Source organism: Arthrobacter sp. 01T428 (genome assembly GCF_056398685.1).
Genome location: NZ_JBFTPW010000030.1, coordinates 1 through 54,098 on the forward strand (window position 1 = coordinate 1; position 54,098 = coordinate 54,098).

Below are 54,098 nucleotides of genomic sequence, written 5' to 3' on the forward strand. Positions count from 1 at the left end.
TGGAGTAGCGATGACCTCGCAGCGATCGCGCACACCCTCAACACCAGGCCACGTAAAGCACTCGGCTGGAAGACGCCCGCCGAAGCGCTCGAGGAACAGCTACGATCAGTTCAACAACCCGGTGTTGCGACGACCGGTTGAATCCGTCCTGGGTGCCCCGGTCGGAGTGGAAGACGACCGGGCCGCCGATGAGGTGGCCGTGGTTCCGGGCCATCCGCAGGGCCGCGGTGCACAGGCTGGCGCGCATGTGTTCGGCCATGGCCCAGCCGATGACCATCCCGGAGAACAGGTCGATGACCGTGGCCAGGTAGAGCCAGCCCTCGCCGGTGCGCAGGTAGGTGATGTCCCCGACCAGCCGGGTCCCGGGCACCGCGGAGGTGAAGTCGCGCCTGCCCTGGTCATCGAGCATGTGGTTCTCGATATGAGCGGTCTTGGCCTGCGGGTCCTGGAGCGTGGTCTTTTTCCAGGCCTGGGTGCGGATGGCCCGCAGGCCGTGCTCGCGCATGATGGCCCCCACGGTCGGGGCGGAGACCTTGGTCCCGGCCGCGTTCAGGAGCCGGGTCAGCTGGTCCCGCCCGGCACGCCCGGACTCCTTCGTGTAGAGCTTGGTGACCGCGGTGACCAGCTCCCCGTGCCGCACGGTGCGCGGTGAAGGGCCGGCAGGTTTGCGCCACCGGTAATAGGAGGCCCGGGAGACGTTCAATTTCCGGCAGAACCACACCACGGGATGGTTGGCCTTCTCCGCTTCGATGAATTCGTAGAAATCCTCTACTTTTGCTTCGCGGCAAAGAAGGCGCTGACTTTTCCCAGGAACTCGACCTCGGCCTTCAACCTGGCGTTTTCGGCCAGCGCTTTCTGGTGTTCATCCCACGCCACCGGGCCCCGGTCCTCGGCCTGGGCAGGGGCGTCTGGTTGCTTGTCCCGGGACTTGTGTACCCAGTTTCCCAGCGTGCTTTCCTTCACCCCGATCTCCTGCGCGATCTGCTTCACCGGCCGGTCCGAAGACAAAACCAGTCGAACCGATTCCTCCCGGAACGCGGCGTCGTATGTCTTTCTGCGGGTCGTCATCTGAAACTGAGGCTCCCATCAAGCTGTCTCACAAAACCATACGGCCGCAGAAACGCTCGCTCAGATCATCTGAGCGAGAGATCCCGAGTTTGGCCACATACGTGAGCGAGCGTCGCCCGATTCGACGACATAAGTGAGCGAGCGTGCAGGAGTTTGGCTCGACGCAATCCTAGCTGTCTGATTCGTACGGCATGGAACAGCACGGGATGGGGTAGAACTTAACCATGAGTGTTCGTACCCCTGACCCGTACTCCGGCTGGCTTTCCGATGAAGACCTCTTCGAAGCCCGCGGCCGCCTCCCCATGGTTTACGTGGAGGCGGTTCCCGTACGTCTGGATCCGCTCGGATTCGTCAACGAGGTAGGTACCCTTCTGCAAGGCGACGCTGACGGCACCATGGTCCGTTCCTTCGTGTCCGGCCGCGTGCTGTATCGCGAAACTATCCGGGCCGCGCTGTTGCGCCACATGGAAAAGGACCTCGGCCCGCTGGCCTTCCCGCAATTGCCCGTCAGTCCCGTGCCGTTCACGGTGGCCGAGTACTTCCCGGCACCGTCGCAGACCGGCTTCACGGACGACCGCCAACACGCCGTGTCCCTTGTTTACGTCATCCCCGTGACGGGCGAGTGCGAACCTCGCCAGGACGCCCTCGAGCTGACGTGGATGACTCCGCAGGAAATCCTCAGCGACGACGTCCAGCAGGAATTCAGCGGCGGCCGCGGCAATCTGGTGCGCCAGGCTCTGGCCTTCGCCGGCGTCGGACAGTAGCCCGCGCAGTTAGTAGCGGCAGCGCGGGTAATAGCCGCCTCCCCGATTTGCTCGGTGGGGTTTTATAGACTGTTGGGCGGACCCCAAGAGAACCAAAGGACTTCCGATGACTCACAGCCCAGCCGACCAGCAGTACCGTGAAAAGCAGGCTGGGGCCCTGCAAATCGGGGACTACCTGTTCCTCCCTGGTGATGGTCCCGCGGAGCAAATCACCCAGATTGAGCTCGAACACGACGATTTTGGCGTGCCCGCGCTCATCCTGGTGACCACGCTCGACGGCGGGAACGTGCGGATCGCGATCGGGTCCAGCGTTCCGGTGGGCGAAGCGACCGCCATCCCGGACGTCGCCGACACGCCGCTCGCCGAAGTTCCGGCCCCGCTCGGCGAAGAGCCGGCCCTGGAGCCGGATACTAGCGACGCGCCCGACGGCGGTACCTCCGACGGCGGCGACGCGCCCGCGGAAGCCGTTCCCGCCGTCGTCGTGCCTCCTTTGCCTGCGGTGGCACCGACTGTCAGCCGGCCGGCGGGGCCGGATCCCGCGCAGCTCGCCCTGATCCCCGAACCGACAGACTCTCCCGAGAACATCGTGGGCGCCGCTGGCGAAGCGCACCCCGGCCGGAATGGGGTCGCGGTGCTGAGCGAGCGCCTCGTGAAGGGCATCAATACGAAGTCGGGAAGCTGCCTGCGGGACCTGAGCGACCTGGCCCACGACCTTTTCATCGAGCTGCGGGATCCGGACCGCGCCCTCGCGGTGGCCGATATTCTCAATGTGCTCCCCTACGACGGAAACCGCGACCGGTGGATGTCCGTTGAACGTTCCCTCGCACTTTCCAGCTTCATTTGCCGTGAGCTCGGCCAAACGGAACGCGCGGCAGTCTACGATCAACTCCTGCAAGCCCCGGACACCGTGGAGACAGACCCGTTCAAGGCCCGGATCGCCGCCAAAGTCCGGCAGCGCGGGCTCAACGAACCGAACCTGTACGACAAGGAAATCTTCCGCTCCATCGACAACGGCAACCGCGATGCCGAGCGCGAATGGCGGCTGCTCCGGCTCGAAACCCTGCTGTTCCTCCGCTCGCACGGCGGCTCGAACACCCTGGGCGTGGGGGAACTCGATCACCGGATCGCGAACGAACTCGAGGCCGTGCGGGCGTAGGCGCTATCGGAGGATTTCGCAAGACCTGTCGCGTTCGCGCCAACGGCGGTAGATTCGGGCCATGACGAACAATCTGAGCGTTGTTGTTAATGCCGACGCGCAGCAAGTTTGGACTTCGCTGCGCGAACCGTCGCTCGTAGCTCAATGGCACGGCTGGGAGGCCGACGAACTCGGCGACGAAATCAACCAGATCTACTTCAGCACCGACGTGGTCGAGGGTCCCGACCACACAAGCCTCACTGTGAACGGCGGCGACGTCTTCGAGCTCACCCCGGTCAGCGGAGGCACCGAGGTCCGCGTGACGCGGGCGGCCCTGGACCATGATTCCGAATGGGCCGCGTGGGACGAAGACATCACCCAGGGCTGGCTGACGTTCCTGCACCAGCTCCGATTCGCCCTGGAACGCCATCCGCACGGGCACCGGCGCACGCATTTTGTCTCCCTGCCTGGCGGCAGCGGATCCGGGATCCAGAAACTTGGACTGGCCGACGTCCCGGCACCTGGCGAGGAATACTCGCTCACGCTTCCCACGGGCGAGGCCCTCTCCGGCAAGGTCTGGTTCCGGAGCAACCACCAGGTGGGCCTCACCGTCCACAGTTACGCGGAACATGGCGACGGGCTGCTGATTGTGGCTGACCAGCCGGTGATTCCGGAGAAGAGGCCCGACGGCGGCACGATCGTGATCGCTTCGACCTACGACCTGGGCGCGGCCAGCCTGGACTCGATCCGCTCCCACTGGGACAGCTGGAAGGCTGAGAACTACCCCACAGAGGTGCATTCGCACTGACGATTCACGCTCCGGGGCTGGCAGACTGTAACGGTGCCAGCCGATTCTTCCGTGCCCCATTCCGGGTCTAACTCCGAGTCCGATCCGTCCACGCTCGCAGCTGCCCAGCAGTCCGCGTTTTCCTTCGAGGTGGGTGCGCGGCTCAGCGAAACGCGCCCGCCGTCGTCGGGCTTCTTGAACGCCGACGGCGGCAGCCGTCACGACGGCGGCCAGCGCGGAGAGTTCCTGGGCCGCACCGGCACCATCACCACCCCGCACGGCCAGATCCAGACGCCCGCGTTCATCGCCGTCGGGACGAAAGCCACTGTCAAAGCCGTTCTGCCCGAATCCATGAAGGAGCTCGGCGCGCAGGCTTTGCTGGCCAACGCCTACCACCTGTATCTGCAGCCAGGGCCGGAGATCCTCGACGCGGCGGGCGGTCTTGGCGCCTTCATGAACTGGGACGGACCCACATTCACGGACTCGGGCGGATTCCAGGTGATGAGCCTCGGCTCGGGGTTCAAGAAGGTCATCGACATGACCTCCGTGGATGCGTCGGGCCCAGACGATGCCGTGGCCCCTGGCAAGGAGCGGCTGGCGCACGTGGATGAGGACGGCGTCTGGTTCAAGTCGCACTTGAACGGGGACAGGCACCGTTTCTCGCCGGAGATCTCCATGCGGGTGCAGCACCAGATCGGCGCAGACATTATGTTCGCCTTCGACGAGCTGACCACCCTGCAGAATTCCCGCGGCTACCAGGAGGAATCCCTGGAGCGCACACGTCGTTGGGCCGAGCGCTGCGTGGTGGAGCATGAGAGGCTGACGGCGGAGCGCGTGGGCAAGCCCTACCAAGCCCTGTTCGGCGTCATCCAGGGGGCGCAATACGAGGACCTCCGCCGCAGGGCCTGCCGGGATCTTGGTGGGATGCCCTTTGACGGTTTCGGCATCGGCGGTGCACTGGAGAAGGAGAACCTCGGCACCATTGTGCGTTGGTGCAACGAGGAACTTCCCGAGAACAAGCCCCGCCACCTCCTGGGCATCTCCGAGCCGGACGATATCTTCACGTCCATCGAAAACGGTGCCGACACCTTCGATTGCGTCTCCCCTACCCGCGTGGCCCGCAACTCGGCGTTTTATACTCCGTCCGGTCGGTTCAACCTTTCCGGAGCCCGCTACAAATCGGATTTCGGACCCTTGCAGGACGGTTGCGATTGCTACACCTGCGCCAACTATTCGCGCGCGTATATCCACCACCTGTACAAGGCCCATGAACTGCTCTCGCACACGCTCATCTCCATCCACAACGAGCGCTTCGTGGTGAAGATGGTGGACGACGCCCGCTTGGCCATCGAATCCGGGGACTTCTTCGAGTTCAAGGCCGAGACGTTGGGGCGGTACTACTCCTAGGGTCTCGGTCGCTTCCCGGGCAGGCGACCCGCCGTCGTCGTCGAGATCGCGCCAAGGGGCGCCTCAGGGGCGGTCGGCCGTCACCACGCCGATCACCAGCAGCACCACATTGAGCACGACGGCGGGCGTCACCAAAACCTCCGGCGCGTTGAACAGCATGCCCAAGGCCAAAGGCGCCAGGGCGAAGAGGCACAGCACGTAGCCCCGGATCCTGGTTCCAAGCATGGCGGGTCCGCTCCGCCCAAGCTGCATCAGGTACACGAGCTTGGTCAGGTCTTCCTGCTGGCGGAAGGCTCGTCGCAGCATCCCCGCGCCCAAACCGCCTCCCGCCGCCGCACCCAGGACGAGGAGCTCCACCCGGAAGCCGCCCGCCAGCACGAAAAATCCGGCAGCCGCCGTCGTCCACAAACCCATCAGCATGACCGGCAGCGCGACGTGGACCCAGCGCGAAGCTGTCCTCGAAATCGGGAGGAGGGCGTCGAGGCTGGGGGCCATGCGCAATTGCCAAAGGGGCCCTGCCGCCGCTGTGGACGAGAAGATCGCCGCGGCAAGCAGCACCGGAAGCAGGATGACGGGTGAATCGAACGTCCGGACCAGCCCGGTCAAGGGAACGACGGCGAGACCCAGGCCCCAGCGCCACAGCCGCCCGGGTTGCCGGGCGAGCACAGTTGCCTCCGCGTGGAAGAGCGCGCCTGCTGCGGTGCTGGGCGTGCCGGGGAGCTTGACCCGGCTCCGTTTGCCGCCGCTGGAAAGCGAGGCACTGAGTTCCCCGGTGTCCATGAGCGTCAGTGCAGCCTGAACATGTCCCCTCGCGGACCCGGCTTTGAGCAGCGATGTCGTGCGGACGCTGGAAAGCTTGTTCCGCATCCCGAGCGCCGCCGCAACCAAAGCGACAGCAGGGGCAACGGCGAAGATCCAGTTCCCCTGCAGCGTCCCGAACAGCATCGCGCCGAGTGCGGCCGAAGCAGCCGCCAACAGCCAGTTCATCGGCCTACCTTGCCCGGCCGCCGCCCGTGAACGCGTCTGGGCGAACGCGGCCAGCGCGAGAATAGCGGCACCTGTCAGTGCCCCTGCCAGGACCCGTCCGGCAAACACCATCGCGTTCGAACCGCTGATGACTGCTACCGGGATGGTGGCGAGGGCTCCGACGACGGCGGCAGCCGAGACTGCGCGACGCAATCCTCGGGCTAGAAGCGGCTCGCGGTCGATAGCCAGCGAGTACCACCAGTGCCGCTGATTCGCCGTGATGGCCAGTGGCCCGAGCCTGCCCGCCACCCAATAGGCCGCGAGGCCCAAGAGCCCGAACCCAACCACCAGGCCGTATTCAACGGGGACCACGCCGTAGCCGACCGAAATCAGGTGGCCGCCGAAGCCATGCTCCGCTGCGGCAGTGAGCCCGTTGAGGAGGCCAATCGCGTAAATCAGGCCGACGCCGAACGTCAGGAATTGGATGTACAGTTCGTTGAGCCTGGAGAGCAAGGACTGGCCCCGCGGGCGAATCACCTTTCGAGTGGCACGCTCGGGGTCGAAATCCACGAACTCCGGCTGCGCTACGGCAGCAGTGGACATGCTCACCGGCGAATCCTTGCCACAGCCTCGTCCGTACTGACCACGCGCGCACCGCCGTCGTCGACTATTACCGCCCGGGTGCACGCCGCTTGGGCGACGTCCGCATCGTGGGTGACCATGACGACGGCGGCACTCTTCTTGGCAGTCCGGGCGATCCGCTGCGCAAGCAGGCCGCGCATGCGGGTATCGAGCCGCTGTTCCGGTTCGTCCAGGACAAGCAGTTCGAAGGGCCGGATGAATGCCGAGGCGAGGAGGAGTTTGCGGCGCTGTCCGGAGGAAAGCTGATCGGGAAAGGCATCGGCGGCGGTTTGAAGCTCGAAGAAGCCGATCTCTTCCTCCACAGCCCCGTCGGGGTTGGCGAGGCCATGCCCACGGGCCACCAAGGAAAGGTGCTCACGGACCGTGAGTGAATCGAAGTAGGCATCCTCATCCAGCAGCACCGAGACCTTGCTGCGGAAGAGGGCCGAGCGGTCGTCCGGCATCAAGCCAAGAACGTGGGCATCGCCCTCAATGGCGGCCTGGGCGCCAATCATCGTGCGCAGCAGGGTGGACTTGCCGGCACCGTTTTCGCCCACCATCCCGAGCACTTGCCCGGAGAAAACCTCGACGTCGAGCGGCCCGCACACAGCATGCTCGCCATAGCCTGCAACAAGATTCTCGGCCGTCAGAACGGCGCTTCCCAGCTTCATCCTCTGAAACTACCGGACTTCCCTGCGGTTCCCCTGAGCCGACGGCCGGACGCCCGCTCACATAAATGCCGTCCCGGCCCGACGCCCGCTCACATAAATGCCGTCCCGGCCCGACGCCCGCTCACATAAATGCCATCCCGGCCCGACGCGCGCTCACATAAATGCCATCCTGGATTTCCTGCTCAGGCCCAGTAGCTGGGCTCGCGCTTCTTGATCCAGCCAATGACCAAGGACGTCACCGGCACGAGGATGTACTGGACGCCGACCTTGTACACGAAGCCAACCAGCACGTAGTTGACGAAGCTTCCGAAGTCCGTAATGCCAATGACCGACGCCGCGATGCTGCAGAAGATAAGCGTGTCCACGAATTCGCCGACCCCGGACGAGCCCATGAGCCGGGCCCAGAGAGTTCTCTCACCCGAACGGGCTTTCATCTTCACCAGGATCAGGGAGTTGATTGTCTGGCCGGCCAGGAATGCGAGAAGGGAAGCAAGGACGATCTGGGGAACCGGCCCCAGTGCGCCTTCGATGGCGGCCTGCTTGGCGTTGCCATAGTCGTCATTGAAACCCGGCAGCGCGATGATGATCCAGTAGCAGAGCGATGCGAACGCTGACAGCGCGAACGAGGTGATGATCGCTTTGCGGGCAACCTTGAATCCATAGATCTCGCTCATGACATCGCCAAGAATGTAGGCAAGCGGGAAGAGGAAGAATCCGCCATCGGTGATGATCGGACCGAAGACGACGCCTTTGGCAGCGCCAATATTGGACAGGATCAGCACGACGGCCATGCATGCCAGCATGATGCCAAAGTACGGGGAGCCTATCGACGCGAAGCGCGGCGCGGGTTTACTGAGGGTCTGGGATTCTGGTGCTGACGTCATAGCTTGTCCGTTCATAGTGGTTCGCGCAGGCGGCTGGAGTAAGCACGGCGCCCCGCTTTATTAGCACTGGTGGTGGACCCGCCTGCAAAACCGCGGAGCCTCCCCCATTCTCGCATCGGGGAATCGAGAATTGTCAGGCAAACTCGCCACCGCCGACGACGCGTGTCACCCCAGGTGAGCGAGCGTCCGGCCAAAACCCGACATAGGTGAGCGAGCGTCCGGCCCAAACCCGACATAGGTGAGCGAGCGTCCGGCCAAAACCCAACATAAGCGAGCGAGCGTCGGGGTCGCCCCGGACCCGTTCGACCCCCTCTGGCGGGGCGGCGCGGGGTACGGCAAGCTTGGTCGAAGACCAGCAGAGCGGCGGGATACGGAACGGAGCGAGGGACGCACATGGCAGCGAACTTTGACACGGTGGACGACTACATCGCGGCGCAACCCGGCGAGGTGCAACCCATCCTTCACGAGGTCCGACGGCGGGCCCTGGCAGCAGTGCCCGGAGCCGCGGACAGGATCAGTTACGGGATCCCCACCATCACGCTCGACGGCCACTATGTCGTGTATTTCGCGGCGTGGAAGCACCACATTTCCGTCTATCCAGTGCCCGACGGCGGCGAGGACTTCGAGCGCGAAATCGCCCCGTTCCGGGCGGCCAAGGGGACGTTGAAATTCCCCCTCGGGAAGCCTATGCCGTACGAGATCATCGAAGAGGTGGCGACGCTGCTGTCTGAGCGCGAGAGGCGACGGGGCGGGTACTGACAATCGGCCTGGGCAGGGGTACGGTACAGCCATGCGCCGCGATGAGCTCGAGCACGCCATCCGGGCCGCCACGGATGTCATCCACGGCGACCGGGTGATCGTGATCGGCAGCCAGTCAATTCTGGGATCGTTCACGGAGGACCAATTACCTGCCACGATCACCATGTCGGATGCCGTCGACATCGCGCCATTTTCCGACGACGACGCCGGCACGCTCGCGGACAGCATCGATTCTGCCCTTGGCGAGTGGTCGCCTTTCCACAAGGAGTTCGGGTTCTATGTCCAGGCGGCCGAAAGGGAGACCGCGGTGCTCCCCGACGACTGGGAGTACCGCCTGGTCGGCGTGCGCAATGAGCGGACCCGAAACAGCACCGGGCTTTGCCTGGACCCTTACGATCTCTGCGCGGCGAAGCTCATTGCTGCACGCCCCAAAGACCACGCGTTCGTTCTTGCACTCATCGAGTCATCCCTCATCGAGCGCGTCCGGCTCGTGGACAGAATCAGGCTGATAGACCCATCCGAGCCTCGACGGGATGCGGCTTTGTCTTGGGCCATGTCCGTTTGACCCGGCCCCGGCCGGCCCGAACCCGTCCGAAACCGAAGGAGCTAGGTAATGACCAAGGTAGTGGCGTTCATGTCGATGTCCCTCGACGGCTACGTGGCCGATCTCGAGGACGGCGTTGACGAGGTCTTCGACTGGTACTTCGCCGGCGACGTCGACGTCCCTACCTTCAATCCGGGCTTCACGTTCCATGTTTCCGAAGCGAGCGCTGAACACCTACGGGCTTTGATGGGCGAGGTAGGCGCGATGCTCACCGGGAGACGCACCTCCGACCGCGCCGACGCTTGGGGCGGCCAGCACCCGTTCGGCGTGCCCGCGTATGTGGTGACGCATCAGATGCCGGAGGGGTGGCCCCGCCCCGACACGGCGGTGCATTTCGTCACCGACGGACTGGAAAGCGCCGTCGCGCAGGCAAAGGCCGCTGCCGGCGACAAGATCGTCGGCATGCACGGGCCGGACACCATTCGGCAGTGCCTCGATGCCGGCCTGCTGGACGAAATCCGCGTCGATCTGGTTCCGCTGCTGCTCGGATCCGGTATCCGGATGTTCGACCGCGTTGGGAACGCGCCGCTCACTTTGGGCAACCCGACCGTCGTCGAGGGTGTGGGTGTCACGCACTTGAGCTACCCGGCCCTCAAGGAGTAGACCCCAAACGTGCCGCACGAAACTACCCCGAGTGCGCCTCCAGGAACGCGTACACCTCAGTCTCGTCGACGCCGGGGAACGCGCCCGGCGGCATGGCGGCCAGCAGGTGCGAGTGGGCGCGGGCGGACGGCCAGGCGTTGCCTGCCCAGGATGAAGCCAACGACGCCGGCGGGCGCTTGCAGCAGTTCGGGTCCGGGCACGTCGAGGTAGCCCGCGCCGTCGTCTCCCTCCCGCGGAACCACTTCACGTGCTGGTACGGAACACCGATGCTGAGCGAGAACTCTCCCGCCGCCGATCGCTCCGTGCGCGCCGTGCACCAGTAGGTGCCGGAGACGGTGTCGGTGTATTGGCTGTAGGCGCTGAACTTGTCCGGAACGTCGAACACGGCACGCGAAGTCCAGGCTTTGCACGCCGGTTGGCCCTCAATGGCGCCGGTATGGTCCTGGGGGAAGGCCACGCCGTCGTTCTCGTAGGCCTTGTAGATGATGCCGCTCTGGTGTGTCTTCTGGAAGTGGGTGGTGATGCCCAGGTGTTTCGTCGCGAGGTTGGTGAAGCGGTGTGCAGCGGTTTCGTAGGAGACGGCGAAGGCGTCGCGGATGTCCTCCACCGCGATCTCCTTGGCGGCCTTCGCCTTCTGCAGGAACTCCAGGGTGGCGTTCTCGGGCAGGAGGAGAGCCGCGGCGAAGTAGTTCGTCGCGACCCGCTGGGCCAGGAAGTCGCCGTAGTTCTTGGGTGTCTCGTGGCCCAGGACGTAGTGTCCCAGGGCCTGCAGGAGGACCGAGCGGGGATCGTGGTCCTGCCGTTGGCTCTGCGTGAGATAAATTCGGTGATTCTTTAGATCGGTCACTGAACGGGTGGAATGGGGCAGGTCACCCACGTGGTGGAGCGTGAATCCGAGGTGGTCCGCGATGTCCGCAATGACGTGCTGGCTCAAGGGCCCGGTCGTGTATCCAACGCCTTTGAGGACCTTCTGCGCCTCGGCCTCGTACTCCGGAAAATAGTTGCCGCGCTCGCGCATCATGGCACGCAGTTCGCCGTTCGCGCGGCGAGCCTCTTCCGGCGTCGCGACCTGCTCGTTGAGCTTGCGTTCAAGCTCCTGCAGGAGGCCCACTTGCGACTCGAGAACATCGAGTGGAAGCCGCGAGCTGACACGGATTTTCGGCAGGTTCAACGACTCGTACAGGGGCCCGCGCTGGTACCGTTCGAGCTCGATTTCCAAGGCCGCCCGGCGGCTGGGCGGTTCCGCTCCGAGCAGCTGTTCGATGCCGACATTCAGGGCCGCCGCGAGCTGCTTCAGCAGGCCAAGTTTGGGCTCGCGCTTGCCGTTCTCAATGAGGCTCAGCTGGCTCGGGGCGGTCCCGACGGCGGCACTCACGTCGTCGAGGGTCAGTCCGGCCTGCTTGCGCAGATACCGCACGCGGCGGCCCAGGCTGATGACGTCCAGTTCGGCGGTGGAAGCGGACGACGACGGCGGCGGTACTTCGCGGTTCCAGCTCACAGGTGACATTTCTTGAGGATACGCGAAGAAGTGCATTTCTTTCCATGGTTTTTATCTAGAAAGCCCCTTGAAAGTGCTGAAAAGTAATAACCACGAAGTCCCGGTCGATGTGAACTGCAATGGCGCAGCGAAGGTCGGCCGGGGCGACATGCACAGCAACACGCCACAGTAGCGTCAAAGGAGACAGAACAATGACCGCAGCATTTGAACCAGGGCAGCCCACCTCCGCTCAGCAGCAGGCCGCCGCACTGGAGCTCGAATGGGCTGCCGACCCGCGTTGGGAAGGCGTCACCCGCGATTACTCGGCCACCGACGTCGTCCGCCTCCGCGGCCGCGTCTCCGAAGAACACACCCTGGCCAGGCGCGGCTCCGAGAAGCTGTGGAAGCAGCTCACGGAAGAGGCTAAGACCGGCGGTTACACCAACGCCCTCGGTGCGCTGACCGGCAACCAGGCCGTGCAGCAGGTCAAGGCCGGGCTGCGGGCCATCTACCTTTCCGGATGGCAGGTCGCGGCCGACGCCAACAACTCCGGCCACACCTACCCGGACCAGTCGCTGTACCCGGCGAACTCGGTCCCCACGGTGGTCCGCCGCATCAACAACGCCCTGCTCCGCGCCGACCAGATCGAATTCTCCGAAGGCATCCAGACCGTCGAGGACTGGCTGGTCCCGATCGTCGCCGACGCCGAAGCCGGTTTCGGCGGCCCGCTGAACGCCTACGAACTCATGAAATCCATGATCCAGGCCGGCGCCGCAGGCGTGCACTGGGAAGACCAGCTCGCGTCCGAGAAGAAGTGCGGCCACCTCGGCGGCAAGGTGCTCATCCCCACCCAGCAGCACGTCCGGACCCTGAACGCCGCCCGCCTCGCGGCCGACGTCGCGGGCACCCCGTCGGTGATCATCGCCCGCACCGACGCCGAGGCAGCCACCCTGATCACCTCCGACGTCGACGAGCGCGACCAGGAATTCATCCTCCGCGAAGGGGGACAGCCGGTCCGTACCGCTGAGGGCTTCTACAAGGTCCGCAACGGCATCGAACCCTGCATCGCCCGCGCCAAGGCCTACGCCCCCTATTCGGACCTCATCTGGATGGAAACGGGCACCCCGGACCTCGAACTCGCCCGCAAGTTCGCCGAGTCCGTCAAGGCCGACTTCCCGGACCAGATGCTCTCCTACAACTGCTCCCCGTCGTTCAACTGGCGCAAGCACCTGGACGACGCAACCATCGCGAAGTTCCAGCGCGAACTCGGCGCCATGGGCTTCACCTTCCAGTTCATCACCCTGGCCGGCTTCCACGCCCTGAACTACTCGATGTTCGACCTCGCCCACGGCTACGCCCGCGAAGGCATGAGCGCCTACGTCGAACTCCAGGAAAAGGAATTCGCCTCCGAGTCCCGCGGCTACACCGCAACCAAGCACCAGCGCGAAGTCGGCACCGGCTACTTCGACGACATCGCAACTGCGCTCAACCCGAACGCATCCACCCTGGCCCTGGTGGGATCCACCGAAGAAGGCCAGTTCCACTAACCTCCCGACGGCGGGCCGCTGCCCCAGCGGTGCGGCCGACAAAGGCAATCCTCCGCGTGCTATTCCCCATCCCCGTCCTGTGGCCTCGCAAAGCTCGGCCGAGGACGGGGACAGGGCCCCTTTTACGCACGCTTCCGGATCACCTTCGCCGACCTTGCGGCGCTTGGCGACTGGCGCACGAGGCCGAAGAGTCCGGTATTGCGGCAGCCTGCGTAAAAGGGGCCCCGTTTCCGGGTCCGTCCTCGCTCAGCGAGGTCGGACCCGGAAACGGGGAATAGCAGGCAGAGCAATCCCGGTCCGAAGGCCGGAGCCAGCCACGCACCGTATCGAACCCAGCTAGGCCCGCCGTCGAACATTGCTTCTCTGAGGAGAGATTGAAATGAACAGCTTCACCGACAATTACACGATCAACGGCATCACGCTGACCGCCCAGCCCATTCACCGGCAGAACGAGGTTCTTACGCCGGACGCCCTGGAATTCGTGGCAGCCCTGCACCGCGCGACGGCGGAGCGCCGCCAGGAGCTGATGCAGGCAAGGCACGCCCGCCGCGGCCAGATCGCGAGCGGACAGGATCCCCGGTTCCTCCCGGAGACGGCGGAAATCCGGAATGATCCGACCTGGCGGGTCGCTCCTCCGGCACCCGGCCTCGAAGACCGCCGCGTGGAAATCACCGGGCCCGTGGACCGGAAGATGACCATCAACGCGCTCAACTCCGGCGCCAAGGTGTGGCTGGCCGACATGGAAGACTCCTCCACCCCCACGTGGCGCAACGTCATCCAGGGCCAGCTGAACCTCACCGATGCCCTGGAACGGCGCATCGACTTCACCTCACCGGAGGGCAAGGAATACAAGCTCCGTGCCGCCGAAGAACTGCCCACCATCGTGGTGCGGCCGCGCGGCTGGCACCTGCCGGAGAAGCACATGCTCATCGACGGGAAGCCCGTTGCCGGTGGCGTGGTCGACTTCGGCCTGTTCTTCTTCCACAACGCCCGCCGCCTGCTGGCACAGGGCAAGGGCCCGTACTTCTACCTGCCCAAGATCGAGAACCGCCTCGAGGCCCGGCTCTGGAACGACATCTTCATCCAGGCCCAGGACCTCCTCGGCATCCCGCAGGGCACCATCCGCGCCACCGTGCTGATCGAAACCATCACCGCGGCCTTCGAAATGGAGGAGATCCTGTACGAGCTGCGCGATCACGCCTCGGGCCTGAACGCCGGCCGCTGGGACTACATCTTCTCCGTGATCAAGAACTTCCGCACCCGCGGGCCCCGCTTCGTGCTCCCGGACCGCGCCCAGGTCTCCATGACCCAGCCCTTCATGCGCTCCTACACCGAGCAACTGGTCCGGGCGTGCCACCGGCGCGGCGCCATGGCGATCGGCGGCATGGCCGCAGCCGTTCCCAACCGCAAGGACGAAGCCGCCAACACGGCAGCGTTCGAAAAGGTCCGCGCGGACAAGACCCGCGAAGCCGGCGACGGCTTCGACGGCTCCTGGGTAGCCCACCCGGACCTGGTCCCGGTGTGCCGCGAAGTGTTCGACGCCGTACTCGGCGAGCGTCCGAACCAACTGGACCGCTCACGCGAGGACGTCACCCCCGACGACCGCGCCCTGATCGATGTCGCCTCCACCACGGGCACCATCACCGAGACCGGCATCCGGAACAACATCGAGGTGGGCATCCGCTACATCGAGTCCTGGCTGCGCGGCAACGGCGCCGTGGCCATCCACAACCTCATGGAGGACGCAGCCACGGCGGAGATCTCCCGTTCACAGCTCTGGCAGTGGATCTACTCGCACGCCATCACCGACACCGGCGAAGTCATCACCCGCGAATGGATCAACGACCTCCTGGACGAAGAGTTCGCCCGCCTGGAACGCTTCGACGACGACCGCTTCAACGATGCCCGCAGCATCTTCGAGGAAGTCACCCTGGCCGAGGAGTTCCCCACCTTCCTGACCATCCCGGCCTACGCCCGCTACCTCACGGAAGCCCGCGAGGAAGCCACCAAGGAAGAACTCGTCGCCGCTTGAACCCGTAGATAAAGCCCCCGCCGCTGGGCTGCCTGCACTCTTCGCAACAAGTGACCCCGATGGTCGGGGCGGCAGCCCAGCGACGGAACCCCTTCATCAACACGTGCGAACTGGCAGCAGATGACTTTGCCGCTTGGGAACGGTCATCTGCTGCCAGTTCGCGCGGGGTTAAGGGACGACGGCGGCGCGCACTTAGCGCTGCCGGGCCACCCAGCGCACCGAGAGGGTGGTGCAGATGCAGAATGCGGTGACCGATCCGAGGATCACCAGGAGCGGCACGGTCCAGCTGCCGGAGATGCCGTGCACGTAGCCGATGACGGTCGGAGCCAAGGCCGCGAAGCAGTAGCCGATCCCCTGCACGACGGCGGACATCTTGCCTGCCGAAGCTTGGTCGCGCGCGAACTTGATGATGGCGATGAAGATGACCGTGATGCCGCCGCCCTGCGCTACTCCACCGAGGGACGACCATAGCCACCACCAGCCCGGGGCCAGCAACAAGCCCAAGGGCACCGTGAGCCACAAGGCACCCAAGGTGGCCGCCACCGCCGTCGTACTGGCGAAACGGGCGAGCAGCGGCACGCCGAGGCCACCGACTATCGCGAAAATCTGGAAGAGCGATGATCCCGCGCCGGCTTGCGCGGTGCCCATGCCCAGCTCGTCGGCCAGGAAGCTCGGGAGCCACGCGGTCACGCCGTAGTACGAGAATGCCTGGCCAGCGAAGCCGAGCGTCAGGCCAACGGTCAGCCAGCCAACCCCGGAAGCCTTGCCGCCCGCTCGTGAGCCGCCGGCGGCGGGCACAGCAGCGGGAACGAAAGCTTGCCGGGCGCCGACTGTGGGAATCCAGAACAGGATGGCCGCGAGGGCCAGCAGGGCACTCGCGGCGAGGGCAAGACGCCATCCCACGAGTTCCGCGAGCGGGGCCGTGGCCACCGAAGTCAGGAAGGACCCGATGTTCAGCGCTGCTGTGTAGACACCCATGGCGGTTGCCTGGCGTCGCGGTGCGAAGTCCCGGCGGATGATGAGCGGCACGGCGATGTTGCCGATCGTGATGGCGAGGCCGATAAGGACCGTACCCACCATGACCGGAACACCGCCGCCGCTGGAGCGGATCACGACGCCGGCCAGCACACCCACAAGAGTGAGCATCACAGCGAATTCGGCGCCGAGCCTGCGTCCGGCCATAGAGGCCAGCGGGGCGGCGAGCGAGAAGCAAAGCACGGGAATGCCCGTCAGCAACCCGAGTTCCACGGGGGAAAATCCAAGATCCCGTTTGAGGGAATCCACCACCGGCGCCACCGCGACGAAGGGTCCCCGCATGTTGAGGGCGATGAGGCCTATGCACGCAAGGATCAGCCAACCTCGGGGGACCTTGGCGAGGAATGGACCGGTCATGGGGCGCACTGCAAGGCGGGGAAAGTAGGCATCACCTTCATTGCTATCACGCCTCCACGGCGCGAACTGGCAGGCGATGACCCCAAAATCCGGGCAAAGTCAATTGGTCGTAGCAACGCGGGGGTTTATGCCGCGTGTAGCAGCTGGTTCAGCCGGTTGCTTGGAGCGTGGCTTCAATCACTGCCGGAGACAAAACGTGCTGGGTAACCATCTGGCTCGCACCGAGGATCGCGGCCTGGTCGCCCGCCATCGAGATGCCGATGCGCAGGTGCGAGGTGGCCAAGGGAAGGGAACGCCGGTAGACAACTTCGCGGATCCCGGCCACGAGGTGCTCACCGGCCTCTCCCATGCTGCCGCCAATCACGATCATGGAGGGGTTGAGCAGATTGACCACTGTTGCCAGGACATCGCCAACGTCGCGTCCGGCCTGCCGGAGTGCCTGGATGGCCTGGAGGTTTCCCTCGGCCACGAGCCGCAGCACGTCCCCGCCGTTGCTGGCCGGGAGTCCTTGGGCGTGCAGCTGGCGGGCGACGGCGGGTCCCGAGGCGAGTGCCTCGAGGCAGCCGTAGTTCCCGCAGCGGCAGAGCACGTCGTCGCCGCGGGGAACCCGGACGTGGCCGAGGTCCCCGGCCGTGCCGTTGGCGCCGCGCTGCAGCTCGCCGCTGCTGATAATGCCCGCGCCGATGCCCGTGGCGATCTTGATGAAGAGCAAATTGTCGTGGTCCGGCCAATACGCTGTGCGTTCGCCCAGTGCCATGATGTTGACGTCGTTGTCCACGAGGACTGGAACCGGCAGCGAGCGCTGCATGTAACGGACCACGTCGAATCCGTCCCAGCCGGGCATGATCGGCGGTTTGATCGGCCTGCCGGTGTCGTGTTCCACCGGACCGGGCAACCCGATGCCGATCCCGGCGAGGTCGTCAAGGCTGCGGCCGGCTTCGGTGAGAAGCTCCCGTCCTTCCGCCACCACCCTGCCAAGCACCACCTCGGGACCGTCTGCGACTTCCTGCGCGAGGCGGCGCTCGGCCAGGACTGTTCCACCGAGATCGGTGACCGCAACGATTACGTGCGTCGCTCCGACGTCGACCGCCAAGACAACGCGGGCCGCAGGGTTGAAGGCAAAGCGCGACGGCGGCCTGCCGCCACTGGAGCTTGCCTCGCCGGCGGGACCCACGAGTCCGGAGTTCATGAGGGCGTCGATGCGCGAGGCGACGGTGGAACGGGCCAGCCCGGTGGTGATGGCGAGTTCGGCGCGGGTCCGTGCCTGGCCGTCGCGAAGAAGCTGAAACAGGTCTCCTGCACGCGAAAGGCTCCCGGCGTCCTGTACGGAGCCGTCCTTGCCCGGGGCTTTTTCGGGTGCTGAAGTCATGCATCAGTGATAGCACGATTGCTTATGGCTGTCACGCAGCAAAAAGATTGTCGAATGATCTTCAACTTTTGCTTGCTCATCGACAAAAGTCGTCGTAGGTTGTTTGTGAGAAGGGTCACGTAGCCCACAAAGCCACGCTGAAACTCAGAGACTCCGTTTACGAAGAGGTAACTGATCTTGTCCAGCCACTCACAGGCAACACCGTTGGGATCACCAGGCCCCCTCGGCGTCGGCATCCTTGGCGCCGGCCCGGTCACCCAAGCAATCCACCTTCCTTCCCTGGCCCGGCTCCGGAACATCCTGGAAGTCCGCCACATCATGGACGTCGACTCCGCGGTTGCCGAATCGGTCGCAGCACGCGTCGGCGCCAAACACAGCACCAGCATTGACGCACTCCTGGGCGATCCCGACGTCGACATCGTCGCCATCTGCAGCCCCCACCAGTTCCACGCGGACCAAGTGATCGCCGCGTGCCGCGCGGGAAAGAAGGCCGTCCTCTGCGAAAAGCCCTTCGCCATGAGCGGCGAGGAGGCTGCCCGGATTTCGGCGGTCAGCGCGGAAACCGGCGTGCCGATCATCGTGGGCGCCATGCACACCTTCGATCCGGGCTGGCTCGCAGCCGAAGCCAACTGGGGCGATCTCCCCGAGAACGTCCACACCATCCGTTCTTCCATCGTTCTCCCGCCCAATGCCCGGTTCGAAGATTTCGCCACCGAAATCATTACCCGGCCAGCCAGCGGCAACCCTGACTACAGCGATATCGAGGTCATCAAGAACTTCCTGCGGGGCGGCATCATGGGCCTCGCCATCCACGACCTTCCGCTCGTCCGCCGCTTCACGCCGGATTTCGAAGACCTCGAGGTGCTGCAGGCACGCCACGTGCGGCCCTTCGGCTACGTGATTTCGCTGCGTTCTGGAAGACCGGGCGCAGGTGACCGGATCATCGAACTCAGGGCAGCCATGAACAAGACATGGAAGCCGGAATGGGTCTTCGAAGCGATCTCGGACGACGCAGCCCTTCGCGTGGACTTCACTCCTTCCTATGTACAGGCGGGTTCCGCGGTCGCAACCATCACCCGCGGAACCACAAGTACCACCTACGGACCGTTCGAGCACAACGGCTACGAGGGCGAATGGCGCGAACTCGCCCAACTGGCCCTCGGAACCAAGCAACCGCCGTCGGCCGAAAGCCTCATCAATGACCTCACCTTCGCGATAGCCATTGCCGACGCCACGGTGGACCTCGCGGCGGCGGAGCACGCAAACAGCCATGCAGGAGCCCGCTCATGAGCACCCAGTACACGGTCACTGCTACCCCGCAGGCGGAAGAGAGCGGCTCCGTAGCACTCGCGGTGGCTTCTCTTCCAGCGAGCTTCGGCCCGGTAGCAGCCGGGGAGGCCGCACGGATTTCCGCCATCGACGGCGCCGCGGGCTGGACCACCGAGGCCATCAAGGCGATCGACGGCGGAGCGTCGGGCATCGTCGTCGTCAACCCGGTCCCGGAAAACACCGCCGCCCTGCTCGACGCCGCTGAAGCGTCCGGCGTCGCGGTGGTCCTGGACCAGCGCTGGGCATCCAGCCCGGGTCTCGCCGGAGCCGAAGACGCCGTCCGCACGGTAGCCGGCCGCGCCGCCATGCTGGACACCGTCGCGACGGCCGCGGCAGGAACGGATCCGGAACGGCTGCTCACCGAGCACCTCGCCGCCGTCGTACGCGTCACAGGGCAACTGGACGCGCTTCGCCTCTTGCGCCGCGGCGCGCACGGCTACGCGGTTTCCGGGCGGCTCGCCAACGGAGCTCCGGTTTCGCTCCAAGGCGTGCTGAGCAACTCCCGGGCCGCCGGCGTCGACTTCCGCCTGTATACCGACGACGGCGGTGTCAGCATTGCTGTCCCGGAACCGCTTGCCGCCTGGCCGGCAGAAGTCCGCGCTACCGGGCAACAGGGGGAAATCCTCCTGCCAACGCTTTACGAATCCGCCCACCGCACCACCTGGCGCCGGCTCAAGGAACACCTCGACGCCGGTACTCTCCCCTCCGATCTGGCTGGCTTTGCGCGGCTGACGGAATCCATCGCGCACCTCTCCTGAACCTGCACCTCTCCTTAAACACGCAACCAGCACCATCGAGCGCAACAGAGCACCAAGCAATCATTAGCCTTCTCGACGACGAGCCGGACCGCACCAAACGCGAAGACCACGCAGCGGTCCCGAAAGGAATCATCATGAATGTTCAGTCCAAAGCCAGCCGCAATTTCTCCCGCAGGGGTTTCCTCGGCCTCACGGCGGCAGCAGCGGCTGTCCCCCTGCTCGCAGCCTGCGGAGGCGGCTCCAGCTCAAGCTCCAGCGCCGGTGGCGCGATCAAGTTCTGGGACATGCCATGGGGCACCCCGGCCTACAATGACGCCGCCAAGAAGATTGCAGAGAGCTACGTACCCACAGGCAGCAACGGCAAGGCCAGCTACCAGATCATCCAGTGGAACAACTTCTATCAGACCTTCTCCTCGGCCATCGCGTCCAAGACCGGGCCTGCGGTATCCACCGGTGGCGGTTTCCAGGCCTTCCAGTTCGAGCAGCAGGGCCAGATCGCCTACGCTGACAAGGTCATCGAGGCGCTCAAGAAGAACGGTCAGTTCGACGACTTCCTGCCGGGCGTGCTGGAGCCCTTCAAGACGGACAAGGGCTACGTCGCCGTTCCGTGGCAGCTGGACATGCGCCCGCTGTGGTACCGCAAGTCCCTCTTCGACCAGGCCGGCGTGGCGGTTCCGACCGACTGGCCCAGCCTGCTCGAGGCAGGCAAGAAGCTCAAGTCCATCGGTGCGGTCGGCTTCGCTACGGGTTCCGGCGCGGGCAACAACATCGGCAACCACTTGATGATCATGATGATGATCAACAACGGCGGTGGCGTCTTCACCAAGGACGGCCAGCTGGACGTCATGAACGACCGCAACGTCGAAGCCATTGAATTCCTGCTCGAGCTGGTCTCCAACGGCGTCGTCGACCCCGCGGCGGTCAGCTACACCACGGACAACCTCGATGCGCAGTGGAAGAGCAAGAAGGCTGCCTTCGGCATGTATGTGCTGGGCCTGCCGCAGCGCGTGGGCGACACCTCCGGAGACCTCCTGGTGGCAAGCCCGATGGCCGGTCCGCACGGCGACAAAGCAGCGTTGGTGTTCCCGAACAACATCATGATGTACAAGAACACCCCCTCCCAGGAGTCTTCCGAGGCCTTCCTGACCTACTACCTGGGCCAGGTCAAGGAGCTGTGGCGCCAGAAGCTGATGAACGGACTGCCGGTCTTCAAGTCCATCACTGAACTTCCCGAGTTTGCCGGCGATCCCAACAACGTCAAGATCGTCAAGGAATACCAGCCCATCGCGAAGACCTTCGCCGCGCAAGGCACCTCTCTCAACGCCAACCTCGCTGTCCTGGACGGCGGCCAGGCACTCAACCAGTTCACCCAGACCATCCTGACCGGAAAGACCGACGCCAAGACTGCACTCACGGCCTTCAAGACCGGCCTCGAATCCGTCATCAAGAAGTAAAGCCGTCGCCATGTCAACCACCACAACACAGTCCGGCCTCGCCCGGGCCCGTCGGGGACTCGCTCCCGGCGGGTCCGGCGGCGGGTCCGTAAACCGCAAGAGCAAACTGTCGGGGCAGACCAAGCGGACGTTCTTCTGGCTCCTGTTGCCCTCGATCGTCCTGCTCATCCTGATCAACGGCTACCCGCTGATCTACGCCGGCGTGCAGGCAACCCACGACGGCTCCCTCATCGACACCGGCAACTTCGTCGGCGTCGACAACTTCGCCACCGTCCTGTCTTCGCCCGCCTTCTGGAAGGCCGCACAGTTCACGCTGTGGTTCACGATCGTGGGCGTCTTCGGCTCCTGGCTGGTGGGCCTGGGCCTGGCACTGCTCCTGCGCACCAAGATCCCGGCGGGCGGCACCTTCAAGGTCCTGCTCCTCCTGCCCTGGGTGGTGCCGATCGTCGTGTCCTCCACCGCTTGGAACTGGCTCGTCGCCACCCCGGACAGCCTCATCCCCTCCATCTTCCGCAACCTCGGACTCGGCACACCGCTGTTCCTGGCCGACCCGCACCTCGCCGCCGTCATGGTCATGGTCTTCAAGGTCTGGGTCAGCTTCCCCTTCATGATGATGATGATCTCCGCCGCCCTGGCCTCCGTGGACACCACCGTCTACGAGGCAGCCAGCATGGACGGCGCCAGCAAGTGGCAGCAGTTCACCCAGATCACCCTGCCGATGATCGCCCGCTCCACGTACATCAGCTGGATCCTGATGACGATCTTCTGCGTCAACGACTTCCCCACCATCTACCTGCTCACCGGCGGCGGCCCCGTCGACGCCACGACCTCCCTCGTGGTCCTGGCCTACCGCAGCGTCTTCCAGGACTTCCAGACCGGTCCCGGCGTCGCGATCGCCTTCCTTATGACCCTCACCCTCGTCGTCGTGTCGGTCTTCCTGTACCGCCAGATCCGAAAGTCGAGCGTCGAATAATGAGCGCAGTACTCCACGCCCACCCCGAATCCGGACCCGCACTCGGTGTCGCGGGACCCGAGAAATCGCGCCGCGTCCTCTCCGAAGCAGGCATGCGCGGACGCTGGTGGCGGTTCGTCCTGATCCTTGCCATTACTGCGATCGTCCTCGTCCCGATCATGGTCACCGTCATCCTGGCCCTCACCCCGGGTCCGAACAGCACCGCTACCGGCCTGACGCTGGAAAACATCACCGGTGTCTTCTCCAAGACCCTCGCCAGCACCTGGTTGACCAACAGCCTCGTCACCACGCTTTCCACGGTGATCGTCGCCGTCGCCGTGGCCGCACCCGCCGGGTACGTCCTCTCCCGCGGCCGCTCGAAAGCCGTCTCCGGCTACTCCCTGCTGCTGTTCGTTATGCAGTCGCTGCCGATCATCACCTCGGTGGTGCCGCTGTTCATCCTCTTCGCAGGCATGGGACTCGTGGACAACCTGCTCGGCCTGATCATCATCTACGTCGGCTCGACAATGACCGTGGCCACGTGGATGATGGCGGCATACTTCGATTCCATCCCGGTCAGCCTCGAGGAGGCCTCGTGGATCGACGGCTGCTCCGTGTTCGGATCGTTCACGAAGGTGGTGCTGCGCAATTCCCTGCCCGGCATCCTGTCCACCGCGATCTTCGCCTTCCTCCTGGCCTGGAACGACTATCTCGTCGCGATCGTGTTCCTGCGCTCCAACGAGATCTTTACCCTGCCGGTGGGCGTGCAATCCTTCTTCCAGCAGAACATGACCGACTGGTCCGGCGTCATGGCCCTCGCCGTCGTCATGATGCTCCCGCCCATCATCGTTTTCGCCACGCTGAACAAGTACTTCAGCGTCGGCGGCATCGGCGGATCCCTCGCCGGCCGATAACCGAACCCTTTTCACGCAACTGACAACGCAAAGGAAAACCATGTCTTACTCCATCCAGCTGTACACCCTGCGCAATGCCATCCAGGAAGACCTGCCGGGCACCATCAAGAAGGTTGCCGAGATCGGTTACACGCAGGTTGAACCTTACAATTTCGTGGCCACGGCGAAGGAGCTCGGCGCCGCGTTGAAGGAGAACGGCCTCACGGCCCCGTCCGGCCACGCGCCGCTGCTGAGCCAGGACCAGGACGAGATCTTCGCCGCCGCCAAGGAACTGGGCATCTCCACGGTCATCGACCCGTACCTGCCTGCCGAACACTGGCAGAACGCCGAAGACATCCAGGCCACCGCTGCCAAGCTCAACGCCGCAGCCAAGAAGGGCGCCGAATACGGCATCCGCGTCGGCTACCACAACCACGCCTGGGAACTGGAGTCCATCATCGAGGGCCAGACAGCCCTGGAGTACTTCGAAGGCCTCCTCGACCCGGAACTGGTCCTGGAAGTGGACACCTACTGGGCATCCGTCGGTGGCCAGAACCCGGTGGAACTGCTCGCCCGCCTCGGTGACCGCGTGAAATTCATCCACATCAAGGACGGCCCCGGCACCACCGACACCAAGGCCCAGCAGCCTGCCGGCCAGGGCACCATCCCGGTGCTCGACGTCGTTGCTGCCGCCACCTCCCTCGAAGTGGGCGTCGTCGAGTTCGACGACTACGCCGGCGACATCTTCGAAGGCATCGCGCAGAGCCTCGCCTTCCTCCAGAACAACGCAGCACAGGACGTGAACGCATGAGCGCCGCAACGCACCAGTCCACCCCGTCCGCCCGCCGGGGACCCGTTGGCGTCGCCGTCATCGGCGCGGGCAACATCAGCAAGGCCTACCTGGACAACCTGACGGTCTTCCCGGACCTGAAGGTCCACGTCATCGCGGACCTGTTCGAGGAAGCCGCGGAGGCACGGGCCAAGGAATACGGCATCCCCGAGTTCGGTTCGCCGGAGCTGGCGCTCAACCATCCCGACGTCGAGATCATCGTCAACCTAACCATCCCGGCCGCGCACGTCGAGGTGGCCACGGCCGCCGTGAACGCCGGCAAGCACGTCTGGACCGAGAAGCCGTTCTCCCTGGACCGCGAATCCGGGCTGGCCCTGTTGAAGACGGCCGACGCCGCGGGGATCCGCCTGGGCTGCGCACCGGACACCTTCCTGGGCGCCGGACTGCAGACCGCCCGAAGGATCATCGAACGCGGCGACATCGGCACCCCGCTGACCGCCCTGACCATGTTCCAGACCCCCGGCCCCGAATCCTGGCACCCGAACCCGTCCTTCCTCTTCGCCCACGGCGCAGGCCCGCTCTTCGACATGGGCCCGTACTATGTCACCGCCCTGGTCCAAGCGTTCGGCTCGGTCCGCAAGGTCGCCGCCGTCGGATCCAAAGCCAAGGACGTCCGCGTGGTCGGTTCCGGACCCAAGGCCGGCGAGGAATTCCCCGTCGAGGTCCCCACCCACGTCTCGGCCATGCTGCAGTTCGAAGGGGGCGCGTCCTCGCACAGTGTCTTCAGCTTCGAATCCCCCCGCCTGCGGATGGGCTTCGTGGAGATCACCGGCACCGAGGGCACCCTCGAGCTGCCGGATCCGAACTACTTCGACGGCGACCTCAAGCTCTGGCGCGCCGGGGCCGAGGAAGCGGAAATCATTCCCGCGACGGGACCGGCCAACGGCCGCGGGATGGGCGTGCTGGACATGGCCCGGTCCCTGCGCGCCGGTGTCCCGCACCGCGCCCAGGGAGCCCTGGCCTACCACGTGGTAGATACCCTGGTCTCCATTTCCGAGTCCGCCGAAACCGGCACCTTTGTAGGCGTCGACAGCTCCGCCGTGACCTCCCAGGCCCTCCCCGAGGACTGGGACCCGATGGCCGCCACCCTCTAGGAATCCCTCATGACCAGCTCCGCCCCTACCCCCACCACCCCCCAGAACGGCGAACCGGGCAAGACAACCCTGGGTGTTGCCGCGATCGGCTACGCGTTCATGGGCAAGGCCCATTCCAATGCGTGGCGGAACGTGGCCAGCTACTTCGACGTCCCGGCCTTCGAGCAGAAAGTGCTCGTGGGCCGGGACGCGGAACAGGTCGCCGAGGCCGCGGCCAGGTACGGGTGGAGCGAGTCCGCCACGGACTGGCGCCAGGTGATCGAACGCGATGACATCCATATCGTGGATATCTGCGCCCCGGGCTGGATGCACGCCGAAATCGCCATCGCGGCACTGGAAGCGGGCAAGCACGTGCTCGTGGAAAAACCCCTCGCGAACACCCTGGCCGAGGCCGAAGCGATGACCGACGCCGCGCGCGCCGCCCGCGCGCGCGGCATCCAGTCCATGATCGGCTTCAACTACCGCCGCGTCCCGGCCCTGGCCCTCGCGAAGGAGCTCATCGCGGAAGGCCGGCTCGGCACCGTCCGGCACGTCCGCGCCGCCTACCTGCAGGACTGGCTCGTGGACGCCGAATCCCCGATGACCTGGCGGCTGAACAAGGAAACCGCCGGATCCGGGGCACTGGGTGACATCGCCTCCCACGCCATCGACCAGGTCCTCTTCCTCCTCGGGGACACCGTCACCGAGGTCTCCGGCCGGCTGCACACTTTCGTGGACAGCCGCCCGGGCGCGGACGGACTGGAACACGTCACGGTCGACGACGCCGCCTGGGCCACGCTGACCCTCGCCTCCGGGGCGGTCGCCTCGGTGGAAGTCTCCCGCATGGCCACGGGCAAGAAGAACTCCCTCACGATGGAAATCTACGGCGACAAGGGCTCGCTCCTGTTCGACCTGGAATCCATCAACGAGCTCGGTTTCATGGACGCCACCGTGCCCGTCCGGGAGCAGGGCTTCCGCCGGATCCTGGTCAACGAACCCGACCACCCCTACATGGACGCCTGGTGGCCGCAAGGCCACGTGATCGGCTGGGAGCACACCTTCACCCACGAAATCCGTGACTTCCTTGTGGCCATCGACGCCGGGACGCCGCCCTCGCCGTCGTTCGAGGAAGGCCTCGCCGTCCAGCAGGTCCTGGCCGCCATCGAGGAATCCGCCGACGCCAAGTCCGCCATCATCCAGGTCGCCGGCCACTAATAGCCCTGGCCTGAAGCACGCCCCGAAACTTTTCCCAAGGAGAACCCATGCCCCGCCCGTACACCCTGTTCACCGGCCAGTGGGCCGACCTGCCCTTCGAGGATGTCGCCAAGCTCGCCTCCGGCTGGGGCTATGACGGCCTGGAAATCGCCGTGTCCGGGGACCACCTGGACGCCTGGCGCTGGGACGAACCCGGCTACGTCGAGTCCAAACTCGCCATCCTGGACAAATACAACCTCAAGGTCTGGGCCATCTCCAACCACCTCAAGGGCCAGGCCGTGTGCGATGACCCCATCGACTTCCGCCACCAGGCGATCGTCGGGGCCAAGGTCTGGGGCGACGGGGACCCCGAAGGCGTCCGCCAACGCGCCGCCGAGGAAATGAAACACACCGCCCGCCTCGCCAAAGCACTCGGGGTGGACACCGTCGTCGGGTTCACCGGCTCCTCCATCTGGCAGTACGTCGCGATGTTCCCGCCCGTCCCCGAGAAAGTCATCGAGGCCGGCTACCAAGACTTCGCCGACCGCTGGAACCCCATCCTGGACGTCTTCGACGAATGCGGCGTCCGCTTCGCCCACGAAGTCCACCCCTCCGAGATCGCCTACGACTACTGGACCACCGTCCGGACCCTGGAAGCGATCGGGCACCGGGAAGCGTTCGGCCTGAACTGGGACCCCTCGCACTTCATGTGGCAAGGCATCGATCCGGTCTCCTTCATCTGGGACTTCAAGGACCGGATCTACCACGTGGACTGCAAGGACACCAAGCTCCGCCCCACCGGCCGGAACACCGTCCTGGGCTCCCACCTGCCCTGGGGCGACCCCCGCCGCGGCTGGGACTTCGTCTCCGCCGGACGCGGCGACGTCCCCTGGGAATCGTCCTTCCGGGCCCTCGCCGCGATCGGCTACAACGGCCCGATCTCCGTGGAATGGGAGGACGCCGGCATGGACCGTCTCCACGGCGCCCCCGAAGCCCTCGCCGCCCTCAAGAAGTTCGACTTCCCGCCCTCCCAAACCAGCTTCGACGCCGCCTTCAGCCAGGACTAAGGGATGTCCGACGTGAGCAATGACGGGTTCGTCCCGCTGTTCGACGGCGTCAGCCTGGCCGGATGGCACGCCGCACCTCGGATCTACGGTTCGGTATATCCCGGCGGGCCGAGCGTCCTTGAGCATTTCGATAGCCTGGGACTTGAGCGCCCCGTGGAACCGGAGAAGCATCCTGCCCGCTGGAAGGTTGAAGACGGCGTGCTTGTCGGCGAGCAGGACGCCCCCGGGAGCGGCTACGGCGGCTACCTGGTCAGCGACCAGGCGTTCGGGGACTTCGAATTGCTCCTTGAGATGCGCCCCGATTGGCCTGCGGATACCGGCGTGATGATCCGGCGTCAACGGGACAGCTGGGAAGGGTTCCAGGTCCTCGTGGACCATCGCCCGTCCGGCGGAATCGGCGGCTTCTTCGGCAACGGACTGGCGAGTTTCTCGGCGGTTCCGTTCGCGATCGACGTCGTCCGCGACGACGCCGGCCGGCCCACCGGCCTTGTTGCCGACAACCCGGCCACCTCTGTGGAACCGGTCACGAAAGCGAAGCGCGACCGGCTCAGCTACGCGGCCGACGTCGACGATTTCCTGAAAGTCTGGCGCTGGGACGACTGGAACGAATTACGGATCCGCTGCGTGGGTGCCATGCCGGTCATCACCACCTGGATCAACGGCGTCAAGATCGCCGAACTCGATACCGCCACCCTGGAATCGCCCAATTACGACGCCGACGCGGTCTTCGAGGTGCTGGGCGACCGCGGGCACATCGCCCTCGAAGTCCACGACAACGACTCCATGTTCGGCGAAGCCCGCTGGGGTGTCGGGGCGCAATGCCGGTGGCGGAACATCCGGATCAAGGAACTCCCGGCCGGCTCCGGCGGGGGCTCACAGTGATACGGACCCTCCAACCCGGCCAGCGCTGCGAAGTATGGATCGCCTCTGTCAGCGGCACTTCCGAGCTCGTCTTTGCCACGGAAGATCTGCTGCTGGAGGCACCGAACTGGACGCTCGACGGCCGGGCCCTCATCCTCAACGGAGACGGTGCGCTGTGGCGGTTGGATCTTTCCGGGGAACTGGACACAGGCGGACTCGAAAAGATAGCTGTCACTGGCATTCCGGACCTCAATAACGACCACGTCCTCGCACCCGGTGGCGCCACCATTTACCTCTCGGCGAATGACGGCCACATCTACCGCGCGGCCCTCGACGGCGGGGAAGCCACCAGGATCACGGACGACGACGGGTGGTTCCATTTTCTGCACGGCGTCAGCCCCGACGGAAAGACGCTGGCCTACGTCGGAATTGAAGCCGGTGACTTCACGCAGCCGGGCCGGCTCATCACGATTCCTGCAGGGGGCGGCCAGACCACCGCGATCGACGTCGACGGCCACTGCGATGGTCCCGAGTATTCGCCCGATGGGGACTGGCTGTACTTCAATACCGAAGCCTTCACGGACCAGCCGGGCCACGCCCAGCTTGCCCGGGTGCGGACCAGCCACGCAAGCGGGCCGGAGCGCCTGCTTGAAAGCGACACCGTCGATTGGTTCCCGCACCTCTCACCCGACGGGCATCTGGCCAGCTACATCCGCTTCCCCGGCGGGACGGTGGGCCATCCCGCCGACTTGCCGGTCGACGTCGTCGTTGTTTCCACGAGTGACTGGGCGACGCCGTTCCACACCTGGCCCCTCTTCGGCGGCCAGGGAACCCTCAACGTCAACAGCTGGTCACCCGACTCGGAGCGGTTTGCTTTTGTTGCCTATCCCATCAATCTCTGAGAAGAGGCACCATGAATGACGTCCCCGCCCTTGAAGCATTGGAAGCGCTCAAACGCCAGGAAGAGGAGCTGGTTTTCACCTCGTTCGACCATGGAGACGCGTGGAGGCTCGGCTCGCGGCTCGCGGGCATGGCCCAGGCGGCCGGCCATGCGGTCGGCATCGACATCCGGCGCCCCGGGCTCATCCTTTTCCGCGCTGCGCTACCCGGGATCACACCGGACCAGGAATCGTGGATCGCCCGGAAATCGGCTCTCGTTTTGCGGATGGAAGCGAGCAGCGCACTCGTCGAAGCCCGGTTGTCCTCCGCCGGTATCGATCCGGTGGCCACGGGGTGGCTCGGCGCCGACTATGCCGTGACAGGGGGCTCGTTTCCCGTTCGGGTCCGCGGCGTCGGTGTGGTCGCGGCGGTCACTGCGTCAGGCCTTTCATCGCAGGAGGATCATGACCTGATTGTCGAAGGGATCCGCCAACATCTCGCAGCCTAACCAGGAACTCCTATCAAAAAATTGTTGAACAATTCCTCCGCGTGATGCATCATTGGGTGTAGGCCCCGATTGAGATCGGGATCACAAAGCCCGCCCAACGTTCCATGGAGGAACCATGTCCGCGACCACTTCGCCAAGTCCAACCAGGCGCAGCAAACCCTCGGCAGGCGCCATCAAAGCCTTCATTGCCAGCGTCACAGGCACCTCCCTGGAGTACTACGACTTCGCCATCTACTCGGTCGCCTCCGCGCTCGTCTTCCCCAAGATCTTCTTCCCCACGAACGACGAAACCACGGGCCTCCTGTTGTCCTTCTCGGCCTTCGCGGTGGGTTACCTCGCCCGGCCCATTGGCGGGGTTGTCTTCGGCCGGCTCGGGGACAAGATCGGACGCAAGAACGTCCTGGTCATCACCCTCATCCTCATTGGCGCGGCCACGGTCCTCATCGGCGCTTTGCCGGACTACCACACCATCGGCATCGGGGCCACGATCATCCTGGTGCTCCTTCGCTTGGCCCAGGGCATCGGCGTCGGCGGCGAATGGGGCGGCGCCGTGCTGCTGTCCAGCGAGTACGCAAATCCCAACAAGCGCGGATTCTGGTCTTCCGCAGCCCAAATCGGTCCGCCCGCCGGCAACCTGCTGGCCAATGGCGCCCTGGCCGTCCTCGCCGCCGTCATGAGCAACGGCGCCTTCATTGCATGGGGTTGGCGCGTCGCCTTCCTCAGCTCGGCCATCCTGGTTGCCTTTGGCCTGGTCATCCGGCTCAAACTCGAGGAAACCCCGGTGTTCAAGGCCATCGAGGCCACCGGCGAACGGCCCAAGGCTCCCATCAAGGAAGTCCTCACCACCCAGTTCCGCCCCCTGCTCGCCGCCGCTTTGTGCCGGATTTGCCCAGACGTGTTGTACGCCTTGTTCACCGTCTTTGTCGCGGTCTACGCCACTAAGGAACTCGGCATGACCACCGGCAATGTCCTGGGCGCAGTCCTGGTGGGCTCGGCCTTCCAACTGTTCCTGATCCCGGCCGCGGGAGCCGTCACGGACCGTTTCAACCGCCGGCTCGTCTACGGCATCACCGCCGCGGCCACAGCCGTGTACATTCCGCTGTTCTTCCTCATGATCCAGTCCCGTTCCGTCCTGGTGCTGACTGTCGGCGTCGTGATCGGCCTCGGACTGCACGCCTTCATGTACGGACCGCAGGCCGCCTTCATCACAGAGCAATTCCCGGCCCGGCTCCGCTATGCCGGCAGTTCCCTCGCCTACACGGTGGCCGGCGTCGTGGGTGGAGCGGTGGCACCGTTGATCTTCACGGCCCTCTACGCCGCTACCGGAAACTGGATCTTGATCGCCGCATACTTGCTCGTCACCGCCGTGGTCACCATCATCGGCCTCGCCTTGGGCCGGGATCCCGAGCCGGACGAGGACCTTCGCCTGCTTGCGGAAGCCAGCGCCTAAGCAGCCCGACGCCCCGCAACCGGAACGCCCCGGCTGGCCCCCGCCGTCGTACTCTTTCCTGAAACGCCCCTTAAGATCAGTCTTGAGGGGCGTTTCTGCGCCCGATTGCCAGGGAGGACCGCATGAGCCAGACCATCCGTGAAGCAACAGCGGACGACGCCGGACGGCTGGCGGAGCTTGCCGCCGTCACCTTTCCGCTCGCCTGCCCGCCGGGCTCCTCGCCCGAAGACATCGCCGCGCACCTGCGCAGGACGCTCAGTGCGGAGAAGTTCACGGAATACCTTGCCGATCCGGACGCCACCATCCTGGCCATCGACGCCGCCGGGGAACTCCGCGGCTACAGCATGCTCGTGGCCAGACCCACGAGCGATACCGACGTCGCTACAGCCCTGACGCTCACCCCCTCCACGGAACTGAGCAAGTGCTATGTGCATCCGGAACACCACGGCCTTGGCGCTGCCGCGGAGCTCATGAAGGCCACCTTGGACCGCGCTGCCGGCTCAGGTGCGGCCGGGGTGTGGCTAGGCGTCAACAGCCAGAACGCCAAAGCCATCCGCTTCTATGAGAAGAGCGGGTTCACGAAGGTCGGGACCAAGTCGTTCCGCCTGGGCGATACGGTGGAACACGATTTCGTGATGGAGCGGGCGGTCTAGGACACCTGGGACCCCTGAGCCGCCCGGTCTGCGACGCGCAAAATTCCCGGCGACACGCAAACAGTTTTACGCGGCCGGAATTCGCGTAGCGCCTGCCTGTATCTGCGTCGCACACCATTTAGCGCGTCGTGAACGCGCAGGCTGTGACCAGCCCAACAGGCCATTCCGGGAATGCCCGGCCTCCGCTTCCGGTTGTCGCCACCATGAAGATTGAGATCTGGTCAGACGTCGCTTGCCCCTGGTGCTACATCGGAAAGCGCCGGTTCGAAAGGGCCATCGCCGAATTCCCGCACCGCGATTCGGTCGAGATCCAGTGGCGCAGCTACCAGTTGGATCCGAGCATCCCGGAGCACTACGACGGCACGGAGCTCGATTACCTGAGCAAGCGCAAGGGCATGAACCCGGGGCAGGTCAGCCAGATGTTCGAGCACGTGGCGTTGCAGGCAAAGGGCGAGGGCCTCAACTACCGCTTCGACGACGTCGTGGTGGCCAACAGCTTCACGGCACACCGCCTCATTCACTTGGCGGCGGCTCACGGCAAGCAGGACGAAGCCAAGGAACTGCTCCTGAGCGGCCATTTCGAACACGGCAAGGACATCGGAAGCCAGGAATACCTGGCCGAACTCGGCAGCAACTTGGGCCTGCCCGAAGCCGAAATCGCAGAGTTGTTCAGCACCGACAAGTACGCGGAGGACGTCCGCGGCGACATCGCCGAAGCCCGGATGATCGGCGTCACTGGCGTGCCGTTCTTCGTCATCGACCGCAAGTACGGACTCTCCGGAGCCCAGCCCTCGGAGGTCTTCACCCAGGCCCTCACACAGGCATGGCAGGAAGCGAATCCGCTGGTCGCCGTCGGCAGCGCCGACGCCGAAACCTGCGGCCCGGACGGTTGCGCGATCTAGGATCCCCCGCGCGAACTGGCAGCTGATGACCAATGCACTCGATTTTGAGGTCACCTGCTGCCAGCTCGCGCCACGCCCACGCAACTTTGCTGACAGATCCCTGTAAAGTGTCTGTATGCCTAGGATTACGGCCGCCACCAATGCGGCGCAGCGCGCTGAAACCCGACGCCGGGTCCTGACAGCTTTCGGTGAACTGCTCTTCACCCATGGCCTGCCCGGCTTGACCATGACCGACGTCGCCCGGCACGCCGGAGTCGGCCGGACCGCGGTGTACAACTACTACGCCGACATGGAACAGCTCCTCATCGCGTACGCCCTGGACGAGACTGAGCGGTTTTTGGGCGACCTGCGTGAATCGCTAGCCGCACTGCAGAACCCGGTGGACCGCCTGGCCCTCTACGTGCGCGCCCAAGTGGAAGACCTCAGCCGCCGGCACCTCCCGCCGGGTCCTGCGATGGCGGCCGTCCTCTCCCCCGCTTCCTTCGCGAAACTGGCAGACCACGTGGGCGAACTCAACCTGCTGCTCCAGGACATCCTGCGCGACGGAATCGCCGCCGGCTACCTCCCGCCCACCGACGTCGGCCAGCTCGCCAGGCTCATCCACGGAACTCTTTCCTCCAGCGCGGCACGCGGCAATGCGGCGAACGGAACGGAGCTGGACGAGCTTGAAGAGCGGCTGGTCCAGACCGTGCGGTTTATCCAGTTGGGCGCAGGAGCAAGGTTCGACGACGACGGCCGGCCCGCGCGCTTGGCCTGACCCGGCCGCGGGGCTGGCCCTCTCCGCTGGAGGCCAACGCTAAGGCGTCGGCATCACAGGCAGCTTGGCGTTGTCCGCGATCCGCTGCTCAAGGCGGGGACAGCTGAGCTTGCCAGGGGTATTGTCCACGAGTTCCGGCGGCACGAGCGCCGAGAAGCCGGGCGCGAGGATAAGGTCCACAGAGGCATCCGTGCGTTGGTCTTGGAAGTAGTCGGTGCCCGCGATGTTCCTCTGGATGTTGAAAGCCGCCGCTTGGCCGCCCGATCCCGAAACAACCATGGCCGGGCCGTTGTAGCTGGTGGTGGAGTTATCGACCCTGCCAACGTTGTAGCCCCGGGCCTTCAACTGGTCCGCGACGTTCTTGGCCAGACCGGCCCTGCCGGCGGCGTTGTAGATATTCACGCTGATCTTGTTATTGGGCGTGTAGTCGAAAACAGTAGCGGGACATACCGCCGCCGGCGCCGGGCTTGCAACGGCGGAGGGGAATCGAATCACGCCGTTGATGACTGCCCAGGCGCCCACGAGTCCGGCAACCACCAGTCCGACCAGCAGCGCGAGCACGATCCCATGCAGGAGGCGGCGGCTGAACCACCCCGGGTGGCTCTCGGGTCCCGGAGCATCGGCAAAAGTTGCCCGAAGCTCCGGCCCTGTGACAACGCGATGACCGTGCAGACTCGTCGGGTCTTTCTGACGACCGGGACGTTTCCGGCGCTTCCTCGGATCCGCATTTTCGGGCACTGCCACCTGCTCCTCCGGGATTGTTTCGTTAACCATCTATCACCAGTACCCGGGCGTGGATGGCCGTGCGCTGGTGGAGCGCGGTGCGGACAGCACGGTGGAGTCCGTCTTCGAGGTACAGCAGGCCTTGGTACTGCACAACATGCGGGAAAAGGTCGCCGAAGAACGTTGAATCCTCAGCCAACAGTGCTTCCAGGTCAAGCGTGCGTTTGGTGGTGACAAGTTCGTCGAGCCGGACAGGACGGGGCGGCAGCGAGGCCCAGTCCTTGGGCGTGGAAAAACCATGGTCGGGGTACGGGCGTCCCTCGCCCACAGCTTTGAATATCACTTTGCAAGCCTAAAGAAGTAAGGCCTCCAAGGGAACTTGTGAGAAGTCGGTCACCAAGGTTGTGGCCAAAAGGTAACCGTTGACGGGCGGTGCGCGCTGAATCGTTGCCGCCTCCCGCCGTCGACCGTCACAGCGCTGCCGTCATCACGGCGGACTGACAGAATGGGATCATGACTGCTTCAATGCCAGGCACGCACCCGGCTGCTCCCGCCCTCGCACTCCTCCTCGACGTCGACGGCCCCGTCGCGAGTCCCGTGACGCGCGACGTGAAGCCGGAAATCATCGCCGACCTCGTGGGCTTGGCATCCGCAGGCATCCCCGTTATTTTCAACACCGGCCGCTCAGACGCTTTCATCCGCGAGCAGGTCATGGCACCCATGATCGCCGCCGGAATGCCTGCGGGAACGGTGGTCCACGCGATCTGCGAAAAGGGCGCTGTGTGGTTCAGCTACACCTCGGGCGGCCCAGGACCCATCCATGTGGATCATGACCTAGCTGTCCCGAAGGCCTACGGCGATGACGTCCGCCGCATGGTGGCAGAGGACTATGCGACGCACATGTTCTTCGATGAGACAAAGCGCGCCATGGTCTCAGTGGAACAGCATCTGGACGTTTCAAGCGACGACTACCTGGCCGAGCAGAAGCTCTTCGACGCCGATGCCTTGGAACTCATGGGCAGGCATGGGCTCTCCGCCGCGCTCCTGGACCACCACGCGCCAGAGTCCGACGACGCCGCCGACTACCGCCTGGATCCCACCATCATCTCCACCGACATCGAGTCCATCCGGCTCGGCAAGGATCTCGGCGCGAGCCGCGCGGTGGAGCTCCTCGCCGCCCAGGGCATCACCCCGCAGGCCTGGCGGACAGTGGGCGATTCGCGCACGGACTACGCCATGGCGGATTGGCTCCACCACAATGACCACAGCGTCAAGCACGTCGACGTCCGGCCCGCCGACGGCGTGCCAAACAAGCCCTACGATGTTCTTACAGCCACAGACCTCGGCCTGGGCGACGACGTCATTCACGACGACGCCGGAGGCGCATTCCTGCGCAGTTGGCGCGAAGCCTTGGTGGGCTAGGTCCACCAAGCCCGCGCGAACCACAACCTTTCGGAGAAAAGCCATCACAGACATGGACCAGCAAGCAATCTACTTCGGTAGCCCCCCGTCCGACGACGATGCGGTCGTTCCCGAACCGACGTCGCCCGCAGTCGAGGCGCGCCTCAAGCACCGTCCCGACGTCGTCCGCCATCGCGGCCGCTACAGCTTGCTGAACCAGAACCGCACTCCGCAGCAGGTGATGGTCGAAGACCTTCTCGTGATCCGCGCCGCGCTGGACGCGGCGGGGCTGGACTTCATCCTGGTCCGCGGCAACGACCACCGGCCCGTGATCGCCGTCGATTGGAAGCTCCGGAAGAAACTGCGCCAGGCTTTGGTCTCGGCTTTCCGGAACGAGCCGTTTTACTCCATGGCCGTCGACGCGCGGAAGAAATCCACGTTGCTGGTGGCCGACGGCGAGCTCTCGAACAACCGGAAGGCCAGGATCTTCCGGCTCTTCCGTCCCCGCGTGGAACCCGGGGGCGGGCTGACATACGGTCCATCGCTGGGCGTGCAACTGGAACTGTGGGAGTTCGACGGCGAACAACTCGTGTTGCCGGTGGAGAACTCCCTGACCCGGCGGACCATGCTACGCCAGGACGCTGTCCGGGGCACGGTGGAACGCCACGGGCTGAGCTGGCCGACCATCGAGAACATGTTCGCGGACCACGCGAGCGACATCGACTTCGACGTCGACATCGTCTTTTCATGGGTGGACGGAAACGATCCCGCATACATCGCGGCCCGCCGCGAGCAGATGAAAGACGCTGTGGTGGGCGAGGGCGACGCGCACGAAGCCCGTTTCCGCCAGATCAACGAACTCAAATATGCCCTGCGCTCCGTGTACATGTATGCGCCCTGGATTCGCCGGATCTACATCGCCACGGACTCTCCCGCGCCGGAGTGGCTGGCAGAGCACCCGAGCGTCAGGATCATGCGCAGCGAGGAGTTCTTCAAGGACCCCACAGTGCTGCCCACCCACAATTCCCAGGCCGTGGAATCCCAGTTGCACCACATTGATGGCCTTTCCGAGCATTTCCTGTATTCCAACGACGACATGTTCTTCGGCCGGCCCGTAGCACCGGACATGTTCTTCACTCCCGGCGGAATCACCAAGTTCATCGAAGCCTCCACCCGGATCGGATTGGGAGAGAACGACGCCGAGCGCAGCGGCTTCGAGAACGCGGCCCGCGTCAACAGGAAGCTTCTCTGGGAACGGTTCGGGCGCATCACCACGCGCCACTTGGAACACACTGCCGCGCCCCTCCGCCGCAGCGTAATCGCAGAGATGGAGCGGGAGTTTCCCGCCGAATTCGCCAAGACGGCGGCCAGCAGATTCCGTGCGGCGGACAACATCTCGGTGACCAACTCGTTTTACCACTACTACTCGTTGCTCACCGGCCGGGCAGTGACGCAGACGGCAGCCAAGGTCAGGTATGTGGACACAACCCTGTGGTCCGGGCTGCACTACCTGCCCACTTTGCTCGCCAAACGCAATGTGGACTTCTTCTGCCTCAACGATGGCAGCTTCCCCGAGGTGGCTGCCGACGAAAGGGCCGGACTCGTGACGGACTTCATGGAGAAGTACTTCCCGGTCAAGGCGCCGTGGGAGAAGTAAAGTAGCTGTGAATCTCCGCACCCGATCAACGAACAGACATGTCTATTGAACCCCCTCAGCCTTCCCCGTTGGTTCCTACGCTTTCTCGCAATATTCGCCATTCTTGGGCTCCTCACCTCGATCTGGGCACTGGCAAGCCCCCTTATGTCCGTGCCGGACGAACCAGCTCACACCGTGAAGGCAGGGGCCGTTGTTCGAGGGCAGTTGCGAGGGGAACCTGGCGCGAATCAAGGTGATCGGGCCCAGGTGCTCGTCCCTGCGTTCGTGGGAACGGTGGATGGACTCCAAACTTGCTTCGCTTGGAATCCGGCGGTGTCCGCCGGTTGCAGCCCTACGCTGTCAGATGACGTCTCAGAGCTGAAGGCATACACCAGCGCGGGAAACTACAACCCGATGTACTACGCGGTGGCTGGGCTTCCGAGCCTGTTCCTTACCGGCGCCAAGGCCATCTACGCCATGCGGATCGTTGGCGGTCTTCTCAGCGTTGCCTTCCTTGCTGTTGCCCTGACTGCTTTGGCGAGCCTTCAACGCTGGAAACTGCCATTGTTTGTCGGGTCGATAGCCGTGACCCCCATGGTTTTGTTCCTGTCCGGAGGGGTGAACCCCAATTCACTGGAAATCGCCGCGTCGATGGCTGTGTTCAGCGCACTGTGTTTGTCGTGGGAGAGAATCGCCTCCGGCGCTCATTGGCGGCTACCCCTTGCCGCTGCGGCGATTTCAGCTGCTGTCCTGGCCAACACCCGGGCTGCCTCACTTCTTTGGCTCGCCTTGGCCGTGGCGGCGTCACTCTTGATGTTCGGGCTTCGTCCGCTCGTTTCCGTGTTGCGTCTGCGATTTGTGCAGGCGATGGCATTCGTGGTCGCCGTCGCGTGCGGGCTCGCCGTGCTTTGGCTCAAGAGCGCGGATAGCCTGCAAAGCCTCATGGGCGCGGGGATCGAGACATCACCGGCCCGGATCGCCGCTATCATGCTGGACAAGACGTTCGATTTCGCGGCCGGTTACGTGTCCTACCTTGGTTGGCTGGATACTTTGGGGCCAAGCGGGGTGCTCACTGTCTGGGCGGCGCTGATCATCGGGGTGATCGTGGCAGCATTGTCCGTGCCCAGCCGTTCAGCGCGGCTGACCATCGCTTTCCTGGTGGCTGCGATCATCGTCCTCCCTCCGGTGCTACAGATTCCCCTTGCGAAGGAGGTAGGAATTATCTGGCAGGGTCGGTACATCCTGGCGCTTGTGGCCGTGATGATCACTGCATGCGGGGTTGCAATGCGCTCTTTCGATATCGACTTCCGCCGCACAGGACGACGGGCGCTATCGGTAGTGCTCGCTATCCTGGTATTTGGCCATTTCTACAGCTTTATCTATGGAATGCGCCGGTACGTCATTGGTCTCCATGACGAGTCCAACTGGCGGGACATGCTGACGGCGCCCCAGTGGCAGCCGCCGTTTGGATGGATTCCCCTTACTGTGGCCTACCTGGCTGTCTTGTTCGTGGGAGCCGTTCTTCTTTACCGCACCATGACGGCCCGGAATCCAGTAAGCCCGGCGCCGAGCACCACGCCAATGGAAGTCCGGGCATCGAACGTGTAGAGACCAGCTGCCCCTAGCGTCGGGTCATCTCCGGATGCTTCGCATCGGCCATGGAACCGCGTTCGTGCGTGGCTCGCTGGGGAATCCGGATGCCTGCTTGGGCGAGCCGCCGCCTCGTAGCTTCCGGGCTGACGTACTCACCGACAGTAGGCGATTTGCCCAGCGGCACCACCGAATGAACGATCGTCTGCTCGTAAACGTGGACCAGGTTGAATGCCTGGGCACCGTCCCGGCCTCGGGTGCCGCCCTGCGGAACATTGAGGTCCTGCGTGTAGCAGCTCGCGGAAGCCACCGATACCGGGACGCCCGCGAACATGGCCATGGTGGAGTAGTGCAGGTGGCCGCCCAGGATGGAACGGATATCCGAATTGCGTACGACGTCGGCCAGTGCCGCTTGGCCGCGCAGCTCCACCAGGATGGATAGGTCGAGGACGCTCGGGACCGGAGGGTGGTGGAGGGCAAGGATCGTTCCGTCCGGAGCCGGCGTCGCGAGCTCCGATTCCAACCAGTCGAGCTGGCTCTGGCTCAGCTCACCGTGATGGAAGCCGGGCACGGAGGTATCCAGCGTGATGATCCGCAGCCCGTTGACGAAGTAGCTGTGATCCACCGGAGCGTCATTGTCGCTCTGGTCGAAGAGGCCAGCACGGAAATTCGCCCGGTCGTCGTGGTTTCCCATCGCCCAGATCACCCGCGCTCCCATCTCTCGACAGGCAGGCTCGACGATCGACCGGAGTTTGGCGTAGGCGCCCGGCTCACCCTGATCGGCGAGGTCACCGGTGAAGATCACGGCGTCGGGACGGACCTTTGACGCGTGTACTTCCGAAAAGAGTTGCCTGAGATGGGCTTCGCTGTCGACGGCGCCGTAGAGGGGTTCCGGCCCACCCAACAGATGGGAGTCGCTAAGGTGCAGAAGTACGTGTCCTGGCCGCGGGTGCTCGGCCTCGATGAGCTCCATTACTACCTTCGGGTCGGTAGGAGACGGCGCCTCCAGTGTCTGCCCCAATAAACCCAATCCAACCAGACAAAAGGCTAACGCAGGGTAACTTACCGTCGGAATGTTGGAAAATTACTGGGGCTCCCCCTGCGATCCCCGCTCACTTTTAGGGCGATTTTCGACGACGCTCGCTCACCTTTAGCCACATTCCACCCGACGCTCGCTCACCAAAAATGAGCGAGCGTCCGCCCAAAAGACCACATAGGTGAGCGGGCGTCGGTGTTTTGGCGCCGGTTGGAAGCGAGCTCCGAAACAGACCCCCTTGACTCGAACCTGTGCCTCCCCTCACAATAAGCGAATGGCTTTCACTAAAGAAGAGACGGCGCTCGTGCCGTCCGCGACCGTCAGCGTTGACGGCGGATTGAAGAAGAACGCAATCGGCACACGCGACATTGTGTTCATGTTGGTGTCAGCGGCCGCTCCGCTGACCATCGTCGTCGGGATCGCCCCGCTCGCCCTCGCTGTGGGCGGCGTCGGTGCGCCCGCCATCTACATTGCCGCGGCTATCGGCCTGGGCCTGTTCGCCATCGGTTTCATGGCGCTCACCCGCCATGTCCGGTCCTACAGCGGCTTTTATGGCTACATCTCGAAAACCCTCGGCCGCGTGGTTGGCCTCGGCTCCGGCCTCACCGCCTGGATGAGCTACAACGGCCTGCAAATCGGCCTCTACGGACTACTGGGCATCCAAGCCAACCTCGCCGTCAAATCCTTCACCGGCGTGGAACTTCCCTGGTGGCTCTACGCGATCGTCTCAATCGGTGCCGTCTGGTACCTGGGCTGGCGCGGAATCGACGTCGGCGCCAGGGTCCTCGCCGTCCTGCTCACCCTCGAAACCCTGATCGTCGCCATCGTCGCCGCGTTCGTCCTGGCCCAAGGCGGCGCACACGGCATCAGCTTTGAATCATTCAGCCCGCAGGCCATCTTCTCCCCGCAGTTCGCCGCCGTCCTGGGCCTGGGTTTCTCCGCCTTCATGGGATTTGAATCCGGAGCCCTGTACCGGGAAGAGGCCCGCGACCCGGACCGCAGTGTCCCCCGTGCCACCTATATCTCCATCGCCTTCATCGGGGCGTTCTACGCCTTCGCCGTCTGGATCATCGTCCAGGCCTTCGGAGCGGACGCCGTCCAGGCCTTTGCCGCCGGCCACCTCGACGCCGGAGACACCGCCTACATCGCAGCGGGCAACTTCGCGGGCGGCTGGTGCGTGAACCTCATGAGCGTGTTGATCGTTACCAGCATCTTCGCGGCCCAGCTCTCCTTCCACAACACCATCAACCGCTACACGTTGTCCTTGAGCCGCGAGGGCATCTTCCCGAAGCGCTCGGGCCGGATCAGCCCTCGATATCGCACGCCGTCCGTGGCGGGCTTCGACCAGACCCTCCTCGCGCTCGCCCTCGTGATCGGCGCGGCCCTCTTCCAACTGGACCCCTTCACCCAGTTCCTGATCTGGACGAACACCCCGGGAGTGATCGGCGTCCTCCTCCTGCAGGCACTCACCGGCGTCGGGGTCGTGGTCTTCTTCACGCGACTCAAGGACCATGGCCTTCGCTGGTACGTCGTGCCTTCTGCCGTGGCAGCCACGATCATCATGTGCGTAGTCATCTACCTGATGGCCAACAATGCCCAACTGATCACCGGCCTTCCGGCCGGGGACCCCGTCAACACGACGCTCCTCGTTTTCGCACCGCTCTTGTTTGCCGCCGGAACCGTACTGGCCCTCGTGCTGCGCAAGGTCAACCCGGCCGCATACCGGCGGATCGGACACGCCGAGTGATCCCGGAGCCTAGTCTTGAGGGATGCAGACTCCGAGCAAAACCAGCCAGCTAGGACGGCCCCGGACACCGAGGCTCTCACGGAAGGCGATCGGCCGCGCGGCACTTGAGATGTTCGAAAAGGAAGAGAGCCTCTCGATCCCTCGGCTCGCGGAACGCCTGGGCGTCAGGCAGTCATCTTTCTACAAGCACGTCACGGGTCGGCAGGAGATCATCGAACTGGCCCGTGGCGCGCTCGTAGACAGAGCTCCGATGCCCGAGTTGCCGTCCGGCAGCCTCGACGACGTCATCCGCGAGATCTTCGACGCCCTCCGCAAGGCGTACAGCCTGGTACCGGCGCTCCTTCCCCTCCTGCTCACGCAGCCGGTGTCACACCCGGCAGCCTTGGAGCGCTACGACCAGTACGTCGAAGCGTTTGAGATCGCGGGGGCGCCACGGCATCTCATCATTCCCGCACTGGAAACCCTCGACAGCGCAGCGATCGGCGCGAGCCTCGACGCAATGACGATGGAATCCGCATGGAGCATCAACGAAGAGGAAGAAGGCACTTATCCCCATCTGTTCGCGGCAAAGAAGGCCGTGGCAGAGCACCCTGTGGACCGCTTCGCATTCCTGGCCGATGTCCTCTCGGCAGGATTGAAGGCAGCCATCGACGACGACTGATCCTCACCGGGCCGGCGTCGGAAACCCGAACACAACAAGGAGTTATATCTTGACCACGCCCGAGCCCATCGATCTCGTCATCTTCTCGTCCAGCATCCTCCACGGTGAGGCGCTGACTGAGACCGCCGGTTTCGTCGCCGTCTCGAATGGGAGGATTGCGCACGTCGGCCGCACCGACGGCGAGCAGACAGCCAACGCCGCCGCCGAATGGACGGCACGAGCCAAACAGGTGATCGACGTCGGCGAGGCAACAGTCTGCCCCGGCCTGATCGACGCCCACATCCATCCCATCCACGGCGCGGAAATCGCCCGCGGCCTTGACCTGGGCGGGATCACCGAGCTCGACGACGTCCGCGCCGCCCTCGTGCGATATGCCGCTTCCACGCCGCACGCCGTCGGCTCCGATTGGTTGTTCGCTTGGGGCCTCGACCCTGTCATTTTCGGGGATGCGGGTTTCAACAACTCCCTCTTCGACGGCATCCTCGACGACGAACTCGTGTTCATCACCCTGTTCGACGGCCATGCCTCGCTCGTCTCCGACGCCGCCCTCAAGCTCGCCGGGGTCACCGGAGCGGAGAAACTGCCGAGCACCGGCTATGTCGGCGTCGACCAGCTCGGCAAGCCCAACGGCATGCTCTACGAAATGGCCGCCCAGGAGCTCGTCCGCGGCGTCCTTCCCGAGCTCTCCTTCGAGCAGCGCGTCGACGGGCTGGAGAAACTCCTGCGTTCCATGGCCGAATCCGGGCTGGTGGCGGGCCAGATGCTGGACTTCGGCGCCCCGGACACCTTGGAGGTGCTGGAGGCCTTGGAGCGCCGAGGCGAGCTCGCCATCCGGCTGCGGATCTCCCCGTGGGTCATGCCCGGCGCCACGGAGGAAGACCTGAAGGCCATGCTCGCGATGCAGGGCAGGCACGGAAGGCGCTGGCACGTTCACGGCATCAAGCTCATGATGGATGGAACCATCGACAACGGCACGGCGTGGCTCTTTGAGCCCGACGCCCACGGAGAATCCCTCCACCCGCTCTGGCACGATCCTGAAGCCCTCGCCGCGGCCATGAAGTTCTTCCACGACCACCGGATCCCCACCACGACGCACGCCATCGGCGATCAGGCGGTGTCCTTCGTCGCCCGGACCATCGGGGCCCTTCCCAAGAACGGCACGGTCCACCGGATCGAGCACATCGAGTCCATCCCGGATTCGGTGTTGGCGGAAATCATCAATGCGGGCGCCGCTACCAGCCTGCAGCCGACGCATTGCGCCCTCTACAGCCGAGCTGACCACACGGACAACTGGTCCCGCAGGCTTGGCAGCGAACGGGCCAACCACGCGTGGCGGACCCGCGATCTCCGCGACGCCGGAGCCATCGTCGCACTCGGATCGGACTGGCCCATCGCTCCCTTCGACCCGCGGGCGATCATCGCCTCGGCCCAGACGCGCCGCCCGGCCGGCCGGCCCGACGTCGAACCCGTCCAACCCCGGCAGGCGCTGTCCGCGCGTGCCGCGCTCGAAGGTTACACGAGCCAATATTGGAGGTCTGTCGGTGAAGAGGGCGGAATCGTAGAGATCGGGGCACGCGCCGATCTGACCGTGGTCCGGCACAATCCTTTGACCACCGCGCCGGACGAATTCGCGCAGACGCCGGTGATCCTGACCGTTGTTGACGGTGAAGTCGTTGTCGACGGCCGTCAGGTGCTTACGGCGGGAGTCACTCTGGACTCCGTCCAGGGAGCCTAGGCGAGGGCCTCTTCGAGTGCCTCGATGAGCTCTTGGGAATCGGGCTCGACGGCGGACGGGAAGCGGGCGAGCACCGCGCCTTCGCGGCTCACGAGGAACTTTTCGAAGTTCCACTTCACCTTCTGCGGTTTGGAGCCGTCGTCCGTCCGGGTCAGCTCGGCGTACAGGGGGTGCTGTTGCTTGCCGCGGACCTTGGCCTTGCTCGCGAGCGGGAACGAGACGCCGAAATTGCGCTGGCAGAAGTCCGCGATCTCGGCGTCCGAACCCTGTTCCTGGCCGGCGAACTGGTTGCACGGCACGCCCAGAATCTCGAATCCACGGTCACGGTATTTGCCGTAGAGCTCCTCCAGTCCCGAGTACTGGCGCGTGAACCCACACTTCGAAGCCACGTTGACAACCAGTACGGCTTTGCCCTCGAAATGCCCGAAGTCGGCCTGGGAGCCGTCGTTGAACGTCAGGGGGATGCTGTAGAGCGGGGACATTGAATCGCTTCCTTACCACGGGGAACCTTGGCAAACTGCCGCCTTCGAGTCTACGCGCGGCAGGGCGCTTGGACAGGCTACAAGGAATGCGACGACTTACGGCTTGGGGGACGCCGTTTTGGTAGTTGCCGTGACCGACGGCGTGGGGCTACTGGGCGCCGACGGCGTGGGCTGGGTGGGTGCCGGCGGCGTGGGCTGGGTGGGTGCCGGCGGCGTGGGCACGGACTGGGTCACGCTCGGCACCGGAACGGGAAGGCTCGACGTCGGCGCCACCGGCGGCGGTACGGTCACGGTAGGCGGGACTACCGTTGTCGGCCCCTGCGTCACCGTGGGCGGTTGCGTCCCGGTAGGAGCCTGCGTCAAGGTAGGGCTCGGGGTGCCGCTCGGTGTCTTGCTTGGCGTGGGAGTGCCGCTCGGAGTCGGTGTTGGCGTCCCGGTCGGGGTGCCAGTCGGCGTCCCGGTCGGGCTCGGCGTCGGGCTCGGCGTCGGGCTCGGAGTCGGCGTCCCGCTGGGTGACGCTGTCGGACTCGGCGTCGGGCTCGCAGTCGGCGTCCCGCTGGGTGACGCCGTCGGGCTGCCGCTGGGTGACGCCGTCGGTGTCGCGGTCGGCACCACCTTCGCTTCCTGCACCCCGCCGGTCACCGCTTCCCTTGAGGGTACGGCTCCCGGGTCGGTCGGCACGGCCCCGGGGATGGACCAGACAGACCCGGCCGAGGTCGCGGTGGCGGAACCTGGCTGGTAGCTGACCATCGGGATGTCGCCGAGGGGATCCACCTGCTTGGTGGGCAGGAACGTCCAGTTCATCGGGTTGGTATAGACACCGTTGAGGATCGTCTCGAAGTGCAAGTGGCAACCGGTCGAGGAACCCGTGGTTCCCACCCTGGCAATGACTTCGCCCACACGGACCGATTGCCCCTTGGTCACTGCAATGCCCTGCAGGTGGTTGTACGTGGTGACAAGGCCGTTGCCGTGATCGATTTCCACGCGATTGCCGCCGCCCCAGGGGTGCCAACCCACGGCCCGGACCACGCCGGAGTCGGCTGCGTAGACCAGCGTGCCGCAAGCCGCGGCGAAATCCTGGCCCCAGTGGAACTCGCCCGGCAATCCGGTGAACGGATCGATCCTCAACCCGAAGGGAGAGCTCGGAAGCAGCATTTCGAGCGGCGCGTAGAGTTTCCCGGCAGGCGGCCGGTCGAGGGAACTCGACGAGACATTGAGAGTGCCAACGCCGTTCTTGTCGAGGGTTTGGACCGGGGAGCGTTCAAAAGACACCGTGGCTTTGTCACCTGCCTGGACCGGGGCCGACGGCGGGCTTGGGGGCACGGTCTCCTGGGCGCTCGAGGTGGCACCATCGGTGGGCAGCATTCCGGGTTCGACTTGGCCAGTGGCCAGGGATCCATCGCTTGCCGCTCCGCCCAAACCCGGGCCCTGGAAACCGAAAGCGAGGATTACCACGACAGCGAGGAAGCACGCCGAGAGGACCCGGCCGAATTTTCTTGTGAGCACCAGGTCGACGACCTGGCCAGACTCATGATGCTTTCCCACAGCGGCTCCTGAGACGGGCGCTCATCCCCAGTACGGGCGCGCTTGTCCCATTGTGGCCGTTGCGAAATCGAATGGGAACACTCGACTTCATACTTGGCCGGTCCGCGAAACACTCGCCGGACCGTGGCGGGCTACTCGCCGAGGTTCGCTTTAAGCAGGGCGCGGTGCTCGACGGCGGCATCCGAATGCAGCGTGCGCCCGGCGTCGGTCAGTTCGAGGTACAGCGAGCGGCGGTCATCCGCGCAGGTCACGCGGGACACGAGTCCGGCTTTCTCCAAGCGGTCAACAACCTTGGAGACAGCGCTCTGGGTCATGGGAGTCCGCTCGCCCAGCGCCTTCATTCGGCAGGCAGAGTCAACACTTTCGGCAACAAGATCGAGGATTTCGAACTCGTTCAGGCCGATGTCGAACTTGGCTTCGAGGGCGCGGTCGATCGCGGCCGCGGTGCGGAAGTACGAGTTCTGGATGCTGCGCCATTGCTCAACCAGCTGGCGATCCTGCGTTGTTGCCATGGCCCGATTCTAGTCGAAACCCCAAATAAAGTCCACGTCATAAGATTCCTAGTCATATTCCTTGTCATTGAATGACGCGTCATATAGATTGATCTGCATGACTTCACCAAGCACCCTCACTAGATCTGCCGAGCAGCTCCATACAGCCGTCCGCTGGACCCGGGCCCAGTGGCTGCTGCTGATGGTGGTGTGCACCGTTCTGGCCCTCGACGGCCTGGACGTTTCCATGGTGGGCGTAGCCCTTCCCTCCATCGGCCACGAACTCCACCTCGGAACCGATTCCCTGCAGTGGATCGTTTCCGCCTACGTCCTGGGGTACGGGAGCCTGTTGCTCCTGGGCGGGCGGCTCGCCGACCTGCTGGGCCGGCGTCGGATCTTCCTGATCGCCTTGACCGTGTTCGCTGCGGCTTCGCTCCTCGGCGGCCTCGTGAACGATCCCACCCTCTTGATCGCAACGCGCTTCGTCAAGGGCCTGGCCGCGGCATTCACTGCCCCCACCGGGTTCTCCATCATCACTACCAACTTCGCCGAAGGCCGCGAGCGCAACAAGGCGCTGTCCATCTTCACCACTTTCGGCGCGAGCGGCTTTTCGCTCGGGCTGGTGGTTGGCGGGCTCATGACCAGTTTGAGCTGGCGCTGGACCTTCCTTGTATCGGTACCGATCGCCGTCGCCGTCGTGCTTCTCGGCATGTTGTTCATTCCCCGGGATAAGCCGTCCACGGAAGAGAGCGGCCACGACGTCTGGGGCGCGGTGACCCTCGCACTCGGCATGCTTGGCCTCGTGTATACCTTGGTTTCAGCGCCGGAGAAGGGCTGGGGATCTGTGGCAACAATCGCCGGATTCGCCATCTCTGCTGCCGTGCTGGCAACCTTCGCCGTCATCGAAAACCGAGTCAAGCACCCGCTTATCCGCTTCGGCATCCTGCGTGAAGGCTGGGTGGCCCGCGCCAACCTGAGTGCCGTTGGACTGTTCGGCTCCTACCTGAGCTTCCAGTTCATCCTCACCATGTACCTGCAGTCGGTGCTCGGCTGGTCTCCCCTGGGCATGGCGCTTGCCTTGCTTCCCACCGGGCTCCTGGTGGCAACGAGCGCACCCTTCGCGGACAGGTTCATCGAGAAATTCGGCGCCCCGAAGCTCATCCTCACCGGCCTGACCGCCATGGGACTGGGCTACGTCTTGTTCCTCCGCGTTGGAACGTCGCCCAACTACGTCCTGGACATCCTGCCCTCGGTCATCCTGCTGGGCATCGGTTTCGCTTTGGCCTTCCCGTCCATCAATGTCCAAGCCACCGCTGGAATCCGGGATTCGGAGCAGGGACTGGCCGCCGGACTCATCCAGACCAGCACGCAGGTTGGCGCGGCACTCGTCCTCGCCGTGACGACCGCCCTCGTCAGCGGGCATGACACCGGCGCAGGCGCAAACGGCCCTGTCAGCGCGGCGGCCATGCTCGATCAGTACCGGCCCGGCCTGGTCCTGAGCGCTGCGGTGGCGATTGCGGCCCTGCTCGTGGCAGCGTCCCCGGCGCGCCGTCGTCGGGCACTTGCCGAGCAGCCCGCAGCCTAAGCGGACTCGCGTGAAAGGTGCCGGCCGGCTCATTCCAGAGCGGGCCGGCACTTCTGCGTTAGCCCGGTACCGCTGCGTAAACTAGACGGCACCTTGCGCCAGCAGAATGAAGCGCAACAATGGACCATGGTCAACTTCCTGAAGAAGTGGCAAGCGGAACTGCGGATGACTTTTACGGGTCACCCGCAGTCCACGCCTGACTGGGTGCTGCGGCTTGCCGAGGGAAACGACCCCGGGTACCACCTTCCCGGATCGGCCGTCTGGGCCGTCCACGGTTCCATGTCCACGATCATCGCGGGAATCCGGGTGCTGCTCATGCAATCCCTGCATCCCGGCGCTTTGGCGGGAGTATACGACCATTCAGGCTTCAAAAGGGATCCCCTCGGCCGCCTGGCAAATACCATCCGTTGGATCTTCACGGTGAGCTACGGCTCCATGGACGCAGCCCACACGGCAACCCACTTCGTGCGGCGGGTGCACGATTCCGTCAAGGGCAACTACGTTGACGCCCAAGGCCAAACCCGCGAGTACTCAGCAAACGATCCCGAGCTTCTCCGCTGGGTCCACGTTGCGTACGCGGATTCCTTCGTTGCGGCGCACCGGATCTGGGGCGGGGCGGTCCCCGGCGGCGCCGACGCCTACATCCGCGAATGGGCCCAGGCCGGGCGCCTCATGGGAGTCGAGGACCCTCCCTTGAGCCTCGCGGAAGTGACGGCGGAAATGGACCAGTGGTACGCCTCCGGACATCTCCGCGCGGACGAGCGGCTCAGGGAAACCATCGAATTCATCAGGTACCCCCCGTTGAAAGCGTCGCTGCAACCCGGTTACCGGATTCTGTTCGCCGCGGCCGTCGCCAGCCTGGAGCCCCGATATCGGGAATTGCTGGGGCTGGAAAAAGCCCGTATCGGCCCCATCCCGCTACCGTCGATTCTCGCCGCGCGGGTGGTGCTCGCTGTCGTGCGCCTGACGTTGGGCCGCAGCGGCCCCAGCGAGCAGGCCGCCCGGAAACGATTGCGGCGCCTGGGGTACGAGGCTTAGACGCAGAGGAGCCCGGCGGAACGGTGTGGCCGTTCCGCCGGGCTTCCTTGACGAATCGCTAGATCAGCGCGTCCGACAAGTGGTTCGGAGTGCCGAAGCGGTGCGCCGTGATGCTGACGGCCTGCTCGTGCAGGAACGGCAGCATCTCGATGCGTCCGGCCGGGGTCACCGTGCCGTGGTAGATCGCGACGTCGGGACGGCCGCCGGTCGCTGCGCTCAGCGCGCTGCTGTCCCCGCCGATCAGGCGGATACGGCCACCGTTGATGCCTGCCGCGGAAGCCAGCCATTCGGCGTCGTTCTGGATGCGGGTGCCCACGCCGAGCCCCGCGAACGCTGCGATGACAGCTTCGGGAAGTTCGACGGCGGAGGACACCGTGAGCGCCGAACCCGCCACTGCACCGGCTGCCACGACGCGAAGCAAGTCCACGAGCTTCCCGCCCTCGGACAAGCGGATGGTCACGGGGATGGCCCGGTACCGGAAGACGTTGCGCTCGGCGCTCAGGCCGGAGACGTCCTTGCGGGTGCCGAATTCCGTGGCCCATGCCTCGGCGTCGCTGAAGAGCGCCTTCTGCAGGGCCTCCGCCTCGCTGGCTTCGACAAGCGAGACGGAGGCCTTGGCGGCGGCCAGGATCGAAGCGGCCGCACCCTTGAGCGTGGCACCGCGCTTGGCGCGGGGCTCCGTAGGGAGCCAGCTACCCAGCCCCACCAGGTAGTTGGGTCCGCCGGCCTTGGTGCCGGCGCCCACGGCGGACTTCTTCCAGCCGCCGAACGGCTGCCGCTGGACGATTGCGCCCGTGATGCCGCGGTTCACGTAGAGGTTGCCGGCCTGGATGGTCTCCAGCCAGACGCCCATTTCACCGGAATCGAGCGAGTGCAGCCCGGCGGTGAGGCCGTATTCGATCTCGTTCTGGATGGCGATGGCTTCTTCCAAGGTGGACGCCGTCATGACGCCGAGGACCGGGCCGAAGAACTCGGTCAGGTGGAAGTAGGAGCCGCGCTTCACGCCGAACCGGATGCCCGGGGACCACAGACGGCCGGTCTCGTCCAGCTTCTCGGGCTTCACGGCCCAGGTCTCGCCCTCGCCGAGGGTGGTCAGCGCGTTGAGGAGCTTGCCGTTGGCCGGCTCGATGATCGGGCCCATCTGGGTGGTGGCCTCTTCCGGGTAGCCCACCTTGAGCGAGCGGGCGGCATCCACGAGTTGGTTGTGGAAGCGCTCGGAGGTGGCTACGGAACCCACCAGGATCACCAGTGAAGCGGCGGAGCACTTCTGCCCTGCGTGCCCGAAAGCGGAGTACACAACGTCCTTGGCGGCAAGATCGAGGTCGGCGTGCGGGGTGACGATGATGGCGTTCTTGCCCGAGGTTTCCGCGAGCAGCGGGAGGTCCTGCCGGAAGGACCGGAAGAGCTCAGCGGTCTCGTAGCCGCCGGTGAGAATCACGCGGTCAACGCTGGGGTGCGAGACCAGCTGGGTGCCCAGCTCGCGTTCTTCGAGCTGCACGAGCGCCAGCACTTCGCGCGGCACGCCGGCCTCCCACAGGGCGTCCACCATGACGGAACCGGAGCGGCGGGCCTGCTTTGCGGGTTTGATCACGACGGCGGATCCCGCCGCGAGTGCCGCCAGCGTGGAGCCCGCGGGAATCGCCACCGGGAAGTTCCACGGCGGGGTCACAACGGTGAGCTTCGCTGGGACGAACCTGGCGCCGTCGACCGTTTCCAGGTCCTTGGCGCGCTCGGCGTAGTAGTGCGCGAAGTCGATTGCTTCGCTGACTTCGGGGTCGCCTTGTTCGATCGTCTTGCCGGTCTCGGAGGCCATAACCTCGAGAAGTTCGGCGCGGCGGGATTCCAGGATGTCGCCTGCGCGGTGCAGGATGGCTGCGCGCTCGGCGGCAGGCATGGCGCCCCAAGTTTTGCCGTGTTCCACTGCGGTGGCAATGATGCGTTCCAGTTCCTGCGGGTCGCTGACCTTGCTGGCTTCAACGATCGCGTTTCCCGCAGTGGAGCCCGGGATGCGGTCGAGGATGGCACGGCCCCAGGCCCGGTTGGCGGGCAGGGCAGGATCGGTGTCCGGAGTGTTGGCGAAGCCCTGGCTTGGCATGGCGGCCGCGGGCTTGTTGCGGTCCTGCGTGCGGTTGGGGGCCGGAACGGCGTCGTCCAATTCTGCGAGGGAGGCGAGGAAGCGCTGCTTCTCACGCTCGAACAGCGATTTGTTTTCGCTGAGTTCGAACACAGCGGACATGAAGTTGTCCTGGCTGGCGCCTTCTTCGAGGCGGCGGATCAGGTAGGCGATGGCAACGTCGAACTCGCCCGGGTGCACCACCGGCGTGTACAACAGGAGGCTGCCGACGTCCTTGCGGACGGCCGTGGCTTGGCCCGTGGCCATACCGAGGAGCATCTCGAACTCAATGCCCGCCGTAACGCCGCGCTCCTTCCCGAGCAGCCACGCAAACGCGATGTCGAAGAGGTTGTGGCCGGCGACGCCGATGCGGACCGCATCGATGTGTCCTGGAGTGAGCGCGTAGTTCAGGACGCGCTTGTAGTTGGTGTCCGAATCCTGCTTGCTGCCCCACGTAGCGAGCGGCCAGCCCTGGATGGACGCCTGGACCTGTTCCATAGGCAGGTTGGCGCCCTTGACGACGCGCACCTTGATCGGAGCGCCGCCATTTGCCCGGCGGGCCGCAGCCCATTCCTGCAATTCCTGCATGGCCGACAGCGCGTCCGGGAGGTAGGCCTGCAGCACGATGCCGGCCTCAAGGTTCTTGAATTCGGGCTTGTCCAGGATCCGGGTGAACACGGCCATGGTCAGGCTGAGGTCCTTGTATTCCTCCATGTCCAGGTTGATGAACTTGGGCTTGGGGAACGATGCGGCCAGCTCGTAGAGCGGGGTGAGCTTCTCCACCACGTGGTCCACTGCTTCGTCGAAGGCCCACAGCGAGTGCGGGGCCACCGTGGAGGACTCCTTGATGGAGACGTAGTCGACGTCGTCACGGGCCAGGAGCTTGAGGGTCCCCTCGAGCCTGCGGCTGGCTTCGCGTTCGCCCAGGACGGCCTCGCCCAGCAGGTTCACGTTCAGGTGGACGCCGTTCTGCTTGATCTTGGCGATGGCCGGGCCAAGCTTGGCATCGGTGGCGTCCACGATCAGGTGGCCCACCATGTCGCGGAGGACTTTGCGTGCGATCGGGATGACCACCTGCGGCAGGACCGGAGCCATGACGCCGCCGGTGCGCACAGCAGCGCGCATGTACCAAGGCAGGAAGGCCGGGACCTTCGGGGCAAGCTTGGCCAGGTTGCGGCCGGCGACGGACAGATCCTCAGGGCGGATGACGCCGTCGACGAATCCCACGGTGAAGTCCAGGCCGTTCGGATCCTTCAGGACGCCGGCGAGGCGCTGCGCGGAAACGTCAACGGGTACCTTCGAGGCTTCGGTGAGCCAGTGTCGAACCAGTTGGATGGCTTCGTGGGCCAACTCCTGGAGGTGTCCGGATTCCGGGGTGGATTGTGTCCTGGCGTCGATGCTCGAATCCCGAGTTGGTGTGCTCATGCGCTTCGTTCCTTTTGGTGCGGAGAGTGCTTTGTTTCCATCAGTATGGATCTACAATCAGATTAGGAAAAGCGATCTTTTCTGAAGAATATTCATTAGATTTCTCGACCCTTCTGGAGAGCCGAATGCTGGATGTCCGCAGGCTGCGCTTGCTGCACGAATTGAAGATCCGCGGGACGCTCGCAGAAGTGGCCGACGCCATGAAGTACAGCCCGTCCTCGGTGTCCCAGCAGTTGACCTTGTTGGAGAAGGAAGCGGGCGTGAAACTGCTGAGAAAATCCGGTCGACGGGTGCAGCTGACGCCGCAGGCCGAGATCCTCGTGGAACATGCGGCCGCTTTGCTGGCCACCCTCGAGCGGGCAGAGACGGATCTCGCGGCGTCCCTCTCCACAGTGACGGGAACAGTGCGGCTCGCCGTGTTCCAAACCGCCGCCCTGGCCCTCATGCCGGACTTCCTCACCATCATGAAGGGCGAGTATCCCGAAGTGCGAGTGGAAATGATCCAGCGCGAACCCGAGACTGCGCTCTATGAAACCTGGGCCCGAGACTTCGACATCGTGGTGGCCGAGCAATACCCAGGGCACGCAGCACCACACCACCCCGGCCTGGACCGCGCAACCCTGACCAGCGACGCCATCAGGCTGGCCACTCCCCCGATTGGCCTCGGTGGCGAGTCGATTTCCTCGCTCGCGGATACGGCTCCCCTGCCATGGGTCATGGAACCGCATGGTGCGGCGTCCCGGCACTGGGCAGAACAAGCATGCCGCTCCGCTGGCTTCGAGCCCGACGTCCGCTACGAAACCGCCGACCTCCAAGCGCAAATCCGGCTCATCGAGTCCGGCAATGCCGTGGCCCTCATGCCGGACCTCGTCTGGACGGGCCGGACCACTCCGGTCCAACTACTGGACCTCCCCGGGCTCCCCAAGCGGACAGTCTTCACGTCGACGCGCACCGCCGGCCGGATCCACCCCGCAATCCTGGCATGCCGGGAAGTCCTCGAACGGGTGGCCGCGGAACGGGCGTAGGGGTTCGGCTGGCTGGTGCCTGCGGATTCTCCACGATCATTCCGCTTACCGGGGTTATAGGACAAAACGTGTGTATGGATTGTGCCTGCTTCCCAGTGTTGGCGGGCGAATTTCGGGGTAGCTAAGCTTTGGAAGCTTAGGGTGGCTGGGGTGCTTGCATATCTCTGGAATGTCTGGTCTGCGGTCAGGCGCTGGTACG

48 protein-coding genes and 2 pseudogenes are annotated in these 54,098 nt (G+C 64.9%); 35 read left to right on the top strand and 15 right to left on the bottom strand.

What is annotated here, in order from left to right; all coding sequences use genetic code 11:
* Positions 1-141 (top strand): annotated as a pseudogene (locus AC1DJB_RS22020) (IS30 family transposase); the annotation flags it as partial.
* Between the two features lie 19 nt (positions 142-160).
* Here AC1DJB_RS22020 and AC1DJB_RS22025 read toward each other — a convergent pair.
* Together AC1DJB_RS22025 and AC1DJB_RS22030 are read right to left on the bottom strand one after the other, a co-directional pair.
* A pseudogene (locus tag AC1DJB_RS22025) lies at positions 161-751 on the bottom strand (DDE-type integrase/transposase/recombinase); the annotation flags it as partial.
* A gap of 17 nt (positions 752-768) precedes the next feature.
* Positions 769-1,068, bottom strand: a complete 300-nt coding sequence (locus tag AC1DJB_RS22030) for a transposase (RefSeq protein WP_441437569.1) — start codon at positions 1,066-1,068, stop codon at positions 769-771.
* A 224-nt stretch (positions 1,069-1,292) separates the two neighbouring features.
* On the opposite strand from AC1DJB_RS22030, the gene AC1DJB_RS22035 reads away from it, so the two are divergent.
* From AC1DJB_RS22035 to tgt, 4 genes are all read left to right on the top strand, one after another.
* The gene (locus AC1DJB_RS22035) at positions 1,293-1,832 is read left to right on the top strand and encodes an NUDIX hydrolase family protein (protein ID WP_059388553.1); all 540 of its coding nucleotides are present in this window, start codon (positions 1,293-1,295) and stop codon (positions 1,830-1,832) included.
* 106 nt (positions 1,833-1,938) lie between these two features.
* Complete coding sequence (locus AC1DJB_RS22040; protein WP_306963285.1) at positions 1,939-2,988, top strand: DUF6707 family protein; 1,050 nt, start codon at positions 1,939-1,941, stop codon at positions 2,986-2,988.
* A 61-nt stretch (positions 2,989-3,049) separates the two neighbouring features.
* Complete coding sequence (locus AC1DJB_RS22045) at positions 3,050-3,775, top strand: SRPBCC family protein (RefSeq protein WP_059388552.1); 726 nt, start codon at positions 3,050-3,052, stop codon at positions 3,773-3,775.
* A gap of 51 nt (positions 3,776-3,826) precedes the next feature.
* Positions 3,827-5,161, top strand: a complete 1,335-nt coding sequence (tgt, locus tag AC1DJB_RS22050) for a tRNA guanosine(34) transglycosylase Tgt (protein ID WP_441432933.1) — start codon at positions 3,827-3,829, stop codon at positions 5,159-5,161.
* Positions 5,162-5,224: 63 nt separating this feature from the next.
* Here tgt and AC1DJB_RS22055 read toward each other — a convergent pair whose 3' ends face one another.
* From AC1DJB_RS22055 to AC1DJB_RS22065, 3 genes are all read right to left on the bottom strand, one after another.
* Positions 5,225-6,730, bottom strand: coding sequence for a DUF6297 family protein (locus AC1DJB_RS22055; protein WP_284988808.1), 1,506 nt, complete (start codon positions 6,728-6,730; stop codon positions 5,225-5,227).
* 2 nt (positions 6,731-6,732) lie between these two features.
* Positions 6,733-7,419, bottom strand: a complete 687-nt coding sequence (locus AC1DJB_RS22060) for an ABC transporter ATP-binding protein (RefSeq protein WP_284988682.1) — start codon at positions 7,417-7,419, stop codon at positions 6,733-6,735.
* Between the two features lie 182 nt (positions 7,420-7,601).
* Positions 7,602-8,303 (bottom strand): queuosine precursor transporter, encoded by a 702-nt coding sequence (locus AC1DJB_RS22065; protein ID WP_059388549.1) that lies wholly within the window; start codon positions 8,301-8,303, stop codon positions 7,602-7,604.
* A gap of 393 nt (positions 8,304-8,696) precedes the next feature.
* On the opposite strand from AC1DJB_RS22065, the gene AC1DJB_RS22070 reads away from it, so the two are divergent.
* From AC1DJB_RS22070 to AC1DJB_RS22080, 3 genes are read left to right on the top strand one after another with little or no spacing between them, the layout of a single operon-like run.
* Complete coding sequence (locus tag AC1DJB_RS22070; RefSeq protein WP_441432907.1) at positions 8,697-9,062, top strand: iron chaperone; 366 nt, start codon at positions 8,697-8,699, stop codon at positions 9,060-9,062.
* Positions 9,063-9,093: 31 nt separating this feature from the next.
* Positions 9,094-9,627, top strand: coding sequence for a DUF6036 family nucleotidyltransferase (locus AC1DJB_RS22075; protein WP_441432908.1), 534 nt, complete (start codon positions 9,094-9,096; stop codon positions 9,625-9,627).
* Positions 9,628-9,675: 48 nt separating this feature from the next.
* Positions 9,676-10,269, top strand: a complete 594-nt coding sequence (locus tag AC1DJB_RS22080; RefSeq protein ID WP_441432909.1) for a dihydrofolate reductase family protein — start codon at positions 9,676-9,678, stop codon at positions 10,267-10,269.
* Positions 10,270-10,291: 22 nt separating this feature from the next.
* Here AC1DJB_RS22080 and AC1DJB_RS22085 read toward each other — a convergent pair whose 3' ends face one another.
* On the bottom strand, positions 10,292-11,803 hold the full coding sequence (locus tag AC1DJB_RS22085) for a helix-turn-helix domain-containing protein (RefSeq protein ID WP_441432910.1): 1,512 nt from the start codon (positions 11,801-11,803) through the stop codon (positions 10,292-10,294).
* A gap of 155 nt (positions 11,804-11,958) precedes the next feature.
* On the opposite strand from AC1DJB_RS22085, the gene aceA reads away from it, so the two are divergent.
* Together aceA and aceB are read left to right on the top strand one after the other, a co-directional pair.
* On the top strand, positions 11,959-13,293 hold the full coding sequence (gene aceA, locus AC1DJB_RS22090; RefSeq protein ID WP_441432911.1) for an isocitrate lyase: 1,335 nt from the start codon (positions 11,959-11,961) through the stop codon (positions 13,291-13,293).
* A gap of 379 nt (positions 13,294-13,672) precedes the next feature.
* Positions 13,673-15,325: a malate synthase A gene (gene aceB, locus AC1DJB_RS22095; protein WP_441432912.1), complete on the top strand. Its 1,653-nt coding sequence runs from the start codon at positions 13,673-13,675 to the stop codon at positions 15,323-15,325.
* A gap of 192 nt (positions 15,326-15,517) precedes the next feature.
* Here aceB and AC1DJB_RS22100 read toward each other — a convergent pair whose 3' ends face one another.
* On the bottom strand, positions 15,518-16,717 hold the full coding sequence (locus AC1DJB_RS22100) for an MFS transporter (RefSeq protein WP_441432913.1): 1,200 nt from the start codon (positions 16,715-16,717) through the stop codon (positions 15,518-15,520).
* Positions 16,718-16,865: 148 nt separating this feature from the next.
* On the bottom strand, positions 16,866-18,086 hold the full coding sequence (locus tag AC1DJB_RS22105) for an ROK family transcriptional regulator (protein ID WP_284988674.1): 1,221 nt from the start codon (positions 18,084-18,086) through the stop codon (positions 16,866-16,868).
* A 177-nt stretch (positions 18,087-18,263) separates the two neighbouring features.
* Here AC1DJB_RS22105 and AC1DJB_RS22110 point away from each other — a divergent pair, with 177 nt between their 5' ends.
* The 16 genes from AC1DJB_RS22110 (at position 18,264) to AC1DJB_RS22185 (ending at position 33,666) form a co-directional block, all read left to right on the top strand.
* A complete protein-coding gene (locus AC1DJB_RS22110) occupies positions 18,264-19,376 on the top strand; it encodes a Gfo/Idh/MocA family protein (protein WP_441432914.1) in 1,113 nt (370 codons plus the stop codon).
* Positions 19,373-20,173 carry a hypothetical protein gene (locus tag AC1DJB_RS22115; protein ID WP_441432915.1) on the top strand — a complete coding sequence of 267 codons (801 nt, stop codon included), beginning with the start codon at positions 19,373-19,375 and terminating at the stop codon, positions 20,171-20,173. Before AC1DJB_RS22110 ends, AC1DJB_RS22115 begins: the two co-directional genes overlap by 4 nt.
* 134 nt (positions 20,174-20,307) lie before the next feature.
* Positions 20,308-21,627: an ABC transporter substrate-binding protein gene (locus AC1DJB_RS22120; protein ID WP_441432916.1), complete on the top strand. Its 1,320-nt coding sequence runs from the start codon at positions 20,308-20,310 to the stop codon at positions 21,625-21,627.
* Positions 21,628-21,637: 10 nt separating this feature from the next.
* Positions 21,638-22,600, top strand: a complete 963-nt coding sequence (locus tag AC1DJB_RS22125) for a carbohydrate ABC transporter permease (protein WP_059388541.1) — start codon at positions 21,638-21,640, stop codon at positions 22,598-22,600.
* Positions 22,600-23,493, top strand: a complete 894-nt coding sequence (locus AC1DJB_RS22130) for a carbohydrate ABC transporter permease (protein WP_059388540.1) — start codon at positions 22,600-22,602, stop codon at positions 23,491-23,493. The genes AC1DJB_RS22125 and AC1DJB_RS22130 overlap by 1 nt, the downstream gene beginning before the upstream one ends.
* Before the next feature lie 40 nt (positions 23,494-23,533).
* On the top strand, positions 23,534-24,283 hold the full coding sequence (locus AC1DJB_RS22135) for a sugar phosphate isomerase/epimerase family protein (protein WP_441432917.1): 750 nt from the start codon (positions 23,534-23,536) through the stop codon (positions 24,281-24,283).
* Positions 24,280-25,416, top strand: coding sequence for a Gfo/Idh/MocA family protein (locus AC1DJB_RS22140; RefSeq protein ID WP_306963269.1), 1,137 nt, complete (start codon positions 24,280-24,282; stop codon positions 25,414-25,416). Before AC1DJB_RS22135 ends, AC1DJB_RS22140 begins: the two co-directional genes overlap by 4 nt.
* A gap of 9 nt (positions 25,417-25,425) precedes the next feature.
* On the top strand, positions 25,426-26,610 hold the full coding sequence (locus tag AC1DJB_RS22145; RefSeq protein WP_441432918.1) for a Gfo/Idh/MocA family protein: 1,185 nt from the start codon (positions 25,426-25,428) through the stop codon (positions 26,608-26,610).
* A 47-nt stretch (positions 26,611-26,657) separates the two neighbouring features.
* A complete protein-coding gene (locus AC1DJB_RS22150) occupies positions 26,658-27,656 on the top strand; it encodes a sugar phosphate isomerase/epimerase family protein (protein WP_307052849.1) in 999 nt (332 codons plus the stop codon).
* A 12-nt stretch (positions 27,657-27,668) separates the two neighbouring features.
* Positions 27,669-28,538, top strand: a complete 870-nt coding sequence (locus AC1DJB_RS22155; RefSeq protein ID WP_441432919.1) for a 3-keto-disaccharide hydrolase — start codon at positions 27,669-27,671, stop codon at positions 28,536-28,538.
* The gene (locus AC1DJB_RS22160; protein ID WP_441432920.1) at positions 28,535-29,419 is read left to right on the top strand and encodes a TolB family protein; all 885 of its coding nucleotides are present in this window, start codon (positions 28,535-28,537) and stop codon (positions 29,417-29,419) included. The genes AC1DJB_RS22155 and AC1DJB_RS22160 overlap by 4 nt, the downstream gene beginning before the upstream one ends.
* An 11-nt stretch (positions 29,420-29,430) precedes the next feature.
* Positions 29,431-29,904, top strand: coding sequence for a heme-degrading domain-containing protein (locus AC1DJB_RS22165; RefSeq protein WP_284988664.1), 474 nt, complete (start codon positions 29,431-29,433; stop codon positions 29,902-29,904).
* Positions 29,905-30,019: 115 nt separating this feature from the next.
* A complete protein-coding gene (locus AC1DJB_RS22170) occupies positions 30,020-31,354 on the top strand; it encodes an MFS transporter (protein ID WP_284988663.1) in 1,335 nt (444 codons plus the stop codon).
* A 122-nt stretch (positions 31,355-31,476) separates the two neighbouring features.
* Positions 31,477-32,007, top strand: coding sequence for a GNAT family N-acetyltransferase (locus AC1DJB_RS22175; protein ID WP_441432922.1), 531 nt, complete (start codon positions 31,477-31,479; stop codon positions 32,005-32,007).
* Positions 32,008-32,210: 203 nt separating this feature from the next.
* A complete protein-coding gene (locus AC1DJB_RS22180; RefSeq protein ID WP_307052940.1) occupies positions 32,211-32,909 on the top strand; it encodes a DsbA family oxidoreductase in 699 nt (232 codons plus the stop codon).
* A 115-nt stretch (positions 32,910-33,024) separates the two neighbouring features.
* Positions 33,025-33,666: a TetR/AcrR family transcriptional regulator gene (locus AC1DJB_RS22185; protein ID WP_059388533.1), complete on the top strand. Its 642-nt coding sequence runs from the start codon at positions 33,025-33,027 to the stop codon at positions 33,664-33,666.
* A 39-nt stretch (positions 33,667-33,705) separates the two neighbouring features.
* Here the strand turns inward: AC1DJB_RS22185 and AC1DJB_RS22190 are convergent, their stop codons facing one another.
* A complete protein-coding gene (locus AC1DJB_RS22190; protein WP_441432923.1) occupies positions 33,706-34,440 on the bottom strand; it encodes a LytR C-terminal domain-containing protein in 735 nt (244 codons plus the stop codon).
* Entirely contained in the window at positions 34,433-34,732 is a 300-nt protein-coding gene (locus AC1DJB_RS22195; protein ID WP_059388531.1) for a type II toxin-antitoxin system VapB family antitoxin, read from the bottom strand. Before AC1DJB_RS22195 ends, AC1DJB_RS22190 begins: the two co-directional genes overlap by 8 nt.
* A 170-nt stretch (positions 34,733-34,902) precedes the next feature.
* Here AC1DJB_RS22195 and AC1DJB_RS22200 point away from each other — a divergent pair, with 170 nt between their 5' ends.
* Genes AC1DJB_RS22200 through AC1DJB_RS22210 form a run of 3 tightly spaced genes read left to right on the top strand, consistent with a single transcriptional unit; the run spans position 34,903 to position 39,034 of the window.
* On the top strand, positions 34,903-35,811 hold the full coding sequence (locus AC1DJB_RS22200) for a Cof-type HAD-IIB family hydrolase (protein WP_307052855.1): 909 nt from the start codon (positions 34,903-34,905) through the stop codon (positions 35,809-35,811).
* A gap of 52 nt (positions 35,812-35,863) precedes the next feature.
* The gene (locus AC1DJB_RS22205) at positions 35,864-37,447 is read left to right on the top strand and encodes a stealth family protein (RefSeq protein WP_332602463.1); all 1,584 of its coding nucleotides are present in this window, start codon (positions 35,864-35,866) and stop codon (positions 37,445-37,447) included.
* Between the two features lie 45 nt (positions 37,448-37,492).
* A complete protein-coding gene (locus tag AC1DJB_RS22210) occupies positions 37,493-39,034 on the top strand; it encodes a DUF2142 domain-containing protein (protein ID WP_441432924.1) in 1,542 nt (513 codons plus the stop codon).
* Between the two features lie 13 nt (positions 39,035-39,047).
* Here AC1DJB_RS22210 and AC1DJB_RS22215 read toward each other — a convergent pair whose 3' ends face one another.
* Positions 39,048-39,989 carry a phosphodiesterase gene (locus AC1DJB_RS22215; RefSeq protein WP_284988656.1) on the bottom strand — a complete coding sequence of 314 codons (942 nt, stop codon included), beginning with the start codon at positions 39,987-39,989 and terminating at the stop codon, positions 39,048-39,050.
* Positions 39,990-40,326: 337 nt separating this feature from the next.
* Between AC1DJB_RS22215 and AC1DJB_RS22220 the strand changes: the two genes are divergently transcribed.
* Genes AC1DJB_RS22220 through AC1DJB_RS22230 form a run of 3 tightly spaced genes read left to right on the top strand, consistent with a single transcriptional unit; the run spans position 40,327 to position 44,195 of the window.
* Positions 40,327-41,799 (top strand): APC family permease, encoded by a 1,473-nt coding sequence (locus tag AC1DJB_RS22220; protein WP_441432925.1) that lies wholly within the window; start codon positions 40,327-40,329, stop codon positions 41,797-41,799.
* 22 nt (positions 41,800-41,821) lie between these two features.
* Positions 41,822-42,460 carry a TetR/AcrR family transcriptional regulator gene (locus tag AC1DJB_RS22225; RefSeq protein ID WP_441432926.1) on the top strand — a complete coding sequence of 213 codons (639 nt, stop codon included), beginning with the start codon at positions 41,822-41,824 and terminating at the stop codon, positions 42,458-42,460.
* A gap of 49 nt (positions 42,461-42,509) precedes the next feature.
* A complete protein-coding gene (locus AC1DJB_RS22230) occupies positions 42,510-44,195 on the top strand; it encodes an amidohydrolase (RefSeq protein ID WP_441432927.1) in 1,686 nt (561 codons plus the stop codon).
* On the opposite strand, the gene AC1DJB_RS22235 is transcribed toward AC1DJB_RS22230, so the two are convergent.
* The 3 genes from AC1DJB_RS22235 to AC1DJB_RS22245 form a co-directional block, all read right to left on the bottom strand.
* Entirely contained in the window at positions 44,192-44,677 is a 486-nt protein-coding gene (locus tag AC1DJB_RS22235; protein WP_306963255.1) for a glutathione peroxidase, read from the bottom strand. The two genes, AC1DJB_RS22230 and AC1DJB_RS22235, sit on opposite strands and share 4 nt — an antisense overlap.
* 96 nt (positions 44,678-44,773) lie before the next feature.
* Positions 44,774-46,222 carry a peptidoglycan DD-metalloendopeptidase family protein gene (locus AC1DJB_RS22240; protein ID WP_441432928.1) on the bottom strand — a complete coding sequence of 483 codons (1,449 nt, stop codon included), beginning with the start codon at positions 46,220-46,222 and terminating at the stop codon, positions 44,774-44,776.
* A gap of 131 nt (positions 46,223-46,353) precedes the next feature.
* Entirely contained in the window at positions 46,354-46,734 is a 381-nt protein-coding gene (locus AC1DJB_RS22245) for a MarR family winged helix-turn-helix transcriptional regulator (protein WP_306963252.1), read from the bottom strand.
* Positions 46,735-46,831: 97 nt separating this feature from the next.
* Here AC1DJB_RS22245 and AC1DJB_RS22250 point away from each other — a divergent pair, with 97 nt between their 5' ends.
* Together AC1DJB_RS22250 and AC1DJB_RS22255 are read left to right on the top strand one after the other, a co-directional pair.
* Entirely contained in the window at positions 46,832-48,298 is a 1,467-nt protein-coding gene (locus AC1DJB_RS22250) for an MFS transporter (protein ID WP_441432929.1), read from the top strand.
* A 126-nt stretch (positions 48,299-48,424) separates the two neighbouring features.
* Positions 48,425-49,336 carry an oxygenase MpaB family protein gene (locus AC1DJB_RS22255; RefSeq protein ID WP_284988806.1) on the top strand — a complete coding sequence of 304 codons (912 nt, stop codon included), beginning with the start codon at positions 48,425-48,427 and terminating at the stop codon, positions 49,334-49,336.
* 58 nt (positions 49,337-49,394) lie between these two features.
* Here AC1DJB_RS22255 and AC1DJB_RS22260 read toward each other — a convergent pair whose 3' ends face one another.
* On the bottom strand, positions 49,395-52,874 hold the full coding sequence (locus AC1DJB_RS22260; protein WP_441432930.1) for a bifunctional proline dehydrogenase/L-glutamate gamma-semialdehyde dehydrogenase: 3,480 nt from the start codon (positions 52,872-52,874) through the stop codon (positions 49,395-49,397).
* Positions 52,875-52,999: 125 nt separating this feature from the next.
* On the opposite strand from AC1DJB_RS22260, the gene AC1DJB_RS22265 reads away from it, so the two are divergent.
* Positions 53,000-53,899, top strand: coding sequence for a LysR substrate-binding domain-containing protein (locus AC1DJB_RS22265; RefSeq protein ID WP_059388524.1), 900 nt, complete (start codon positions 53,000-53,002; stop codon positions 53,897-53,899).
* Positions 53,900-54,098 lie beyond the last annotated feature (199 nt).

Coding starts and splice junctions, on each gene's coding strand:
- AC1DJB_RS22030 (WP_441437569.1), bottom strand. CDS start 1,068: ATGACGACCCGCAGAAAGACATACGACGCCGCGTTCCGGGAGGAATCG.
- AC1DJB_RS22035 (WP_059388553.1), top strand. CDS start 1,293: ATGAGTGTTCGTACCCCTGACCCGTACTCCGGCTGGCTTTCCGATGAA.
- AC1DJB_RS22040 (WP_306963285.1), top strand. CDS start 1,939: ATGACTCACAGCCCAGCCGACCAGCAGTACCGTGAAAAGCAGGCTGGG.
- AC1DJB_RS22045 (WP_059388552.1), top strand. CDS start 3,050: ATGACGAACAATCTGAGCGTTGTTGTTAATGCCGACGCGCAGCAAGTT.
- AC1DJB_RS22055 (WP_284988808.1), bottom strand. CDS start 6,730: ATGTCCACTGCTGCCGTAGCGCAGCCGGAGTTCGTGGATTTCGACCCC.
- AC1DJB_RS22060 (WP_284988682.1), bottom strand. CDS start 7,419: ATGAAGCTGGGAAGCGCCGTTCTGACGGCCGAGAATCTTGTTGCAGGC.
- AC1DJB_RS22065 (WP_059388549.1), bottom strand. CDS start 8,303: ATGACGTCAGCACCAGAATCCCAGACCCTCAGTAAACCCGCGCCGCGC.
- AC1DJB_RS22070 (WP_441432907.1), top strand. CDS start 8,697: ATGGCAGCGAACTTTGACACGGTGGACGACTACATCGCGGCGCAACCC.
- AC1DJB_RS22075 (WP_441432908.1), top strand. CDS start 9,094: ATGCGCCGCGATGAGCTCGAGCACGCCATCCGGGCCGCCACGGATGTC.
- AC1DJB_RS22080 (WP_441432909.1), top strand. CDS start 9,676: ATGACCAAGGTAGTGGCGTTCATGTCGATGTCCCTCGACGGCTACGTG.
- AC1DJB_RS22085 (WP_441432910.1), bottom strand. CDS start 11,803: ATGCACTTCTTCGCGTATCCTCAAGAAATGTCACCTGTGAGCTGGAAC.
- aceA (WP_441432911.1), top strand. CDS start 11,959: ATGACCGCAGCATTTGAACCAGGGCAGCCCACCTCCGCTCAGCAGCAG.
- aceB (WP_441432912.1), top strand. CDS start 13,673: ATGAACAGCTTCACCGACAATTACACGATCAACGGCATCACGCTGACC.
- AC1DJB_RS22100 (WP_441432913.1), bottom strand. CDS start 16,717: ATGACCGGTCCATTCCTCGCCAAGGTCCCCCGAGGTTGGCTGATCCTT.
- AC1DJB_RS22105 (WP_284988674.1), bottom strand. CDS start 18,086: ATGACTTCAGCACCCGAAAAAGCCCCGGGCAAGGACGGCTCCGTACAG.
- AC1DJB_RS22115 (WP_441432915.1), top strand. CDS start 19,373: ATGAGCACCCAGTACACGGTCACTGCTACCCCGCAGGCGGAAGAGAGC.
- AC1DJB_RS22120 (WP_441432916.1), top strand. CDS start 20,308: ATGAATGTTCAGTCCAAAGCCAGCCGCAATTTCTCCCGCAGGGGTTTC.
- AC1DJB_RS22125 (WP_059388541.1), top strand. CDS start 21,638: ATGTCAACCACCACAACACAGTCCGGCCTCGCCCGGGCCCGTCGGGGA.
- AC1DJB_RS22130 (WP_059388540.1), top strand. CDS start 22,600: ATGAGCGCAGTACTCCACGCCCACCCCGAATCCGGACCCGCACTCGGT.
- AC1DJB_RS22135 (WP_441432917.1), top strand. CDS start 23,534: ATGTCTTACTCCATCCAGCTGTACACCCTGCGCAATGCCATCCAGGAA.
- AC1DJB_RS22140 (WP_306963269.1), top strand. CDS start 24,280: ATGAGCGCCGCAACGCACCAGTCCACCCCGTCCGCCCGCCGGGGACCC.
- AC1DJB_RS22145 (WP_441432918.1), top strand. CDS start 25,426: ATGACCAGCTCCGCCCCTACCCCCACCACCCCCCAGAACGGCGAACCG.
- AC1DJB_RS22150 (WP_307052849.1), top strand. CDS start 26,658: ATGCCCCGCCCGTACACCCTGTTCACCGGCCAGTGGGCCGACCTGCCC.
- AC1DJB_RS22165 (WP_284988664.1), top strand. CDS start 29,431: ATGAATGACGTCCCCGCCCTTGAAGCATTGGAAGCGCTCAAACGCCAG.
- AC1DJB_RS22170 (WP_284988663.1), top strand. CDS start 30,020: ATGTCCGCGACCACTTCGCCAAGTCCAACCAGGCGCAGCAAACCCTCG.
- AC1DJB_RS22175 (WP_441432922.1), top strand. CDS start 31,477: ATGAGCCAGACCATCCGTGAAGCAACAGCGGACGACGCCGGACGGCTG.
- AC1DJB_RS22180 (WP_307052940.1), top strand. CDS start 32,211: ATGAAGATTGAGATCTGGTCAGACGTCGCTTGCCCCTGGTGCTACATC.
- AC1DJB_RS22185 (WP_059388533.1), top strand. CDS start 33,025: ATGCCTAGGATTACGGCCGCCACCAATGCGGCGCAGCGCGCTGAAACC.
- AC1DJB_RS22190 (WP_441432923.1), bottom strand. CDS start 34,440: ATGGTTAACGAAACAATCCCGGAGGAGCAGGTGGCAGTGCCCGAAAAT.
- AC1DJB_RS22200 (WP_307052855.1), top strand. CDS start 34,903: ATGACTGCTTCAATGCCAGGCACGCACCCGGCTGCTCCCGCCCTCGCA.
- AC1DJB_RS22205 (WP_332602463.1), top strand. CDS start 35,864: ATGGACCAGCAAGCAATCTACTTCGGTAGCCCCCCGTCCGACGACGAT.
- AC1DJB_RS22215 (WP_284988656.1), bottom strand. CDS start 39,989: ATGGAGCTCATCGAGGCCGAGCACCCGCGGCCAGGACACGTACTTCTG.
- AC1DJB_RS22220 (WP_441432925.1), top strand. CDS start 40,327: ATGGCTTTCACTAAAGAAGAGACGGCGCTCGTGCCGTCCGCGACCGTC.
- AC1DJB_RS22225 (WP_441432926.1), top strand. CDS start 41,822: ATGCAGACTCCGAGCAAAACCAGCCAGCTAGGACGGCCCCGGACACCG.
- AC1DJB_RS22235 (WP_306963255.1), bottom strand. CDS start 44,677: ATGTCCCCGCTCTACAGCATCCCCCTGACGTTCAACGACGGCTCCCAG.
- AC1DJB_RS22245 (WP_306963252.1), bottom strand. CDS start 46,734: ATGGCAACAACGCAGGATCGCCAGCTGGTTGAGCAATGGCGCAGCATC.
- AC1DJB_RS22250 (WP_441432929.1), top strand. CDS start 46,832: ATGACTTCACCAAGCACCCTCACTAGATCTGCCGAGCAGCTCCATACA.
- AC1DJB_RS22255 (WP_284988806.1), top strand. CDS start 48,425: ATGGTCAACTTCCTGAAGAAGTGGCAAGCGGAACTGCGGATGACTTTT.
- AC1DJB_RS22260 (WP_441432930.1), bottom strand. CDS start 52,874: ATGAGCACACCAACTCGGGATTCGAGCATCGACGCCAGGACACAATCC.
- AC1DJB_RS22265 (WP_059388524.1), top strand. CDS start 53,000: ATGCTGGATGTCCGCAGGCTGCGCTTGCTGCACGAATTGAAGATCCGC.